At 29.1% G+C, this 50,738-nt stretch carries 36 protein-coding genes; 33 read left to right on the top strand and 3 right to left on the bottom strand.

Annotated features, from left to right (window positions below; translation table 11 throughout):
- Nucleotides 1-305 precede the first annotated feature (305 nt).
- Both HGI79_RS14945 and HGI79_RS14940 read right to left on the bottom strand, forming a co-directional pair.
- Nucleotides 306-566, bottom strand: coding sequence for a spore coat protein (locus HGI79_RS14945; protein WP_185651498.1), 261 nt, complete (start codon nucleotides 564-566; stop codon nucleotides 306-308).
- A gap of 51 nt (nucleotides 567-617) precedes the next feature.
- A complete protein-coding gene (locus tag HGI79_RS14940) occupies nucleotides 618-830 on the bottom strand; it encodes a hypothetical protein (protein WP_185651497.1) in 213 nt (70 codons plus the stop codon).
- Nucleotides 831-1,237: 407 nt separating this feature from the next.
- On the opposite strand from HGI79_RS14940, the gene HGI79_RS14935 reads away from it, so the two are divergent.
- Both HGI79_RS14935 and HGI79_RS14930 read left to right on the top strand, forming a co-directional pair.
- A complete protein-coding gene (locus HGI79_RS14935) occupies nucleotides 1,238-2,290 on the top strand; it encodes a cell wall-binding repeat-containing protein (RefSeq protein WP_185651496.1) in 1,053 nt (350 codons plus the stop codon).
- A 714-nt stretch (nucleotides 2,291-3,004) separates the two neighbouring features.
- Nucleotides 3,005-6,598 carry a cell wall-binding repeat-containing protein gene (locus HGI79_RS14930; RefSeq protein ID WP_185651495.1) on the top strand — a complete coding sequence of 1,198 codons (3,594 nt, stop codon included), beginning with the start codon at nucleotides 3,005-3,007 and terminating at the stop codon, nucleotides 6,596-6,598.
- Between the two features lie 268 nt (nucleotides 6,599-6,866).
- Here HGI79_RS14930 and HGI79_RS14925 read toward each other — a convergent pair whose 3' ends face one another.
- Nucleotides 6,867-10,196 (bottom strand): cell wall-binding repeat-containing protein, encoded by a 3,330-nt coding sequence (locus HGI79_RS14925; RefSeq protein ID WP_185651494.1) that lies wholly within the window; start codon nucleotides 10,194-10,196, stop codon nucleotides 6,867-6,869.
- Nucleotides 10,197-10,453: 257 nt separating this feature from the next.
- Between HGI79_RS14925 and HGI79_RS14920 the strand changes: the two genes are divergently transcribed.
- From HGI79_RS14920 to HGI79_RS14770, 31 genes are all read left to right on the top strand, one after another.
- Entirely contained in the window at nucleotides 10,454-11,434 is a 981-nt protein-coding gene (locus HGI79_RS14920; RefSeq protein ID WP_185651493.1) for a DUF6273 domain-containing protein, read from the top strand.
- A 233-nt stretch (nucleotides 11,435-11,667) separates the two neighbouring features.
- On the top strand, nucleotides 11,668-13,512 hold the full coding sequence (locus HGI79_RS14915) for an O-antigen ligase (RefSeq protein WP_185651492.1): 1,845 nt from the start codon (nucleotides 11,668-11,670) through the stop codon (nucleotides 13,510-13,512).
- 136 nt (nucleotides 13,513-13,648) lie between these two features.
- A complete protein-coding gene (locus HGI79_RS14910; protein WP_185651491.1) occupies nucleotides 13,649-13,951 on the top strand; it encodes a hypothetical protein in 303 nt (100 codons plus the stop codon).
- Nucleotides 13,952-14,324: 373 nt separating this feature from the next.
- Nucleotides 14,325-15,401 carry a mannose-1-phosphate guanylyltransferase gene (locus tag HGI79_RS14905; RefSeq protein WP_185651490.1) on the top strand — a complete coding sequence of 359 codons (1,077 nt, stop codon included), beginning with the start codon at nucleotides 14,325-14,327 and terminating at the stop codon, nucleotides 15,399-15,401.
- A 128-nt stretch (nucleotides 15,402-15,529) separates the two neighbouring features.
- Nucleotides 15,530-16,309: an ABC transporter permease gene (locus HGI79_RS14900; protein WP_313885220.1), complete on the top strand. Its 780-nt coding sequence runs from the start codon at nucleotides 15,530-15,532 to the stop codon at nucleotides 16,307-16,309.
- Between the two features lies 1 nt (nucleotide 16,310).
- Entirely contained in the window at nucleotides 16,311-17,567 is a 1,257-nt protein-coding gene (locus tag HGI79_RS14895; protein ID WP_185651489.1) for an ABC transporter ATP-binding protein, read from the top strand.
- 25 nt (nucleotides 17,568-17,592) lie between these two features.
- Nucleotides 17,593-18,711, top strand: a complete 1,119-nt coding sequence (locus HGI79_RS14890; RefSeq protein WP_185651488.1) for a bifunctional 2-polyprenyl-6-hydroxyphenol methylase/3-demethylubiquinol 3-O-methyltransferase UbiG — start codon at nucleotides 17,593-17,595, stop codon at nucleotides 18,709-18,711.
- Complete coding sequence (locus HGI79_RS14885) at nucleotides 18,689-22,735, top strand: glycosyltransferase family 4 protein (RefSeq protein WP_185651487.1); 4,047 nt, start codon at nucleotides 18,689-18,691, stop codon at nucleotides 22,733-22,735. Before HGI79_RS14890 ends, HGI79_RS14885 begins: the two co-directional genes overlap by 23 nt.
- A gap of 117 nt (nucleotides 22,736-22,852) precedes the next feature.
- Nucleotides 22,853-25,816: an acyltransferase gene (locus HGI79_RS14880; protein WP_185651486.1), complete on the top strand. Its 2,964-nt coding sequence runs from the start codon at nucleotides 22,853-22,855 to the stop codon at nucleotides 25,814-25,816.
- A 17-nt stretch (nucleotides 25,817-25,833) separates the two neighbouring features.
- Nucleotides 25,834-26,697, top strand: coding sequence for a decaprenyl-phosphate phosphoribosyltransferase (locus HGI79_RS14875; protein ID WP_313885219.1), 864 nt, complete (start codon nucleotides 25,834-25,836; stop codon nucleotides 26,695-26,697).
- Between the two features lie 16 nt (nucleotides 26,698-26,713).
- A complete protein-coding gene (locus HGI79_RS14870; RefSeq protein ID WP_185651485.1) occupies nucleotides 26,714-27,850 on the top strand; it encodes a glycosyltransferase family 1 protein in 1,137 nt (378 codons plus the stop codon).
- 1 nt (nucleotide 27,851) lies between these two features.
- Nucleotides 27,852-28,955: a glycosyltransferase family 1 protein gene (locus HGI79_RS14865; protein WP_185651484.1), complete on the top strand. Its 1,104-nt coding sequence runs from the start codon at nucleotides 27,852-27,854 to the stop codon at nucleotides 28,953-28,955.
- Nucleotides 28,952-29,434 (top strand): hypothetical protein, encoded by a 483-nt coding sequence (locus tag HGI79_RS14860; protein ID WP_185651483.1) that lies wholly within the window; start codon nucleotides 28,952-28,954, stop codon nucleotides 29,432-29,434. The genes HGI79_RS14865 and HGI79_RS14860 overlap by 4 nt, the downstream gene beginning before the upstream one ends.
- The gene (locus tag HGI79_RS14855) at nucleotides 29,434-30,537 is read left to right on the top strand and encodes a glycosyltransferase (protein WP_185651482.1); all 1,104 of its coding nucleotides are present in this window, start codon (nucleotides 29,434-29,436) and stop codon (nucleotides 30,535-30,537) included. Before HGI79_RS14860 ends, HGI79_RS14855 begins: the two co-directional genes overlap by 1 nt.
- A gap of 36 nt (nucleotides 30,538-30,573) precedes the next feature.
- Complete coding sequence (locus HGI79_RS14850; protein WP_185651481.1) at nucleotides 30,574-32,043, top strand: undecaprenyl-phosphate glucose phosphotransferase; 1,470 nt, start codon at nucleotides 30,574-30,576, stop codon at nucleotides 32,041-32,043.
- Between the two features lie 324 nt (nucleotides 32,044-32,367).
- Complete coding sequence (locus HGI79_RS14845; protein ID WP_185651480.1) at nucleotides 32,368-33,420, top strand: TolC family protein; 1,053 nt, start codon at nucleotides 32,368-32,370, stop codon at nucleotides 33,418-33,420.
- A gap of 11 nt (nucleotides 33,421-33,431) precedes the next feature.
- Entirely contained in the window at nucleotides 33,432-34,649 is a 1,218-nt protein-coding gene (locus HGI79_RS14840; protein ID WP_185651479.1) for a hypothetical protein, read from the top strand.
- Nucleotides 34,650-34,665: 16 nt separating this feature from the next.
- Nucleotides 34,666-35,097 (top strand): MarR family winged helix-turn-helix transcriptional regulator, encoded by a 432-nt coding sequence (locus HGI79_RS14835; protein WP_185651478.1) that lies wholly within the window; start codon nucleotides 34,666-34,668, stop codon nucleotides 35,095-35,097.
- A 43-nt stretch (nucleotides 35,098-35,140) separates the two neighbouring features.
- Nucleotides 35,141-36,295 carry a TolC family protein gene (locus tag HGI79_RS14830; RefSeq protein ID WP_185651477.1) on the top strand — a complete coding sequence of 385 codons (1,155 nt, stop codon included), beginning with the start codon at nucleotides 35,141-35,143 and terminating at the stop codon, nucleotides 36,293-36,295.
- Between the two features lie 379 nt (nucleotides 36,296-36,674).
- A complete protein-coding gene (locus HGI79_RS14825; RefSeq protein ID WP_185651476.1) occupies nucleotides 36,675-38,417 on the top strand; it encodes a cell wall-binding repeat-containing protein in 1,743 nt (580 codons plus the stop codon).
- Nucleotides 38,418-38,557: 140 nt separating this feature from the next.
- Nucleotides 38,558-39,934: a cell wall-binding repeat-containing protein gene (locus HGI79_RS14820; RefSeq protein ID WP_185651475.1), complete on the top strand. Its 1,377-nt coding sequence runs from the start codon at nucleotides 38,558-38,560 to the stop codon at nucleotides 39,932-39,934.
- A 166-nt stretch (nucleotides 39,935-40,100) separates the two neighbouring features.
- Nucleotides 40,101-41,132 carry a hypothetical protein gene (locus tag HGI79_RS14815; RefSeq protein ID WP_185651474.1) on the top strand — a complete coding sequence of 344 codons (1,032 nt, stop codon included), beginning with the start codon at nucleotides 40,101-40,103 and terminating at the stop codon, nucleotides 41,130-41,132.
- Between the two features lie 45 nt (nucleotides 41,133-41,177).
- A complete protein-coding gene (locus HGI79_RS14810; protein WP_185651473.1) occupies nucleotides 41,178-41,864 on the top strand; it encodes a YveK family protein in 687 nt (228 codons plus the stop codon).
- Nucleotides 41,865-41,881: 17 nt separating this feature from the next.
- Nucleotides 41,882-42,649 carry a tyrosine-protein phosphatase gene (locus tag HGI79_RS14805; protein WP_185651472.1) on the top strand — a complete coding sequence of 256 codons (768 nt, stop codon included), beginning with the start codon at nucleotides 41,882-41,884 and terminating at the stop codon, nucleotides 42,647-42,649.
- A gap of 44 nt (nucleotides 42,650-42,693) precedes the next feature.
- Entirely contained in the window at nucleotides 42,694-43,407 is a 714-nt protein-coding gene (locus HGI79_RS14800) for a CpsD/CapB family tyrosine-protein kinase (RefSeq protein WP_185651471.1), read from the top strand.
- 766 nt (nucleotides 43,408-44,173) lie between these two features.
- Nucleotides 44,174-44,818 (top strand): sugar transferase, encoded by a 645-nt coding sequence (locus HGI79_RS14795; RefSeq protein ID WP_185651499.1) that lies wholly within the window; start codon nucleotides 44,174-44,176, stop codon nucleotides 44,816-44,818.
- A 36-nt stretch (nucleotides 44,819-44,854) separates the two neighbouring features.
- Complete coding sequence (locus HGI79_RS14790) at nucleotides 44,855-46,204, top strand: UDP-glucose/GDP-mannose dehydrogenase family protein (RefSeq protein ID WP_185651470.1); 1,350 nt, start codon at nucleotides 44,855-44,857, stop codon at nucleotides 46,202-46,204.
- A 24-nt stretch (nucleotides 46,205-46,228) separates the two neighbouring features.
- On the top strand, nucleotides 46,229-47,392 hold the full coding sequence (gene cps2T / locus HGI79_RS14785) for a beta 1-4 rhamnosyltransferase Cps2T (protein WP_185651469.1): 1,164 nt from the start codon (nucleotides 46,229-46,231) through the stop codon (nucleotides 47,390-47,392).
- A 115-nt stretch (nucleotides 47,393-47,507) separates the two neighbouring features.
- On the top strand, nucleotides 47,508-48,458 hold the full coding sequence (locus HGI79_RS14780) for a glycosyltransferase (protein ID WP_185651468.1): 951 nt from the start codon (nucleotides 47,508-47,510) through the stop codon (nucleotides 48,456-48,458).
- Nucleotides 48,459-48,529: 71 nt separating this feature from the next.
- Nucleotides 48,530-49,477 carry a hypothetical protein gene (locus tag HGI79_RS14775; RefSeq protein ID WP_185651467.1) on the top strand — a complete coding sequence of 316 codons (948 nt, stop codon included), beginning with the start codon at nucleotides 48,530-48,532 and terminating at the stop codon, nucleotides 49,475-49,477.
- A gap of 73 nt (nucleotides 49,478-49,550) precedes the next feature.
- Nucleotides 49,551-50,717: a glycosyltransferase family 4 protein gene (locus HGI79_RS14770; protein ID WP_185651466.1), complete on the top strand. Its 1,167-nt coding sequence runs from the start codon at nucleotides 49,551-49,553 to the stop codon at nucleotides 50,715-50,717.
- Nucleotides 50,718-50,738 lie beyond the last annotated feature (21 nt).

Raw genomic sequence — 50,738 nt, 5'->3', positions numbered from 1 at the left:
CTAAAGTTCGTGTTTTAAGCAGAGAGCCAAAATCTGTGATTTTGTGCGAATCGCTTACTCATCTGACGTTAGGAAGAGGAGTTTCATATTAAATCTAAGAAGCTTTGATAAACTCGTACCTCAGTCCGGACCAACTTATCAATTACCATTGATAAGTCGCTGGGTGAAAGCCATTAAGGCTTTCACCCATATCAAAGCTCCTAAGATTTTCTAAAAACACTTCACTAAGACTGATAGAAAAGTTTTTAAATATGCTGAAATTTGGCAACACCTCTCTGCGTATAAGTTAAATTTTCACCTGAATTCTATTTTAATTCACCAGCCATTTGGTTAACTTGATTTTTGAATTGATTTACGTCACTATCTGGAGCATCTTTTGTTTGATACCAGCCCTTTTGTTTCATAGCATCAAATACTTTATATTCAATATCTTGAGCATTTTTAAAGTTATTAATTAAAGTATTTCTCAAATTAGGGCAAGAAGATTCAGTTATACCTACACTATAAGATGATATAACTTGTTTTTCTGTAGCTAGTAAATCATGCATTAAATCTTTTTCTTTCATAATCTATATACCTCCGAATTAATAAAGTGATATTTACATCTAAAAAATTAGTTATTGATGTGAGTCTAAGTAAGATTTTAATGAATTAAAGTTTTGTTTGTGCACTTGACTAGCTTGATTGCATAAATTCTTTAAGTTAGCGTCACTGCATGCAGAAGCATATTCACTACATTTCTTGTTCATTAATGCTTCATAACTAATTTGATCCTCAAGTACCTTTAAATTGTTAGCTTCTAATTGTTTGCTTGCTGTTGTAGTAGCCATAAATAACAGCCCTCCTTATATAACATAAATTTTATTACAGCATTATTATTACCTTAAATGTGGCAATTATATATGGAAATTTAAACCACACGTAGGAACCATATATAGTCACAAAGTATAAAGATCCACATAATATAAAGCAAAATTTAAAACACTAAGGAAAAAAACTTAGATATTTGTTGGATAAGTTAGGAATTTTCAGCATAGTATATAAATACTTTTATATTAAATACGAAATATAAAGTGTAATCTATGAAATTAATAAATACTATGAGTAAAGCTGTAAAAATTTCTGGTAATGTTATATAATGGTGTTATGTTAATTTGAATTGCTAAATTATTTTGCAATAGTGTAAGAATATTTGTTTTATATTAAATTAGCACTAGAGATTGGAGGATTTTAATTTATGGTTAAGAAGAGAAGGTTTTTAAGCTCTATGCTTACAGCACTAGTTGTATCTATAGCTCTAGGAGCAACAAGCGTACAAGCTGCTACAGTAACAAGAACTGACGGAGGTGCAGGCGGCAGAATTGGTACAGCTAATAAAGTCGCTATAGATTTGTTTGGAAATGCAGCTAATGTGGTACTTGTAAATGGATATGGTTATGCAGATGCAGTAAGCGCTACTCCTTTAGCGAAACTGTTAAACGCACCAATACTTTTAACCTCAGGGGGAAGTACCTTAGAGCCAGAAGTTGTGGCAACTATTCAACAATTAGGAGCTACAAAAGTATACATAGTTGGAGGTACTGGAGTAGTTTCTACAGCAATTGAAGGTTCACTAAAAACAAAATATCAAGTAGAACGTGTAGCGGGAATAACAGATACTACTAGAATGGGTACAAATGCAGAAGTGGCTAAAAAGGTATTAAGCTTAAGTGGACAAAAAACTGGAGTATTAGTGAATGGACAAGATGGATATGCAGATGCTTTATCTGTAGCCTCTTTAGCTGCGCAAAAAGGATATCCAGTACTGTTTGCATCAACAAAAGCAGTAGCACCAGTAGTCAGCAGTGTAGTAAGCTCTAACGGCTTAAGTGTGTTGGCTGTGGGAGGAGAAGGGGTATTACCCCAAACTGTAGTAAGCTCTGTTAACGGTACAAAAATAACATCAAATGCAGCCGACAGATTTGCTACTAATTTATCAGTTCTAAACTACTTCAAAAATAATGGTGGAGTAGATTTCGGAACTGTATATGTAGCAGCTGGTGGAGCTACAAACAGTCAATTTGCTGATGCACTTGTAGCATCTGCAGCAGCAGCAAGAACTGGTTCCCCTTTAGTTCTTAGTGGTGTAGGTGCAGGAGAAAGTCAAGTTGCAGCGGCAGAAGAATATATATTTGCAAATATAACTGATAGTGCAAAGATAGTAATTATAGGCGGGCCAGCATCTGTTTCAGATGATATAAAAGACAGTCTGCAAGCAGGGAACTCACTAGAGATTATAAGTATTGAGTAATATAAAAGTGTTAAATTATGTATATATAGTTATGTATATAAATATAGATATATAGATCAAACATATGTGGATTTACATTTTGTTCAAAATTATTTAACATATTTCTTAAATATTATAAAAGGAATTTTAAAGTTAGTGTAGAATAATATATAAGTGTATTTATATTCGTTTTCAAAGCTAATATAACAAATAAGGTAACCATATTAATGCACATGAACCATACTTTTCCTATGAAGGTAAACATAGTTTTTATACCGAAAATTACTAATTATAAGGGTATAGCAAAAGTAAAAATCATGTTGTATAATAATAACATAGTCAGTAAGAGGTAACATAATAAACAAATATTATATCATAAATACAAAAGATAGAAATTATGTATTGATTATGATATAATACAGAATGGGCCTTAAAAATATGGCTATTAGGAGATGGTTACATAGAAGATATTGGTTGATTTATAGTTTTATAAGAAAAATATATAAAATTTGCATAAACCAGTAGAAAAGTACAATACAAATGTGGTATAATGAATTCTGTTTTAAAAAATATTCACTAAGGATAAAATTGCTATAAAAATAGTTGAAAAAAATTTCAATATGTATTAAACTACCTTAGTAAATAGTGCCAATACAGTATATATTTAAAATATATATATATATTTACTTAAAAGAATTTTATAAAATTCACTTAAATCGAGGAGGGTATTACAATATGAGTAAAAAAGGTACAAAGGCACTTGCAAGTGCTACACTTATGTCCTTAGTTTTAACTACAGCTTTATCAGCTGGTCCAGTTAAAGCAGCAGCAGGACAAGTTACAAGAATAGGTGCAGCTGATAGATATGCAACTGCAGCTCAAGTTGCTACAACAAATTGGACAACTAGCGACAACGTAGTGTTAGTATCAGGTGAAGGTTATGCAGATGCAGTAAGTGCATCAGTATTAGCAAAAACTTTAAATGCACCAATACTTTTAACTAAAGCAGCAGACCTTAGCACAGATGCTAAAACAGCTTTAGAAACATTAAAACCTAAGAACATATATATAGTAGGTGGAAACGCTTCAGTTTCACAAGCTGTAAGAGATCAATTAAAAGCTGACTACAGCTTAGTAGAACTTAAAGGAGCTAACAGATACGAAACTAACGTAGCTGTAGCTAACGAATTAGTTAAAAACCATGGCGTAAAAGCTGACAATGTTTTAGTTGTTGGTGGAGAAGGATTCTCAGACGCTTTATCAATAGCTCCAGTAGCAGCTACTAAAGGACAAATATTATTATTAGGAAATAACAATGCTGATTCAATGAAATCAGTTGTAGATTTTGTAAAAGCTAACAACTCAAATGTTACAGTTGTTGGAACTACAAATGTTATAAGTGATGCTACATTAGCTTCTCTTGGAACTAACGCAACTAGAGTAAATGGAGGATCAGATAGATTCGACACTAACTTAAAAGTGTTAGCACAATTCAAGAGCGATTTAAAAGTAGATAAATTATTCGTTGCTAATGCAAGCGGAGATGGATATGCAGATGCTCTAGTAGCTTCAGCTTTAGCTGGAAAAACAGCTTCTCCATTAGTATTAGTTGGTGCAGCTGGAGATAGCGCTACTAGCAATGCTGTAGCATATATCAAGGATAATGCAACTAAGACTACTGACTTAAATGTTGTTGGTGGAACAGGTGTTGTTTCAGATGCTACTGTTACAGATATAAACAATGCTGTTAACCCAACTACTCCAGCACCAGGTACTGGTGATGCTACAGTTGCTTCAGTAACTGCTACTAACTTAAATCAAATTAAAGTAGTATTTAATACTGATGTTGATGAAGATTCAGCAGAATTAGAATCAAACTACAAAGTTGATGGAACACAATTAAGTGAAGATAATGCAACAGCAAACTTAGCTGATGATAAAAGAACTTTAACAATCAATTTAAAAGATGTAAAACAACAAAATAAATCATATGATGTTGAAGTTAAAGATGGTATTTTAAGCGATGATAAGACTGAAAGTATAGCTAAATATAATACAACTATAACCTTTGCAGATATAACTGCACCAACAGTATCATCAGTTAGCGTAAAAGGAAACAGCAAACTTACAGTAAAATTCTCAGAACCTGTAAAAATGACTGTTGATACTCTTGATTTGAAAAATGCTGTTGTAACAAGTGCAACTACTACTAAGCTTAAAATAAATGGACAAAACATATCAAGCTTTGGATTAAGCAAAGCAACTGCAAAGAATGCTGTAGTTGCAGGCTCTACTACATCAGCAGGTGTATGGGCAGATGGAATAGATTTATACTTCTCATCAAAACTTCCTAGTGGAAGCAATACTTTAAAAGTATCTGATGGAGATGCAAATAGTGTATTATGTGATGCAGCAGGATTTATAGTACAAGAAAATACTCAAGACTTTACAGTTGATTCTGTAACTACAAAACCAGTAATAAAAGAAGTTAAAGCAGATGCAGATGGAACTCTATGGGTAAGATTTGATAGACCTATGGATAAAGCTACAGCTACAAAAGCTAGTAACTATGGATTAAATACAAATGGAAGCACAACTGGTAACATGCCTGCTAATAATGGAGAATTAAAAGAAGGCGATGCTACAGTTAAATTTAAGGGAGTAGCATTCAATACTGGAGCTAACACTCTATATGTAAGCAATAGTATTAAAGATGCTTATGGAAACAAAGTTGACGATGATACAAAAGTAAGCTTCGACAATACTAAGGATGAAACAAAACCAACAGTAACAAATGTAGCTATGATAGATAGCTCAACTATCCGTGTAACATTTAGCAAGGATATTGATAAGACTTACGCAACTAAAGTAAGCAATTACACATTAAAAGATAACAGTGATTTAGATATAACTAATCACATTGCTTATATCAGACCTGCAAACTCAAACATAACTGACAATAGCACAGCTTCAGTTAACTCAATCAGCAATGATAATGTTTGGGATATAAAGATGAAGTCTGGTGATGACAACAAGTTAACAGGAAGCAAGTATACACTTAAGATTAAAAACTTAATCGATACAACATCAAATAGAAATGTTATGGATGAATACACTACTACATTAACTGGTAATGATGATGTGGCTCCAAAAATAGCACAAGTAAGCAGTATTGATACAAGACTTGCTGTAATTGCAAAAAATGATAGCGATCACCACAAAGTTGTTCTATTCTTCACAGAAGCAATGGATACAGATACATTAAATGATTTATCTAACTACAAATACCAAAATGCATCAGGAGATACTAATAGCTTACCATCTTCAACTAAGATTACAGCTAGCAACGATGCTAAGAGTGTTACAATAGAATTCCCATCAAGCTACTATGTTAACGGAACTCCAGGTAAGGATAATGATAACATAATATACAAAATTCTTACTTCAGGATTAAAAGATGAATCTGGTAATATAATAGATTCATTTGCAAACAGCGGAACAGTTATTGCAGCAAGCAATACAAGCAACGTAATTTATAAAGATAAGACTTATAGAGTGGAAGATGATGGAGATGATCTATTAGTTAAGTTCCAATTTGATAGATCAATAGATTCAGATTCATTAGATAAGAGTGAATTTAGAGTTGCAGGAGAAACTCCTGATAGTGTAAATATTGATGGTTCTAACATAGTATTAAGATTCAACAAAGATTCAAAAGGTGTTACTCCAACATCAACAAAACCAACTTATGCTTATAACCCTCTATATAAAGCTGAAACTTTAAAGAAAATCGAAGCTATAAAATTAGTAGGAGCTGATGCTAAACTTGAATTGGTAACAGGTGATGTTGTAGATGGTAAAGCATTAGTGCTTAAAGATATTACTGGTGCAAAAGTTAGCAATGATACATTAGCTACAAAAGTATATGATTACTTATCAGCACCGAAGACTACATCAGATTACTGGTATGCAACTAGCAACTACAATGATGGTAGTGGTACTACAGGTGCAGCAGTAGTATTAACATTTGATAATATTATAGATTTACACAGCGGAATCAAGACTGATGATTATACATTCACTATAAATGGTGAAGAAGTAAAAGCTGATAAAGTTGCTAAGAACGAAAATACTTTAGTATTTATATTCCAAGATGCTAAAGCTAGCAAGTTTACTGCAAGTACAGAAACAACTACTTACACTGTTGGAGTAGCATTAAAGAACACTTCTGCTGATATAGAAGCTCTTGAAGATGATAACTCTAACTACGCTCAATACAAACCATCAAGCGATGATACTACTAAGACTAGACAAGTTAAGATTCATTAATATCTAGTATCATTGATTGAATTAAACTTAAAATAAAATACGGGGATAACCTTATAGGTTATCCTTAGTATTTTTCATTTCAAACTCTTTCAGAGAATATACATATTTTAAAATATAAGTTACTTATCTATAATGCCTTCTAATAAAAATTATCATAGGAAAGTACTCCTATGATAATTTTTATTAGAAGGCATTTATTTAATAATAATATAAAAAACAGTGAAAAGGAATTACATAAAAATTTCTTCTCACTGTTTTTATATATGTTCTAATGAACTATTATTGTTCTATCCTTTAAGTCATCAGCTGTAGGCGTGTAAACCTCATAATCTCCATTAATATTCTCGTTATCTCTAATATTAATAAGAGATGCATCACTATTAGCATGAACGCTTATACTGTCACCGATTTTCATAGTACCATTATCAAAGTTGTATATAACATTTCTACCATTAACAGTTACATATGAAACTTTCAAATCTTGTCCAGTTGTGGCGTTTTTAAATATAAAGTCATCAACATAAGAAGATTTTATTTCATCATCAATATATTGATCAAATACTATAGTAACTGTATTATAACCTGCAGAACTATGAGCTGTCCATGAATCTGAACGAGTTCTAGGAGGTAGAAGTACCACATCTGAAGAAGTTCTTATTTTTCGTCCAGCTGCATCTACAGAGGAACTGCTGGATATACTAAGTGTTGTACTAGTACCGGCTGACTGAATTTGATCAATTTTTTTGTTACTGTTAACACCAGCTCTATATGTTAAAATTACATCATTACCGTCTATAAGACCGCTATCAGGAGTTTGTCCAGCTACTTTAAAGTCACTTATATTTAAAATATCTATTGGAGCTGAAAGTGAAAATCTAACTTTTATATCATTACCCACGTAATAAAGTCTTGCTGTGTTATCAATAAGCTTAGGACCATTATAATCATCCGTAAGTATAGTACCATCATAAGACATGTTTGTTAAAATTTTGCCATCTCTGTCTTTGATGTTTTTTACACCTATTTTTAATACATATCTTTCGTCACTTCCACTCTTTATCTTATAACTGGAAGGGAAACTTATAATAACATATTTATCATCTATACCAGGTGTAATGACAGCATTATTAGGTAGTCTTTGAGTGGTATTAGTACCATCTAAAAAGAAATAACTAGAGTAATTAGTGAGCGTTGACTCATCCATTGATTTATTAAAGAAAATAACCACTTCTTGATTGTCATTAACATTTCTAACTATTGAAGTAACATCTGGAAGTTGTTTATCTAAGCCGTTAACCACAGTAGTATAACTATCCATTACATTAGGTTTAGTTTCTGTATCAAGTATATTACTTACAGTTAATGTATATTTTGAGCCTTTTAATGTATCAGTATCTTTAAATGTAAGATCATAAGTGTCACTGCTGCTGCTTCCGCTACTTGCATTGTAAATTCTAGTTATATCCTTTATTTTATAAGTAATATCTTGTCCGTCTGAATCTAAAACTTTATAATTTGATTTACTTGTAGCGTAAGAATCTTGAACATCTTTATTGAATTTAATACGCATAGTTTGTCCATTGCGTATGGTAATATTTGTAACTTGAGGTTTAACTAAATTGTTTCCGTTATCAAAGTCAGTTGTGTAAGAAGTTATGCTATTTCCATAAGTATCCTCAACGTTATCATTAATTGTAATATGATTTGAACCACTTTTAAGAAGATAACTTAATCCTTTTATCTTAACAACAGAATCATTTGAACCAGCAACAAAATCAATATTTGCATCTGATACTGAAACTACGCTGCCATTTAGCTTATAATTAACAGGCTCTAATGCTGACAGACGATCCATAGGTCTATCATAGGTAATAGTAATACTATTCGAATCACCTGTTACACCAGTAACTGTTGGAGTTCCTGAAGTAGAATCAATAGTAAAGTTAACAGAAGAGCCTGTAATAGGAAATCCCGCAGCACTATCAAATCTTTTGCCTAATTCTCCATTTGGCATAGTAAAGGTATTACTGCCAATAGGAAGAGGAGAATTAAAATAAAGCTCTACTTTATCTGACCAAGAACCAGATTGATTGTCAAATACAGTTTCAGTTGTATTTAAACCATAATTTGATATACTTTGTCTATTAATTTTCATAGTAGATAGGTCAGAAGAAGTCATCCTAACTGGTGCTGAAAACTTAACTATTAATTTATTACCACCTAGAGGTGTTACTGACTGTAATGTAGGTGTAGTTACATCAAAGAATGTAAGTTGTTGAGTAAATGCAGATATAGTATTTTTTAAGCTTAAATCTAGAATAGAATTCTTTACTCCAAAAGTTACACTTTTAGACTGTGTAAATGAATGAGCGAAGGTAATACATACAGTTCTGTTATCCTCTTGAAGTGTTGCTGTTGATTCAGTATCTGAATTTGAGCCTAAAACAGAACCATCAATTGTATAATTTTGTATTTGCTCTGCAGAATTTTCATCTACAGGTGTATTAAATACAACCTTTATCTGATTAAGTCCATTAGTAGTCACAGATTTTACTGTAGCACTATCTGTACTTTGAGTAGGTGTAGACACTGTAGAATTTATTCGTGAAATAACGCTGCTAGAAACAACACCTGTATCACTGATAACATTTAAATCTGTTGAAGCAGTTGTCTTATTTTTTATATAGTCTATAGCTTTTGATGTAGATGAGGAACTTTCATCATCTAATAATACTAATGGAGAAGACCATTTTCCCGCTAAAGATGAAGCTATTAGAGCATCAGCATATCTATTTCCACTAGCATTAGCAATAAATAATTTATCATTTTTTAAATCACCGTTAAATTCATTTAACACATTTAAATTAGTTTCAAATCTGTCTGAACCACCATTTATTCTATTAACAGCACCTAAAGAATTATATATACTATCATTTATAGAGTTTGTTGTTCCAACAACTGTAACCTTTGAATTATTAGATTTTACAAAGTCTATTATAGACTGCATAGAAGTACTATTATTATTTCCTAATAAAAGTATCTGACCTTTAGCAGATGCTATAGGAGTAACGGATAGTATATCTGCAAAGCCCTCACCGCTAACTAACATAACATTATCAGCATTTACACCAAGTTTAACCAATTGTTCTGCTACAGCAAGGTTAGTTTCATATCGATTTTTACCACCTAATTCTATTAAGTTATAGTTAGAGCTTTTTAAACTATCTCGTATGAATTGGGATACAGAGGCAGTTCCTCCTACAATATATATGTTTTTTGGTTTTAATGTATCTAATGCAGATTTAGCATTTTCATTAAGTGATTGAGCTGTAGTTAAAAGTATAGGCGCATTTAATTGTTTTGCCAGTACTGATGCACTTACCGCATCTGCATAACCCTCTCCACATACTAGTACTACATCTTGAGAAGTAGTCCAATTTGCAGTTGCCACTTTAGCCGCAGTTTCGTAGCTGTCTGCGCCCCCAACTTCTGTAACTTGTCCAACTGCAGCCTTTGTAGGAGATGTTTGTAATGAAGCTGTTAAAACTAGTGATAAAATAAACGCTCTCCTCATGGATTTTGTATAATTTATTTGCATTTTACAGGCCCTCCTATCTTTTTCATAAGGTAATATAAAATATTATACTATAAATTTATGGTTATAAGTACTTTAAAATACAGAATTATAGTATGATGTATGTATTTTATGAAATAAAAACCATTAATAAAATACTTATAAAAAACTTGTATTATTTATATAATATAGTAATATTATATTATAAAACATTATAATAATATACAGCAATATATAACGAAATCAGTAAAATATGTGATACTTAATAGGAGGTTATTTTATTGAAAAAAATTGCTACTAATGCTTTGATTTTTGTAATCTTTTTATCGGTAACATTTTTTCCATTAAAGACTAAAGCAGAAAGTGGATTTATGCTTGGAAGTATTCAAAATGCAGCTGTTGGATCATACGTAAGCTTGGGAGGAAGAACTTGGAGACTAATTGGAGACAACTATATAATGCTTAATCAACCAATATCATCTATGGCGCTTGGTAAAAATAACTATGTAACTTATGCAAGCTCCGATATAAGAGCCTATTTAAATAATGATTTTCTTAATGGTTTAGGCTCAAGTACAAGACTAGTTACTTACAATGAGTGGGGAATAGGTACAGAAGCTTCTGAATATAATCTCACTGTAAATGACAAGATATCATTACCATCTTATAGTGATATGCAGACTATACAAAATATCTTAGGTAAGCAAAACAATAATATGTGGACAAGAACTCAACTTGATAGTAATAAAGCAAAATATAGTTTCTGGGTCTTAAATACTAAAAATGGTTCTTTTGTACAGCAACTTTATAGTAATAAAGCTGATGTATATCCAGTATTAATTATTTCGCCTAATGTAATAGTTAATGGAAAAGGAACTGAAAAAAATCCTTATGTCATAAGTGAAATTTCAGGTCAAACGGATAAAACAAGAGTAGTAGGAGTAAAAACAAACTCTACTAGTATCAAAATGAAAATTGGAGAAAACTTTAACTTAATAACATTATTTGTTTATGCTGATGGAAATTTAAAACAAATAGTAAATTCAACTAAGTATTTATATGATAGAACTATAAAAAATAATACTTCAACAACTAAATATGAAACAATAGTTACGGGAGATAAAATAACTTATTCTTCTTCTGATAACCAGGTGGCTGAAGTAAACAATCTTGGATATATTCAATCTAAAAAAACAGGAACTGCAGTAATCACTATTAAAGGATTGGGATGGACTGCCAGAGCAATCGTTACAGTCAATTAAGTTGTATAATAATTTGAATATTTTATGAATAATTAATAAAATAACTTAATAGCTATTAGACAATATTGCCTTATAAGTACTGTCTAATAGCTATTTTTATTGGTTTATGTTATTAGTGTATTATTATTACAAATAAAGTTGAAATTACAAATAAAATGGGATACTATAATTATGTATATTGTAATTGGACATACTATAGTGAAAGAAAAAAACAATCTAATGGAGGGAAAAAAATGCATGATGACTTTTATAAAGATATATATGGAGTAGAAAATGAAGGGAATTGGTATTCGGTAATACCTTTAGCTTTTATTGTTTCTATTATACCATTAATTGTATACGGAAAAGCTATTAATCTCACTGGAGATTATTATAAATACTGGAAAGGTGTCAATAATATTATGGATTTCTTTTCTTACTATAAATCCATATGGATATTGATATCAGTCTGTGTAGCTACTCTTGTATTTGCAGTAAAATTATTTAGCAAAAGTTTGAAAATATATAAAACTAAGTTATACATACCTATTATTATTTACTCAATTTTAGTTATATTAGCTAGTATTTTTTCAAATTTTACTGACATAGCTATTTGGGGATTTGTAGAAAGATATGAAGGTATGCTTGCAATACTTGCATATATGCTACTTTTAGTTATAACAATAAACTTAGTAAATAATAAATCAAGTATAAAAGTAATACTTATTGCATTAATATGCTCAGCATTAATAATAGGTATTATTGGTATATTACAGTATTTTGGACATGATTTTTATAAATCACTTACGGGAAAAAAACTTATACTTCCAGCAAAGTATCAAAGTTTAGCATCAAAGATTAACTTTCAGTTTGGGGACAAAATAATATACTCAAGTTTATATCACTATAACTATGTTGGAAGCTATATGGCAATGCTTTTTCCTTTAACTTTTACTATGTTTTTATTAATAAAAAATAAACTTTTAAAAATATCTATGGCTTTAGTTACCATTCTTATGTTTTTAAATTTAATATTATGTCATTCACGTGCTGGTATTATAGGTGCTGCAGTTGCTATGATAGGTCTAATTATAGTAATGAGAAAGTTTTTTATTGAAAACTGGAAAATTACTATAAGTGCATTATTAATAGCTGTTATTGCTGTTATTGGATTTAATATATATTCAAAAGGAGCATTGGCCAATAGAATAGGTTCTTTGTTTCAGGATGCACAAGATTTAACGAAATCTAATGGATCAGATAAAGGTACTCTAAAGGATATTAATATACAAAATAATATTGTAAATATAATATATTCAAATCAAACATTAAAGATAAAAAATGTTTCAGATAACATAGTTTTTGAAGATACTTCAGGAAATCAATTAAAAAATAACTTTAACCAAGCAAATGGACAAATCACTTTTGTAGATGATAACTATAAAGTATATAATATAATTAAGGAAGATCAGTCCACTACTAGCAATAAAAAGCATATTATAACAGTAAAAAAGGACAATTTAAAAATGTCGTTTTTGTCATATGATGGAAAATTCGATTTTATTAACTATAAAGGTGATGTAGTAGATCTAAAACCTGTTGAAAAATCGGGATTTGAAGGCAAAGAAAAGCTAGGATCTGCCAGAGGGTATATTTGGTCAAGAAGCATCCCTTTATTAAAGCATACAATACTTTTAGGCTATGGGCCAGATACTTTTGCAGCGGTGTTTCCTCAGGATGATTATGTAGGAAAGCTTATAGCTTATGATACTGATAATATGATAGTAGATAAGGCACATAACTTGTATCTTCAAAATGCTATTAATATAGGGGTAATAGGTTTAGTAGCATTTTTGGCTATATTTTTAATGTACTTTATTTCATGTGTTAAGTTATATATTAAAAGAGAATTTAATGATTTTTATTCTATAGTGGGACTAGCTATATTTGTAGCTGTTTTAGGTTACTTAGGATCCGGATTCTTTAATGATAGTGTTGTATCTGTAGCACCAGTTTTTTGGGTGTTATTAGGGGTTGGAGTTAGTATTAACTATAAGTTAAACACTGATGATGAAAAGAGAGAAAAGACTAGCAATTAAGTTATAGATATGCTTAAAAAAGTGTAACAAGTTATTACTTTTCTACTTGTTACATCTTAAAATATTATACTGTTGAATACTTGTAAAGATAATGTTATAATGCTTTACAAGTATTTGATATATGGTGGTGAATTATTTGGAAAAAGAAATATTAGATTTGTTAAAACAAATGAATAAAAAGTTAGATGAACATACTAAAAAGTTAGATGAACATACTCAAAAGTTAAATGAACATACTCAAAAGTTTGATGAACATACTCAAATATTAAGAGCATTAGAACATCTAGCTCAAGTAAATAAATCTGAACATGATAGAATGTTTAATGATATAGCATATATTAAAGGTGAAACAGAATCAATTAGAAAAGATTTAGCAGCAGTTGAGATAGTTACAGCTAGAAATATGGAAAATATAGCTCATTTGAAATTAATAAAATAGTAAGTACCAAATTAAAAGGTGACAGTTAACCCTATGGGTGGGCTGTCACCTTTTCAAAGTATGGCACCAAAGCTTAAGTTCCAATTTGGAGATAAGATAATATATTCTAGCTTATATAACTATAATTATATTGGTAGTTATATGGCTATGCTTTTCCCTTTGACTTTTACTATGTTTTTATTAATAAAAACAAACTTTATAAGGCGCTTATGGCAGCGATTTCTGTACTTATGTTCTTAAATTTAATACTATTTGTTACACTTTTTTCAAGTTTAAATAAATTGGAAAATATGATATAATAACGCATGTCAAAATATATATAATAATAATAATTATTGGATTAATTTGTGCCATAAAGAGAGGATTGTTTGATATGATACATGCAGTAATAATGGCAGGCGGAAAAGGAGAAAGATTCTGGCCTAGAAGTAGACAAAAAATGCCCAAGCAATTATTAAGTTTAACAGATGATGGAAAAACAATGATACAGCTTACAGTAGAAAGAGTCAATAGTCTCTGTGGGTATGAAAATACATATATAGTTACGAATTCAGATTACTCAGGTATAATAAAAGAACAGTTACCTCAAGTTAGTGAAGACAATATAATAATTGAACCTATGGGAAAAAATACAGCTCCATGTATCGGTCTTGCTGCTATAAACATAGCTAAAAAGGATCCCGATGGTGTAATGATAGTTTTACCTTCAGATCACCTAATTAAGAATAATATATTATTCTTAAAAACACTTAAAAGTGCAGTAGAACAAGCACAAAAAGGAGAGAACCTTATAACTATAGGAATAACTCCAGCCTATGCAGAAACTGGATATGGATATATAAACTTTGAGGAAGAAACAGATTCATTAAGTGCATATGCATCTTTTAAAGTAAAGAAATTTGTAGAAAAGCCAGATAAGAAAAAAGCAGAGGAGTACTTAGTTTCAGGAGACTACTTATGGAATAGTGGTATGTTTGTATGGAAGGTTTCTACAATATTAAAAAATATTAAAACACATATGCCTGATTTATATGAAGGATTGATAAAAATATCTGAAACATTAGATACAGATACTGAGGATAACGTTCTTTTACAAGAGTATTCAAAATTTGAAGGTATTTCTATAGATTATGGAATAATGGAAAAAGCCGAAAATATTTATACTATTCCAGGAAATTTTGGATGGGATGATGTTGGAAGTTGGACAGCCTTAGAAAGAGTTCAAGTTTCTGATGAGTTGGGAAACATTATAAAAGGTAATGCAGTAAGTATAGATACAAAAAATTGCATAATACAGGGAGGAAATAAGCTTTTAGCGACTATAGGTATAGAAGATATAGTTATAGTAGATACGGATGATGCTACATTAATTTGTTCTAAGGATAAATGTCAAGATATTAAAAAATTATTAAATGAATTGAGATTACTTAAAAAAGATAGCTATCTATGATAAAGTTATTAACAAATAATTTGATTAAAGTGTACTTAGTATAAACACAAATATAATAGTAAGTAATAAAATACACTTTTTTATAGTTTAGTATGTATACTTGGATACAATCGAACTGGAGAGAATTGATGATGTTAGAAGATATAAAACAACTATTTGAATACAGAGAAATGTTAAATAATTTAGTAAGAAAAGATTTACGCACTAGATATAAAGGCTCAGTGTTAGGTTTTCTATGGACATTTGTTAACCCGTTACTACAGCTGGTAGTTTACACTATTGTTTTTTCTACTGTAATGAGGATGAATATAGAAAAGTACCCAATGTTTTTATTTGTTGCCTTATTGCCATGGATTTTTTTTGCCAACTCAATTCAATTTAGTGCAGGTATAATTATATCTAACAAGGATTTAGTAAAAAAAATATACTTTCCTAGAGAAGTTCTACCTATAGCACTTGTAAATTCTGGGCTAATGAATCTTTTGTTTGGATTTATGATTGTATTTCCTGCATTATTAATAAGTAGAATTCATCTTACATACGCACTAATTGCATTGCCATTAGTGATTTTAGTAGAATATATTTTAACATTAGCATTTTCTATGCTTTTTTCTTGCTTGAATGTATATTTTAGAGACTTAGAGCATATACTGGGAATTTTTATTATGGCATGGTTTTATTTAACTCCTATTGTTTTTCCAGTAGAAATGGTGCCTAAGAAGTATTTAAACTTTTTCTTCTTAAATCCTATGACAGTAATAATAAATTCATTTAGAGATATTTTATATTACGGAAAGTTACCAGACATCAAAGCCCTATTAATTACATTAATAACAGGACTTCTAATGTTGATTTTTTCTTATAGTATTTTTAAAAAGTTACAGAGAAACTTTGCGGAGGAAATATAGCATGAATGTAATAGAAGTAAAAGATGTGTATAAGAAGTTTAAAATATACCTTGACAAAGGCAGTACTCTCAAGGAAAAAATTCTTTTCGCAAAAAGAACTAGATTTGAAGAACGTTGGGTTTTGAGAGGAGTAAGTTTAAATATTACTAAGGGGGAGACCGTTGCACTGATTGGTGAGAATGGGTGTGGAAAAAGCACTTTACTTAAGTTATTAACTAAAATAATATATCCTAATGAAGGAAAAATCAAAATAAAAGGAAGGGTTTCAAGTCTGCTGGAGTTAGGGGCAGGATTCCATCAAGATATGACAGGAAGGGAGAACATTTATAATAATGCATCTATATTTGGGCTTAGTAAGCAGGAGATTGATGGAAAATTAAAAGATATAATAGAATTTTCTGAGTTAGGAAGCTTTATAGATAACCCAGTAAGAACTTATTCATCTGGTATGTATACTAGACTTGCTTTCTCCATTGCCATAAATGTTAATGCAGATATATTGTTAATAGACGAAATATTAGCAGTCGGGGATATAATGTTTCAAAAAAAGTGTATTGAAAAAATGATAGAACTTAAAAATTCTGGTATAACCATTGTATTTGTATCTCATGATAACAGTATGGTTGAAAGATTATGTAGTAGAGCAGTATGGATAAAGGATGGACTAATAAAAAGTGACGGTAAAGCAAAGGAAGTAATTAATGATTATTTGGACTATGTTAGTGAAAAAAATAATATAAAATCCAATGAGGAGAAACATGAACTAAATGAATATTCAGAAGTAGATACTCATTCTAATGAAAATGATAGTATAGAAGACACTAAAAAATCAGATTCTTCTTTAAGATGGGGAAATAAGTATATAGAAATAACTAATACGGTTCTTTTAGATAAGAATAATGTTATTAAAACTAATTTTAATAGTAACGAGAAAATTAAAATTTTAATAGAATATAAAATTAATAGACAGATTAATGACATAGTATTTGGTATTGGAATCTTTAGGGATGATGAGGTATGCTGCTATGGAACAAATACTTATATAGATAAGTTTGATTTTGAAAGCAAAAGTGGAAGAATAGCTATAGATATTCCTAATGTTAACCTACTTAAGGGTAAATACTTTTTAGATGTAGCTAGTCATGATAGATATGGAATTCCATATGATTACATTAAAAAAATAGCATCATTCAATATAGAGACTAGAACTGATGAGGTTGGTATAATAAGACTCGAACACAAATGGATAGAGTGTTAAATTATTTATAAAGGGTGAAGTAATTGTGGAAAAATCATATTTAACTGTAGAAAAAGTTATGGGACAAATGAGAAAAGCTATGGGAATTAAGGAACAAACCCAAAATGGGTTATTAAAAGAAAATGATGATGTAGATCTAAATTTAAAAAGATTAGATAACCATATTGAAAAACTTACGACTAAATGGGATATAATCAGTTTCTGGAAGGTTACTTCTCATAGAAAATACATTGGGAAGTTTATAATATTCTTTAAAAGATTAACAAGAAAATTTACTTTTTGGTACATAGACCCTATAGCTCAACAACAAAGAGATTTTAATAGTAATGTTGTGCAAACAATAAATAATATTAGTGTACTTTTAGAGGATATAAATGATAAAGTAAACGCTATACAGAAGTCTATGATAGAAAAAGATAAAAAAGAAGAATTAGATATTGATTACTTCGGATTTGAAGATAAATTTAGAGGAACGCAAGAAGATATAAAACGAAGACAAACTAAATACGTTGAATATTTTAGAGATAAAAAAAATGTTCTAGATATTGGTTGTGGCAGAGGTGAATTTTTAGAGCTTCTTGCAGAAAATGGTATAGGAGCTACAGGTATAGATATAAATAAAGATATGGTGATTCAGTGTCAAGAAAAAGATCTTTCAGTTATTGAGAGTGACTTATTTGACTATTTAGAGGCTATAGATGATGACACCTTGGATGGAATTTTTGCAGCTCAGGTAATTGAACATCTTACACCTAATGATATGTTAAGGTTTATTAGATTAGCCTATAGAAAGCTTAGGAAAAAAGGAGTCATTATTCTTGAGACCATAAATCCTGAAAATATTATAGCAATATCAAATTGGTTTTATATGGACTTAACTCATGTAAGACCAGTTCATCCAATTACCTTACAATTCCTTATGAACTCTGAGGGGTTTGAGCTTAATGAACTGATATATTCAAATCCAATGGAAAATTGTATGATTCCACAATTGGCTTTAGAAGGAGTTAGCGAAAGCACAGATGAATTTAATAAAGCAATTGAGCATGTTAACAAAGTGCTATATGGACCTCAAGACTACGCTATTGTAAGTATAAAGGAATGTAAAAGGAGAAAAAACAATGAAAAAGATACTTGTTCTTAATTTTTTTCCGGCGTTTGTGCCTCCAGCTAGTGGAGGTGAGTTAAGATATTTTAATATTTACAGCAATTTAAGTAAGTATTTTGATGTTACCCTCCTTTCGCCAACTTATCCCAATCATAAGTTTGAAATAGTTACTCATTCAGATACCTTTAGGGAATATAGAGTTCCTAAAGAAAGTATTCATGATACCTTGCATATGAATCTTGATAAGGAAAATATATGTTCAGAGGTTTCAGCGCTTGTTTGTGCACTAAGTTCAGAATATCCAAATATGTATCACTATTACTACAATAAATTATATAGTAAGGTTGATATTATTATTCACGAATTTCCATATATGTTGAAGTATGATACATTCTTTGGTTTAGATAATAAGCCTAGAATTTATAATAGTCATAATCTAGAATCGGACTTAGTCAGACAAATGTGGAAAGGTGAAAAAGCGGATAATTATATTGAATATATAACTCAACTTGAGAAGAGGCTTGTTAGAGAAGCAAGCTTAGTTTTTGCAACGTGTAATGAAGAGCGTGATAAATTTATTAAATACTTTAGTATCCATAGTGATAAAATAAAGTTAGCACCTAATGGTATAACTCCATCTGATTTAGAAAACAATACAGTGAGTAGTTCACAAAGTAAAACCAATGTTTTTTTTATTGGAAGTGGACACCCACCTAATATTGAGGCTGTGGAATATATTATTAATGATCTAGCTGATAAATGCCCTAATGTTGAGTTTATAGTAGCTGGTAGCTGTTGTGATAAGTTTTCAACCATAGAAAAAGAAAATGTTAGGCTTGTTGGACGAATAGATGATGAAGAGAAAAGGAAATTATTTTCAAACTGCGATTTAGCTATAAATCCCATGTTTTCTGGCGCAGGTACTAATCTTAAAACATTAGAGTTTCTATCTGCGGGAATTCCAATGATATCAACAGAAGTTGGAGTAAGAGGGTTAGACCTAGTAGACGGAGAACACTTTATTCTTGCCAATAGAGATAACTTTGCATCAAAGTTATTGTTATTAGAATCAAATAAAGGACAATCTCAAAACATGGCGTTAAAAGGAAAAGAATATGTCAACGCAAATTATTCGTGGGAAAATATTGCTATAAATATCAAGGATAATATTAATAAGATTAATCCTGATATCAATTCAAGAAAAAGTATTTTAGTTTTAAATGATTTTGAAATTTCTAATCCCTTATCAGGTGGGCAAATAAGAGTGAATAAGTTATATAGTGAAGTTTCAAAATTTTATAATATTATTTTAGTTTGTTTAAATGAAAGAGACAAAATTAATATAACTAGAGTTACAGATAACTTTTGGGAAATATCAATACCTAAAACTGGCGAACACTTAAAAGAACAAAAGTTAAAAAATGATATGTATTGGATTAGTGTGTCAGATATAGTAACCTCTTATATGTGTACTGAAAATAATATATTAATGGAATCAATAAAAAATCTATATGAGATTGTAGATGTTGTTATTGCAACTCATCCCTACATGGTAATGACATTAAAAGGTTTAGAAGGAAAGCCTTTAATATACGAGAGTCACAATTGTGAAACTGAATTAAAAAAGCAGATTTTAAAAGGACATCCTCAGTATGAAAACATGGTGCAAAAAGCTTATTTAGCTGAACGAACTTGTTATGATAGATGTGATTTTGTTGTTAGTGTTTCTGATGAGGATCATAAAGGGCTTAAAGAGCTAAATAAAGAGTTAAATAAAGAAATTGTAACTATAAAGAATGGTGTACAGATACCGGTGGATAAGAAGTATGTATATAAGAGTGTAAAGAATCTATTTGGTGATCATCCATTAATATTCTTCATAGGAAGTGCTCACTATCCTAATATACAATCTTTAAAGTACATTGTTGAGGAGTTAGCACCAAAAACGCCTGAATGGTATTATGCTATTGTAGGTAGCGTGTGTGAAGCTTTAGATTGTAATATTCCTAAAAATGTATTAATGTTTGGTCGGTTAAGTGATAACTATAAGAATTTTCTTTTGAAAATTACTGATGTAGCTATAAATCCTATAATATCAGGGTCAGGTTCCAATTTGAAATTAGCGGAATACTTTGCTAGTAAGGTACCTGTAGTTTCAACTGAGCTTGGTGTAAGGGGATATAATGTAGCTAATGAGTCAGAAGTAATTGTCTGCAAACTTAACGAATTTAGAGAAAAAATTGAAAAGATTATAATCAAGAACGAGTTGAAAAATAAATTGGTTAGCAACGCTTATAACTATGTTAACAATGAGTTGACCTGGGAGGTTCTTGGAGGTAGTTTTCAGAAATTAATTAAGGAAAAAATTTTAGATAAAAAAAAATTATTAGTAGTTACTTATAGATTTACAGATCCACCTTTAGGTGGTGCTGAAGTTTATATGCTGAACATATTAAAAGAGCTGCAAAGCATTGGTGATTTTAAAATAGATGTTTTATCATTAGATATAAAAGATCTTCAAAACAAATTTCACTTCTCATCTGAGTATACCTTTGAAGATTTAGATACAAAAAATTATAAAATACATAACATGAATGTTTTTAAATTTAACACTGATGTATTATCTGAAAGTGAGCAGTATAATAATTCTAAAGAATTATACAAGTGTTGGATGGAAGAATCTTTAGAAATGTCAACTAAAAACATAAATAAATATATTAGTCCTATACTTATGGGTGGATGGTACTATCCAGAAAAATCAAGAGATGAATATGAAATGTGGTCAAGTGGTAAATCATTAATATATGTAAATGGAGCTAGTAAGATTACTATCAAAGGATATTCGCCTAGTTCAAAATATTTAATCTTAAGACTGGATGGAAGGGAAATATTTAATGATAAGGTTAGTAATCAATTCAAAGTTGAAGTTAAGTTAGATGGTGGAAAAATATTAGAATTAGAGACGGAAGTTTTTTCTGTGAAAAATAAGGATCCAAGGCTACTAGGCATAAAAGTACATGAAGTTTTATATGAAACAGAAGAAAGAATTGAGAAGCTTTCATTGGGGAAAGATTATAAATCATTCATGAAGGAAAATTACTTAGATGATTATATTGATCTATTAATATGTAATGCAATGAATAGACAAGGTTATATCAATGAGCTATTTCAAAAAACAAGAGGACCAGTATCTCAGGAGTTAGAGAATTGGTTAGAAAGAAACATAGTTAACTATGATGTAGTAATAGGGCATAATGTTCCATTTTCAAGTAGTGTAATAGCAGAAAAATATGCAAAAAAGTATGATGTACCAGCTGTTATATTACCACATTTTCATATTGATGATGAGTTTTATTACTGGAAAGATTATTTAGAGGCGTTAGGTAAAGCAGATAATAACATAGCATTTCCGAGGGCAGCAATAAGTCTTTTTTATGATAAATTAAAAGCTAAAAGTACTTATATTCCAGGTGGAGGTATATATAAAGAAGAATATCTGCATATAAATACTTCTGAATTCTTGAAAAAATATAACTCTGACTTACCGTTTATTCTTGTTTTAGGAAGAAAAGCTGGATCTAAAAACTATAGAAGTGTAATAGAGGCTGTAAAAGAGATAAATAAACACAAAAAAGTGTGCAATATAGTACTTATTGGTAGAGATGAAGATGAAGAATTAATTGATAAAAAAGATGCTATATACCTGGGTGAGCAAAGTAGAGAAGTTGTGTTAGGTGCATTAAATGAATGTTTTTGCTTGGTTACTATGAGTGATAGTGAGAGCTTTGGTATAGTGGTTTTAGAAGCCTGGATGCAAAAAAAGCCAGTGGTTGTAAATGAAATGTGTACTGCATCTACAGAATTAGTTGAAAACATGGTAAATGGATTATATGCCAACAAAATAAATTTGAAGGATAAAATAGAGTATCTATTGAAAAACATTAAAGAAGCTGAAGCTATGGGACAAAAGGGTTTTGAAACTGTAGGAGATAAGTACACATGGAAAGCTGTTGGGGAAGAAGTAAATAAACTTTTAAAGTCAGCAATTGATAAAGATTAATTTACATAACTAAATATCCTAATAATGTTAGGATATTTAGTTATGTATTTAGTACTTAAGCCTATAAAATTATAAATATTGCTATAGAATATAAAGTTAACTTGGAGGTAGTATCGATTGAAAAATGCAGGTAATTATAGAGATATAAATCTTGATTACTTCCGTGGTTTGATTATGATGTATATCATAGGAGTAATACACGTTTTATATTGGCCTAATGTTATATCTAATAGTTATAAATCCTTTTTTCTGGTAGAAATGCCAATAATTTTTTTTATAACTGGTGCTTCTAATTCTTTAAAGGAATATAAGTTAAAGGAATTTTATATATCTAGAATAAAGAGAATATTAATTCCATATTTTTCATATTCCCTGGTGTGTTATGTTATAATAATCCTTTATAACACATATATTATGCATAATGCAAATAAAGATACCATATTTAATCTAAAATTATTATTAAGTTGGTTAAATCCATTTGGGAGTCATGAAACAAGTTTGCCATTTATATCATGGCATGTATGGTTTATTCCAATATATCTAATAATTATGATATTATATCCTTATTTAAAGTATTTATATAAAAATTCAACAGAAAAATTTAAATATATACCTTTTATTATTATAATCATTATAATTTTTTATTTAGATAGAAATAAAAATATAAAATGGTATGAGTATATTAAGGAGACTGTTTTTTATACTTTTTGGGTATACCTTGGTTTATTTTATAAAGATATAAACCTTATTAATATTAAAAAAGTGAAGCTAGCTTGTTTATCAGTATTAAGCTTATTAATTACATTTTTGTTAATAAAATATCAGGGATATAGCTACGATATGCAGATAAATAAGTTTCCTCCTAATTCTGTCTTTTTATTTTATAATATTGGTTGTTTTAGCATACTAATATTAATTAAGGACTATATAGTAAAGATAGTAAAAATACCATTATTAAGAAGAATAGTAACTTTATATTCAAAATATGGCTATACAATGTACCTATATCAAGTATTTAGTTTCATGATTTTAGACATATTTTTAAAACATTTTAAAATAAATATAATTTTACATCATAAATTTTTACTTTTGCTGTTTTACTCATCAGGAGTAATTACTATAGGATTAATATATCCTAAAATATTTGGTTTTTTTGAGACTAAAAGTAGTTCTAAGTTTACTCTAATAGATATAATAAAAAACATTTTTAGAAAAAATATTTTTGAGATAACATTAGTTTTGTTATCATTAATTATATTAGTGGCTATGGGTATATTAATTAAACCTGAAAGATATGGAGATGGATTTGAATATATTTACATGGTTCAAGCTTTCCAAAATCATTTTACTCCTAATATAACTAATTCTGACATAATAGCGGCACAAAGTTTTCTGAGAGATAACAATATATTGCAGTTTCCAGACCCGTATAGTGGATTTTTTAAATCTTTTTCAGGTAAAATGTATTCATATCATTTTTGGTTTTATTCATTAGTTAATGTGCCAATTAAAGTTATATTAGAATTTTTAGATATAAACCAATTTAGGTGTTTTCAAATTACCAATGCTACCTTATTTATATTTTCTATAGTTTTCGCATATAAGTATTTAAATATGAGTGAACAAAAACGAAGATATGTTGCATTATTATTAATGATAAATCCTATATTATGGTATTTGAGATGGACGCATCCTGAAGTTTTTTGTTATAGCTTAGTAATTATATCATTAACGTTATTTACCAGAAGCAAATTTAAGTTAGCTATCTTCGTTTCAGCAATAGCTTCTATGCAAAATCCACCAATCATATTTTTAAGTTTAATATATATTATTAAATATTTTCACACTAATTATAGAAAGTTTAACGCTAAAGATGTGTGTATAACATTACTTAGTTGTTTTCCTATAGTTGTACCAAGTCTATTTTATCTATATAATTTTGGTACTCCGAACTTAATAGTAAGAGAGGGTTTTGCCAGTATAAAGGAAATATCCATACAACGAGTTTATGATATATTTTTTGATATGAATATGGGAATGATCTTTTATATTCCTATAGTAGTAATCTTATTTTTCGTTTGCATATATTTGTGTATTAAAAGTAGAAATTATAAGCAACTCATTTATCCTATATGTATATTAATCATGGTTTTGTTTAGTTGTGAAACTACAAATTGGAATCATGGATGTGCAGGAATAAATAGATATTCTACTTGGATGATGCCAATAATTATATTTTTTATAATTAATAGTATTCATATAGATAAGATAATTATTAAGATATTACTAATTATTGCTATAATCTATCAAGGCAGTATGTTTTATAACTATGGGGCGTTTATATGTAATATATCATATTTAGATCTTACTCCATTGGCTAAAATAACATTGAATAATTTCCCTGTACTGTACTCGCCGGACTTTGAGACTTTTGGGGAAAGAGTATTAAATAAAGAAACTACATTTACTGATAAGACACCAATAGTATATGCAGATAAAACTAGTGTAAGTAAGATTTTAACTAATTATAGTGGGTTATATAATATAGAAGTATATTTTAATAAGTTTGATAAGGATTATTATGAATCGATTCTTAATAAATATAAGATATATAAAAATGATGATACAAAATTATTTTATATAAACGTACCGAAGGATGTTTTATCCTATGATAGGATGGAATATAGACCTATACTGAACGGTGGATTTAAAGTTCAGTTAGATGTACTGGATAATATCAAAAATATGAAAAAAAATACTAATAAGAATATAAAAATAAAATCAGTTAACAATAGTAAAGTTACATGGGTGAATAATGGAATAAATAGTGGGAAACATACTATATCACTTTCATACCATTGGCTTAATACAAATGGTGAAATGGTTATTCATGATGGTGTTAGGACTAATTTACCAATGATAATAAAGCCAAGCAGTCCAATATTAACAGAAATGCAAATAGCTGCACCAGAAGTAATTGGAAAATATATTTTAGAAATTGATTTAGTGCAAGAAGAAGTTACTTGGTTTAAAGATAAGGGAAATAAAACAATTAGAATACCCGTAGAGATAACAAATTAGTTAATTGAGGTGTGCTTGTGAATAGTGTAAAAAAATATATAATTTTAATGAGACCTAAGCAATGGGTAAAGAACTTTTTTATATTTGCTGCAATTTTATTTTCGCATAATATATTTGTTATAGATTTTATAGTTAAAACTGTACAAACATTTCTATTATTTTGCTTTATATCATCTAGTGTATACATTATTAATGATATAGTTGACTTAGAAAGTGATAAAAAGCATCCACGAAAAAAATTTAGACCAATTGCATCTGGAATTATAAAAAGAAGTGAGGCTTTAATTTTTTTAATTTTAATTCTAATAATAACATTTATATGGTCATTTCAACTTAATATTAAACTTGGTATAATAATAACATTATATCTAATTAATAACCTATTATACTCTATTAAATTAAAGAATATAGTTATTGTTGATGTTATGCTTATAGCTTTTGGATTTGTATTAAGAGTATATGCTGGAACAGTAGTAATAAATGTTGACATATCGCCTTGGCTGATATTATGTACTTTACTTCTTTCATTATTTTTAGGATTTAGTAAAAGGAGAAATGAGCTAGTAACTTTAAAAGAAGATGCACTTTTACATAGAGCATCACTGGAAAAATACTCTATTGAATTCATAGATAGTATATTAATAAGCATTATAGCATCTACTATAGTTAGTTATAGCATCTATACTTTTCTTGTAAATGAAAATAGATATATGATGATAACTATTCCTATAGTTTTGTATTCAATATTTAGATTTCAGTATTTAAGTAGTACAAAGAGTAAAGGATATAGTCCAGATGAAATATTGTTATCAGACTTACCATTAGTTTCATCAATTTTTCTTTGGGCTATTGCATGTATAATAATATTATATATATTATAGGAAGAGGAAAAGAATTATGAAAGTCTCATTAGAACTTCAGCCTATACTAAAAGCTAAATCAGGAGTAGGTTGGTATACTTATAATATAATAAAAGAACTTATTAGCAGAAACATCGAATTAAATGGACAAGTATTTAACTTTCTAGGAAGAAACGATGTACAAGATAGCATAAAAGATTTAAATATTAATATTGAAACATGTAAGGCTATTCCATATGGTGTATATAGAAGAATGTGGAACTATGTCCCTGTACCGTATGATATACTGTTTAAAACTAGAAGTGATATCAACCATTTTTTTAACTTTATTATTCCACCAGGTATAAAAGGAAAAACCATAGTTACTATACATGACATGGTTCATAAAAAGTTTCCGGAGACTATGACTAAGGCAAACCTTAAAAGATTAAATAATGATTTAGAAAGATCTGCTAACAGAGCTGATTTAATAATAACTGTATCAGAAAACTCAAAAAAAGAAATAATGCAATACTTAAATATTGAAGCTTCAAAAATAAAAATAGTACCTCCTGGAATTGATGAAAGCTTATATAGTATGGAATTTACATATGAAAATATAAACTATGTAAGAGAAAAGTATAACCTTCCACAGCAGTATTTTTTATATCTTGGAACTTTAGAACCAAGAAAAAATATAGAGTCTATAATAGAAGCTTTTGCTTTATATAAAAAGAAAAACAAAGATAACATAAAGCTTGTTATTGCTGGTGGAAAAGGATGGGGCTATGAATCTATTTTTAATAAAGTAGAAAAACATTCATTGACAAAAGAAATTATCTTTACTGGTTACGTTGATGAAAAACATAAGGCATATCTTTACAAAATGGCTAAAGCATTTTTGTTTCCATCATTGTATGAGGGTTTTGGTATGCCTGTACTTGAAGCTATGGCATTAGGAGTACCGGTTATAACTTCCAATACTTCATCTATTACTGAGGTGTGTGGTAATGCGGCTATACTTGTAGAACCTAAGGATATTGAAGCTATAGTAAGCGGGATGGAATTACTAAGCTATAATGAAGATTTTAGTGATAAACTTATAAGTGAAGGCTTAGAACAAAGTAAAAAGTTTACTTGGAAAAGATCTGTGGATACTTTGGTAGAAATATATATAGAACTAGGTGAAAGATAGTATGAAAATAGCATTCAATGGATTACTTATTGATAAGAAAAGAGCGGGTATTGGTCAATACGGGTATAATTTAATACAAAGTTTAACTCATAAAACAAATATTGATTATACATTTTTTCTGCAAAATCATATAAGATTTAATTATAAAAATGTAGTATACAGAAAAGATTATAAGAATCCATATGAAAGAATGTTTGACGAACAACTTATAATGCCTTTTAAATATCCTAAATTTGATTTAGTACATTTTATAGATTATAGTAGCCCAATAATGCCAATAAAAACACCTTTTATTACAACTATACATGATTTAACTTTTTATAAATATCCTGAAACCTTTACTAAGAAGAGTCGAAAAATAAAACAAACTTTAACACCTATAAGTATTAACAGAGCAGCAGCAATAATTGCAGTTTCAGAAAGCACAAAAAAAGATATAATAGAGTATTTTCCACAAGTAGAAGATAAAATTAAAGTGATTTATCCAGGAAAGCCTGATTTTAAAAGAATTTATGATAAAGAGCATATAGAATATATCAAAAAGATATATGGCATTGAAGGAAACTATATATTAGCAGTAGGAACATTAGAGCCTAGAAAAAACATTGTTAGTTTGTTGAAAGCTTTTGAAAAAATATATAAAAAAATTAAGGATATAAAATTAGTTTTAGTAGGAAATAAGGGTTGGCTGTATGAGGATATATTTACACAAGCTAGTGCTGCAGAATGCTTCAAAAATATAGTATATACTGGTTACGTAGATCAGGAGCATATAACAACATTATATAGTGGAGCACAGATGTTTGTTTATCCAAGCTTATATGAAGGCTTTGGATTACCTCCTTTAGAAGCTATGTGTTGTGGAGTACCAGTAGTAGTTTCTAATACCTCATCACTGCCTGAAGTAGTAGGAGATGCAGGTGTATACTGTAATCCTCATAGTGTTGATAGTATTTCAGAAGCTATATTGAGAGTTTTAAACAATAATGAATTAAGAAAAGAATTAACCTATAAGGGCTTAAAGCAATGTGAAAAATTTAGTTGGGAAAAAACTGCTGATAGTATAATTGATTTATATGGGCAAATAGCGGAGGTACAGAAGTGAGTAAAATTAAAAATATAATTATATTTGGATTTTTACCTATAGTTATTATAGGACTGTTAATTTTAAATTCAAAAGTAGCATCGCAAAGATACATAGCACAGCAAGAAGAGAGTATTAGGAATCAGTACATTGCACAAATAAAATCTGATATTTCTAGCGTAAAGCTTAAAGCTTCAGAACAAAAGAATATTAAAGTAAATATTAAAAATCTTGGTACTATGACATGGACCAAGGATAACAATATAAATTTATCCTACCATATATTAGATCAGAATAATAAGGTTGTATTAGAAGGTGACAGATCAAAGCTAACTAACTCAGTAAGACAAGGGGAAAGTACAGATTTATGGTTAAAACTTACCTCTCCAAGTAAAATAGGAAAATATAAAATTGAACTAGATATGGTTCATGAAGGTGTTACTTGGTTTAAGGAAAAAGGTTCTAAAACATATAATATAGAACTAGAGGTGACTAAATAGTGAAAGTAGCAATTATACATGAATGGTTCAGCGGAATTGGAGGGTCGGAAAAGGTTGTAAAAGCAGTACATGAAATTTTTCCTGAAGCCCCTGTTTATGTATTTGTACATAATAAATATAATATGCCAGAAGAATATAATGCAATGAATATAAGAACTTCATACCTTCAAAAAATACCTTTTGCAAAAACAAAGTATCAAAAATTACTTCCTCTTATGCCTCATGCAGTAGAACAGTATGATTTATCAGAGTACGACCTGGTTATAAGTTCATCTACTTGCTGTGCAAAAGGTGTAATAACCAAGGCAGATGCGTTGCATATATGCTATTGTCATACCCCTATGAGATACGGATGGGATTTATATCATGAGTATATAAAAGACAAAAATATGATTATGAAATGGATTATTTCTTCCCAAATGAAAAAAATAAGAATTTGGGATAGACTTTCAGCAGATAGAGTAGATTATTTTATTGCCAATTCCCACAATGTAGCAAGAAGAATAAAAAAGAACTATAGGAGAAATTCAAAGGTAATATACCCTCCTGTAGATACAGATTTTTATACGCCGGAAGGAGAATGTGGTGACTACTACCTTATAGTATCAAGACTTGTAGGATATAAAAGAGTTGATTTAGCTATTGAGGTTTTTAATGAACTTAATCTTCCACTAGTTATTGTAGGCGGAGGTGAAGAACTTAAAAAGTATAAAGCTATAAGTAACAGTAATATATCCTTTTTAGGAAGACTAACTGATGAGAAAATACGCCAGTACTATAGAGAATGTAAAGCCTTTATTTTCCCAGGAGAAGAGGATTTTGGGATTACTCCTGTAGAAGCACAAGCTTGCGGGAGACCTGTTATTGCTTATGGCAAGGGAGGAACCTTAGAGACTGTAATAGAAGATGAAACTGGAATATTTTTTTATAATCAAGATAAACAATCATTAAAGGATGCCGTATTAAAAATGGAAGCTAACTATAAAAACTTTGATAAGAATGTTATAAGAAAAAACGCAATAAGATTTAGTATAGATAGATTTAAAGGTGAAATTACGAGTTTTATTCATGAAAAAATTAGAGAATTTAATGATAAAATATGAATTCACATGTAATATTATTTAGAAAGAGAGATTAGTATGATAAAAGAAAACCAAAGATACTTAAATAGACTCTTAGTCTTTTTAGATATTCTATGTTTAATATTTTCACTGGTATTTGCATGGTATATAAGATTTAAGAGTGGCATTGTTTACGTTTCTAGCCAGGGTGAGTATCTAAGATTTAAAGAATATTTAAAGCCAGTAGTATTGATGATTCCCCCATATTTAATTTTATACAATGCTTTTAAACTATATACTCCATATAGATTTAAGAGTATGTGGGAAGAAACAATAAATATATTAAAGGCCAATATACTTGGAATTTTAATATTTGTTCTTTTATTATACTTATTTAGGTATATAGATTATTCAAGATATTTACTTGCAGTATTTATTGTTAACTGCGCTACACTAATGATTCTAGAGAGAGGCTTTGTAAGATTATGCCTTAGACTTATGAGAAAAAAAGGATATAATCTTAAACATATATTGATTATAGGTTTTAGTAATTTAACATTAGAGTTATTAGATAAGATACACAAGAATAAACACTGGGGTTACAATGTTGTAGGTATATTAGATGACAACCTAAAAAGTGGTAAGACATCTTTAGAGCAAAGTGATTATAGTAAAAGTGATTTAGCATTAGATGAAATAGCGGCTTCAGTTGAAAAAAAGGTAATTTTAGATGGAATTAGAAGTTTAGAAGAGTATTTGAATAAGTTTCACATCGATGAAGTATTTATTACATTAAGTATAAAAGAATATGATAAACTTGGGTTTATTATCAATACTTGTGAGAAAAGCGGAGTAAGGACTCAAATTATACCTGATTATTACAAATATATTCCAGCTAAACCTTATGTGGAAGAAGTAGATGGGTTACCTATAATTAATATAAGATACGTACCATTGGACAATCTACTAAATAAATTTGTAAAAAGAATGATAGATATAATAACTTCGTTTATAGCAGTACTAATATTTTCACCTATTATGCTGATAGTTTCATTAATAATTAAGATAACTTCTCCAGGTCCTGTGTTATTCAAACAACAAAGAGTGGGTTTAAATAGAAAAATCTTTAACATGTATAAGTTTAGATCTATGCATGTTCAAAAAGATGAAGAAGAAAAAATAAAGTGGACAACAAAAAATGATTCTAGAAAAACTAAATTTGGATCCTTTATTAGAAAAACCAGTATAGATGAGCTACCTCAATTATTTAATGTTCTTAGTGGAGATATGAGTATCATCGGACCAAGACCAGAAAGGCCTTATTTTGTAGACAAGTTCAAGGAAGAAATTCCAAAGTATATGGTAAAACACCAAGTGCGTCCAGGAATTACAGGGTGGGCTCAAGTTAACGGCTGGAGGGGAGATACTTCCATAGAAAAAAGAATTGAGTGTGATATATATTATATAGAAAACTGGAGCCTTTGGATGGATATGAAAATTATGTTTTTAACTGTATTTAAAGGTTTTGTAAATAAAAATGCATACTAAATATTTATTATATAAAATATAACTATCAGAATTATGGATATTCTGGTAGTTTTTATTTTGAAAATTTCACCATTAATTTGATACGAATTTTCAATAACCTATTATGTAGAAGTTCCACCATGTTAACAAAAAATATAAATTATATGTATAGAAATATTTTTATCTATATGATAAAATTGTTTCAAGGTTGAAGTATTTTACACCTAAGGAAATGGTATGGCACATAACAATATTAAGGAAAGAGTTACTGTAATATTTTGTGTTAACTAGAATACTAAAAATGGCACTGTTAACAATAATTAAATAGGAGGTATTAAGAATAATATGAAAAAAGTTAGGTTAATTTGTATAGCTGCCATAATGGCTGCAATGATTTCATCTACAGTTTCAGCACAGGCTGTAGGAAATCCACTGGATATAGACAATATTACGAATATGGCTATTGAAAATTCATATCAAATTAAAAGTATGGATATATCTATTGAAAAGTTTAAAAATTCTTATAAGGATGCTACTAGAGGTGAAGGAAAAGGTAATGCTGATATAGAGGCAAAATATAATATATATGAATATACAAATTTAAAGGAAGCGGCAAAAAATGGAGTAAAGTTAAACCTATATACTCAATATATCTCCTTTATGAATGCTGAAGAAGCTTTAGATTTAGAACAGCAGAACTTTGAAAATGCAGAAGCTAAATATAAAAAAGCTCAATTGCAGTTGAGTCTAGGAACTATATCGAAAGCTGACAGCAAAAGTATTGAACAAGCTTATTATGATGAAAAAGCTCAACTAAACAAAGCTGAAAGAAAGCTTGATTCAATTACAAAGACTATTAATCAAATTTCAGGTTCAAACATAAATACTACATATAATGGTTTTACAAAGGATCTTGCTGTAGATAAACCAATTGTAAAGACCTATAATGATTATTTAAATGATGCCTTAAAAAATAGAGCAGAAATTTTAAATGGTAATGAAAAGATTAAATTGAAGAAAATTGAGTTTGCTGGTGTTAAAGCTGCTTACCCTTATAAATATATGGCTGAATATGTAATTGGAAAGTATAGTGTAAGTGAAGCAGAAAATCAATTAGATACTGATAAAATAGACATATCTATAGAAATAAATGGTTTGTATAATGATTTACAAAGTAAAATACAAAAGCTGCAGCCTCAATTACTAAACTATAATTCTGAAAAGAAAAAATATGATCAAGCCCTACAGAGATATAATTTAGGTATGATTAGTAAAATAGATTTTCAAGATCAAGTAATAAACTTCAAATCAGCAGAGAATTCTCTTAAAACTGTAGAAAGAGATATAAGTTTAGCAAAATTAAAAATTGAATATGCTTCTGGCATAGGTACAAACTAGGAGGTAAAATCATGAGAAAAAAGTTAAGTTTTTTAATTGCTTTAGCTATTTCTTTAAGTGTAACCACTGCTGCTTTTGCTGATGCAGCTCCAGCAGTTCCATCCAATACTACTAATAATATATCAATAAATAATGACACAATAACTTTAACCTTGGAGGATGCACTAAATAGCATAGAAAAAAATAATACAGAATTAAAGCTTATGAATGATAAAATAAATATTCTAAATAAACAGTATGATATAGATCATAATTATGCTACAACCATAGACACCAGCGTAAAGACACCAACTGCAGTTCTTACCAATCAATATTTACAAGCCAAGTTGCTTCAGGAGGTTGTACCCTTAAATGATGCACAAAAAATAGAGGATGCTAAGAAATCTAGAGATGAGAGATTAAATATAATAAAATTTGATATGCAGAGACAGTACTTGAATGTATTAACCTGTAAAGATCAGATTGATAATATAAATAAGACCTTAGCAAACATAGATGAGAAAATTAAACAACTTCAGGAAAAAATAAAAGTTGGTCAAGCAGCCTCCGATGCATTAGATTCATTAAATCTTCAAAAAATCCAACTTTCCTCTCAAATAAGTGATATTCAACATCAAATTGATCAATCATTGTTAACTATTAAGCAGTATTTAAACATAGATTTAAATAAAAATTTAAATTTATCCGCTGCAAAAAAGGATTATGTTAAATTCGATGATACAGATATAGTAAATAAAATTTATGCTGCATTCGATAAAGATTACAGCAGAAAGTCACTTAAGAACAATATAGATATTGTAAAAAAGCAAAATGATATATATTTTAAGTATTCTCATAATTCCTTCACAGGAGAAACCAGTACTCAATCCACTATAGTAGATTTACAAAACTCACTAATTACTGCTAACGATGGTTTACAGCATGTGCTGTGGTCTTATTACGATATTCTAAAGGATAAAGAAAATGCAGTAGAAACTCAGAGACTTACTGAGAAGAGTGCACAGGAAACCTACGATAAGGCAAAGAAAAATTTTGATGTAGGAATCACAGACAAAGCAACTCTGGACTCAGCAGCCTTAGACTTAGATAAACAAAAAAACCTAACACAAAGAACAGTAAATGAATATATGGTGACTCAGGATGAGTATAAATTTATACTGGAGGGATACGCATATTTATTTACAAGACTGTCTAATCAGTCAATAGGAGTTTCAGGAATAGGATACTAAATTAAAAGGTGGCAGCATGTGTAAGGATAAGATTTACGAAATAGCAAAGGAAATAGAAGCTGTATCTAAGTTGATGAATAGAAAGATGAGTAGTGATAGCAGGTGTAAAAGACTTACTTTTCCTGAAATTTTAATAATAAATCAATTAAAGGAAGGAAAAGTTAAAACCTTAACTGAAATAAGTGAAGCCTCAGGAATTCCAAATAGTACAGCTTCTTTCTTAATAGACAAATTGGTTAAAGAAGGCATGGTTAGAAGAGAAAGAGATATAGTGGATAGAAGAAAAGTTTTAATAATCATGGAAGATAAAGCATTGAAGCTGGAAGAAGAAACCAACAAGTATTATATAGATCATTTCCGAAATGTATTTAAAAATGCAAGTATTGAGGATATAGATATTATTTTAAAGGGTTTAAGAACTTTAGAAAAAGTTGTTGTAAACAGTTAAAATAATAAAGAACAAATTAACAAATAAGTGTGGAGGAAAATTTATGAAAAAGAAATTAAGTTTTTTAATTGCAATAGCTATTTCTCTAAATGTAACCACTACTTGTTTTGCAGAAGCTTCTTCTGCAGAAAGAAATGTGGTGAGTATAACATTAGAACAAGCTATTAGCAAATTGGAAAGTAGTAATGAAGAATTAAAAAATATTGACAGCCAAATAGATGCAGCAAATAAACAGTATAATTGGGATAATCAACAATCTATAGCTATTGCCACGTCAGGTAAAGCTCAATCTCAATATGCACCTGTTCAGTATGCACAGTTAGTGATTCAAAGGGATCTGACTCCATTAAGTGATCAAAACACATTAGATGACATAAAAAATACTAAAGATGAAAGATTAAATACTATGAAATTTGATCTGGAACAACAATATATGAAGGTTTTAACATACAAGCAGCGAATAGACAATATTAATAAGAATATAGAAGATTTGGATGGCCAAATAAATCAATTACAGGAGAAAATAAAATTAGGACAATCAACTAAAGATGAATTAAACCCATTATATGTTAAAAAGAATAGTTTGTTATCTGCAATAAGGCTACCACAGGGTCGGATGGAAATTTCACTGTTTTTTGTAAAAAGATATTTAAATATGAGTTTAAATTTTAATACTGATTTGAAATTGTCTCCTGCTAAAAAGAATTTTGTTAAATTTGATGATACAGATATAGAAAATAAGATTATTGATGCATCAAAAAATGATTATAGCTATAAAAGCCTTCAAAAAAGCATCGATCTTTCAAAAAAACAAGTAGATATATATACAAAGTATGCTTATGACTCTGTAACTGAACCTATGAATTCACAGTTAACCCTGCAGAATCTAGAAAATAAATCAACTGATACTTATACTTCAACACAGGTAAATCTATGGAATTCATATTATAACTTGAAGAATATGGAAGATAATGTGCAAACTCAAAATGTAGCATTGGAAGCTGCTCAATTGAGCTATGACAAAGCAAAACAGAATTTTGACAATGGATTGATAGACAAAGTAACTTTAAATTTTGCTGCTCTTGAATTGGATAATCAGAAGACTGCCACTCAGGATGCAATAAATGACTATATGATTGCTCAAGAAAAATTTAAATATATGTTAAACGGACATGCTTCATTTGGTTCCATAAGTTAACAAAATAAAATATAGATTAAAAAATAGATCATCAGTTAAATTTAACTGATAATCTATTTTTTTTATTCAGATAGAGTCTTTTCTACCAGCTGAGAAGTTTAATAATTAATATTTATGTAATACCTTAAAGATTTTAATGTATACTACGTATTGTTTAATTTATTAAACAAGTCTTGGAAAAAATGCAGTAATATAGTATAATACAAATAGTTTGAAGTTTTATCTACAAGTATACAAATATAAGCATACAAAAAATTGAACTAAATTTTAGGCAAATGCCTTAGAATTGGAGTTTTACTTTATTATAAATGCTTACTTTATTTGTATTATAATAATATTTTATAATAAAGCAATATTTGGAAAAATGGAGGGAAAGAAGATGAAAAAAAAGACACAAAAAGCTTTATCGGCTAGTACAATTGCTTCGCTATTAATAACAAGCTCAGCGGCAGTAACTAGCGTAAAAGCAGCTTCAGTAACACCACCGGAAAGTCCTAGACTATGGGGAGCTGACAGATATGAAACAGCAGCAAAGGTTTCTCAAACAGGATGGACAAGTGGATCTGACTATGCAGTAATAGCAAGTGGAGAAGGTTATGCAGATGCACTTTGTGCAGCACCGCTAGCAAAGGTAAATAATGCACCTATACTTTTAACTCAAAAGGATGTTCTAAATGCTGCTACTCTAGATGAGTTAAAGAGATTAAAAGTTAAACATGTATACATTATAGGTGGACAAGGAGTAGTATCTCAAGCTGTTGAAGATAAAATCAAAGCAGAAGTAACTACTGATATACAAAGATTAGGTGGACAAGACAGATATGACACATCAGTAAAAGTTGCACAAAAGCTTGGAACAACTACTAAAATAGTACTTGCTTCAGGAGAAGGTTATGCAGATGCTCTATCAGCTGCTCCGGTAGCGGCAATAGAAGGAATGCCAATACTTTTAACTCAAAGCGCTACATTATCACAACCAACAGCAGATTACATAAAGGCTAACAGTGGAATAACTAAAACCTATGTAATTGGAGGATACGCATCAGTAAGTGATGATACAATGAAAGCAGTACCAGGAGCAGAAAGATTTGGTGGAGCAGATAGATATGAAACAAATGCAAAAGTAATTAAAGGCTTTGCAGCAGACTTCAAGTTTAATAATGTATATCTTGCATTAGGAAACGGCCCAATTGGTAATGAATTTGCAGATGCTCTATCAGGTTCAGCAATAGCAGCTAAAAATAAAAATCCTCTAATAATAACAGGAAAGACATTAAGTGCTTCTACTGAAGACCTTATTAAAACAAAGTTAACATCTAGTACTACAATAACAATACTAGGTGGAACAGCAAATCTATCAGATGACTTTATAGCACAAATCAAAGATAGTTTACCAAAAGAATCATCAGGCGGATCAGGCGGATCAGGTGGCGGCACTTCTTCTAATGATGTAACAGGTTTTGTAGGAGATACGCTAAATTCCTATATAAAGAATAGTGCAAGCTTAAGCAAGTACTTCCCTGCAGATCCTAGTAATCCTGATGTTCTAGTTGGAAAGTATTTCAACGTGGATACTAGTGGTGATTCTATAGAAATAGGAGTTAAAAACTCAAATCTAGAATCAGTTAAGGACATATTTGATAAATCACAAGATTTAGATGTAGCTACTATAGAAGCTAGGTTAACTAATGTACAAAATAAAATTGAAGCAAATTCTGATTTAATATCAGTTAATGGAAAGACATTTACTGAATCTTTAGAACAGGTATCTGCTAAGTATCCACAGTATATAAATCCTAATGGAACTTTTAAGGTAGATTCAATAGCAGAAAGAATCAATGATAACACATTATCATATGATGAATTCAAAACAGTATTAAGTGATAGTATAGAAGCAAACTTCGATCCTTCTAAGGCTGTTCCAGTTGTTGAAATCAAAGGACTATATACTGTTACACAAATAGTTAAAGATGGAAACACTGTATTTGGAAGCAGTTTATCAAGAGAAGATAACATAAATAATTTATTAAATATACTTGATATGAGTGATTCAACTTTAGGAAACTACTCTTTCTATGATGAAAGTGACGTAGTTAAATTTAATATTAGTGAATTAAACTAGCTAACAGTAAGAACTCAGGAATTTTCCTGAGTTCTTTTAGTAAATAAACACCAATGTTGAATAATTTATGTATTAATGGTACAATAATAACTGCATGTGAAAAACTCCATAAAATAATATAGATTAAAGAGAGGTAAGATATGCTAAAGAAAAATAAAAAATTTACTGCATTACTGTTAGGTGTGTTTTTATGGACTTCAATAGTTAGTATAAATTCTTCAAAGGTTTTAGCAGCATCAAATAGATTTTGGGGACAAGACAGATATGAAACAGCTGCAGCTATTTCAAAACAAGGGTGGACAACTTCTGATTATGTAGTAGTTGCCAGCGGAGAAGGTTACGCAGATGCATTATGTGCAGCACCTTTGGCTAAGAAATATAATGCACCAATACTTTTAACATCAAGCAGTAAGCTTAATGGTAAAACTGTAGAAGAAATAAAAAGATTAAATGCTAAGCATGTTTTTATTATAGGTAAATATGCATCTGTTTCACAGCAGGCAGAAAATGAATTGAAAACTATCATAGGAGATATAAAACGTATCGGTGGTAATGACAGGTATGAAACTTCAGTGTTAGTGGCAAAAGAGCTAGGAGCTATTGAAAAGGTGGCAGTAACCTCAGGTTATGGTTTTGCAGATGCCTTATCTATTGCGCCTATAGCAGCTCAGGATAACATGCCTATCCTTTTAACAGGAAAGGATCAATTGCCAACAGCAATACAAAATTATATAAATGAAAATAAAGCTTCTATTAAAAGCTCTTATATAATAGGTGGCGAAGGGGTTATAAGTAATACTGCTGCACAACAGTTATCGTCATCATCTGTAAGATTAAGTGGAAAAGATAGATTTGAGACAAGCTTAAATATAATGAAATATTTTAAAGATAAGCTTAAGTTTGATAGTATATATGTGGTACAGGGGGATGGTCCTACAGGAAACGAGTTTGCAGATGCTCTATCAGGAGCAGCATTAGCAGTAAAAACATCTTCACCAGTGGTATTAACGTATAAAACACTATCACCTGCTATTGAAAGCTTTATAAAGGAAAATGCTAAAGCTACTGCAAATATTACAGCACTAGGAGGAACTGCGGCAGTACCAGATACTCTTGTGTCAAATCTTACACAGGCTCTATCTAGTAAAGTAATAAATGCTCCTGCAACACCAGCAGCTGGTGGCGGTGGAGGTAGTACTTCTGGTGGTGGAAGTGGTTCCTCAAGCGGTGGAGGATCATCAATTGATACTGAAGAGCTAAAGTCGGTATTAGATAAATTAAATTCAGTACAAGCTACTATAACTAATAAAAACGAAAAGGCAGTAGTTTCAAAAATTATTGATACTATAAACAAAGTTATAGCTAATTCAAACTATGATACTAAAGCAGATGCGGATGAAGTAGAATCTATGTATGACAAGTTATCATTAGCAGAACAGAATGATTTACAAATCAAGATTCTTTCAAAGATGAGTCCGAGTGAGGCATTAAAGCTAAAAGCTCAATTTGGCCTATAATAAATATAAAAGGCTATAGAGAAATCTATAGCCTTTAACATTGTATTTATATGTAAATTTAGGTTGTAATGATAAAAAAATGAAATCTTTATTTGTTTACAGAGTATGACATAAAATGATAAAATGGAAATTGTAAGATATATAAAGATTTAAGGAGGAGATTATAATGGCTGTAAAAAATAGAAAGATACTTAAGATAGTATTGAGTATATTGATACTTATCATTGTTTTCTGCAGTGTATTCTTATATTTGCTATCCTGGAACTCTTCCTATAAAGCATCTGAAGAAAAAGTATCAGTACAGTTAATAGGTAAAATCCAAAAGGCTAGGATAGATGGAACCGTACTTGAAATAAATAAGGATGAATTAAACGAAATAATAGATATGTACTTTAAAGGAGAAAAGACTGTAAGGGGAGTAAGTATAAAGGGAATTGATGGTGAAATTTTAAATAATAGTATAAAGGTATATATACCTTCCAGTTACAAAGGAATGAATTTCTTACTTACCTCTGAAGGTACTATTGCATATAAAGATAATAAAGTTATATACAAACCATTATACTTTAAAATTGGAAAGATTAATTTACCTCAAAATTTAGTTATAAATAAACTATCAACCTATATGAAAGGGACTATGGCCGTTAAAGATAACAGTATAGTAATTGACAGCAGTGCCTTTCCGTTAAAGATAAAATCATTAGAAGTTAAAAACAGTTCCATATATATTGGAATGGAGAAGCTAACAACTGATTTGGAAGCAAAGTTAAAATCTATAGTAAACAATATAAATGGCTCTATTGATAATTCTAAGCAAAAGGAAGAAACAAGAGACACAACAAACCAAAATAATTCAACACAAACTGAAACCAGTTCAAATAATACAAATTCTTCTGGTAGTTCAGCGCCTAAAAGTACAGCAGAAATGGACACAGCACTAAACAGAATAAGTGAAGGACTAAATAATGCTTCAGCATCCGTAAGTACGGGAGCACAAAAAGCAGTTATATCTGAAATGATATCTGTGATAAATAGTATGAAGGGTAATCCAAATGCAAACCCATACAACTATGCTGGCAGTGTGAGAGGGCAGTATAATAAGCTATCCTCACAAGAAAAAGCTCAGTTAAAGGCTGCAGTTTTTTCAAATATAAATGGTAGTGATATAACTATAGTAAGTAATATCCTAGGGAAATAATATATAAGTAGTTTTGTAAATAAATACCAAGGAGGAGTGTAATCAATGGGAGAAGAAATGACGCTAGATTTAAGAGACTTTTTCTATATACTAAAGAAGCGAGTAAAATTAATACTAATTATAACAATTGGGTGTACTTTAATATCTGGAATTCTAAGCTTTTTTGTAATTAAACCTACATATGAAGCAAAAACAAGTATTGTTATAGGAAAAGCCAATACTGGTGATAAAACTCAAAATAACTATAATGATATAATGATGTTTCAAAAACTTGTAAAAACCTATGCGCAAATAGGGCAATCTACAGCGGTTGCAGATAAGGCTGCGGCAAAATTAAATAACATAAACATAACATCAGGTAAGCTTAAAAGTATTGTTACAGTTACACCACAGGCAGATACACAAATAGTTGAATTTAAAGTACAAAATAATAATCCACAGGAAGCATATCTTATAATGAATGCTGTTACTGATGCTTTTATGCAGGAAGCTAAAAGAATATACCCAGATGGAAATGTACAAATAATGGATGGAGCTAAGGTGCCTCAAAAGCCTATAAAGCCTAAAAAAGCTTTAAATGTAGCTATAGCATTTTTCATTGGACTTATGGCATCTGTAGGACTTACCTTTGTACTTGAATACATGGATAGTACTATAAAGACAGAAGAAGATATAAATAAATATTTAGATATTCCTGTTATAGGAATAATACCTAAAAATGTAGAACAATAAAAAGGGGTGTTTTATATTTGGTTGATATACACAGTCATGTACTTCCAGGTATAGACGATGGTGCAGATGTAATAGAAAAAACACTAGAAATGCTTAAAATTGCTAGTGAAGATGGTACTAAAAACATAGTAGCAACACCTCACTTTTATACTGGATATTATGATAATAAATATGAGGATATATGTAAGCTTACAACTGAAGTTAACAATATAGCTCAGGAAAAAGGTATGGATATAAACATAATTTCTGGACAAGAAGTGTTTTTAGATAAGCATACCTTAGAATTTTATAATGAAGGTATTGTGGGTTGTATAGGGGAAACTAAGTATATGCTCATAGAGCTTTCTATGAAAGCTATACCAAAGGATGCATTAGATATGATATATGAGCTTAGGCTTCAAGGTATAAAACCTATAATTGCTCATCCAGAAAGATATAGTTATATAATTGAAAAACCTTCAACTATAAATGACTTTATAAATGAAGGCTGTTTATTTCAAATTAATACAGGAAGTATTAAAGGACTATTTGGAAAGACAGTAAAGAAAACAGCTGAAACTTTAATTCAGCATGGAATATGTAATTTTATAGCTTCTGACGCTCATACTATAAAAAGTCGCTGTCCAGGACTAAAGGAAGCTTTACACATAACAAAAAGTTTTAATAAGAAGCTATCAGAAGAAGTAATAGAAAATGGATACAAGCTTTTAAATAATGATTACATAAATATTAATGGTGAGAAAATAAAAGAGAAAAAAAGCTTTTTTAGTTTTTTCAAAAAATAATAGTAAAAACTAAAGCTAATTAAGATATAAATGGAGTGAACGTGATGGAAAAACCAGATCTTATAACCATAAAAAATCCTAAGTCTCCTATAGCTGAAGCCTATAGAACCTTAAGAACAAACATTCAGTTTTCATCCTTTGATAACAAGGTTCAAACTATAGTTGTAACAAGTTCAGGGCCAGGAGAAGGAAAATCCACTACTGCGGCCAATCTTGCAGTGGTTATGGCTGAAAGTGGAGCTAAAACTATTTTAATAGACTGTGACCAAAGAAAGCCAAGACTACATAAGGTATTTTCATTTACTAATAAAGTTGGTATTTCAGATTTGCTTGTAGGTAATGTAAAATTTGAGGATGCAGTTAAGCATACTGAAAATAAAGATTTAGATATTTTAACTTCTGGTACAAGACCACCAAACCCAGCGGAGCTTTTAGCTTCAGAAAAAATGAAACAGTTTGTAGAAGACTTAAGAGAAAAATATGATTGTATAGTAATTGATACACCACCAATAATAGCCGTAACAGATGCTCAGCTGCTTTCAAGATATGCAGATGGATGTCTTTTAGTAATTGCATCAGCACAGGCCGAAAGAGAAGCAGCAATAAGAGCTAAAGCGCTGTTAGAAAAGGTGGATGCTAAAATATTAGGGGTAGTGCTGAATAAGTTGGAGGTACATGAAAAAGGTTACTATGGATACTACTATAGTTATTACTATGGTGAAGATGGTGGCCAAATTAAAAATAAAAAGAAAAAATAGTTACAGTAATAGAGAAGCTTTAATTATAAGCTTCTTTAATTCTATCATAGATATATTGGAATATAAAGTTAATTGGTAAAAAAGTGGACAATTTCAAGTATAAAACCAAGGTGAAACTACTGGATTAAAAAAATATTTAATATTAAAGTTAATAGAAATAAAGTTAATATTAAATTAAGAAATGTTAAAAAATATTATTATGAATACCATTTCAATGCTTGTTAACCAGTGGTAATGGTATTATAATGGAAAATATGATGATTTAGGAAGGAGTGGAATTACCTTGGTGGAAGTTCGGAAAATTAGTATTATTAAAAAATACATACTAATAAGTTGTGGGAAAATATGACAGAAAAACAGGGTATGTTTTACATCTTTGGAATCTAAAAATTTACGATAAAGTACGGCTTAATAAATAATCTTTTAATAAAAAGCTTATTTATTAGTATTATTGTTACTAAAAGTACATACTAATATAGTATTCGAAAAATGTAACTAAAAAAACTAGGGTATTATTGTTTTATTTTTGAAATTTAAGAATTTACGAAAAAAGTACAGCGTAATATATAATCTTTTAGTAGAAAGTTTATATATTGGGATTATTGTTATTAAAAATAAATACTAATATAGTATTCGAAAAATGGAACAAAAAAACTAGGGTGTTGGTGTTTTATATTATATTTATTTAGTGATTAAATTAAATGATAGGAAATGTGTCAAATACAAGAAAGGGTGGAGCGCCTTGGTAGAAGTTCGGGATAAAAGTATGGAGTATGATGTTGAAAGTTTAAAAATTTACGAAAAAAGTACAGGCTATTATGTTGCAAAAAGAATCATAGATTTTTTGGGAGCATTGTTTGGAATTATCGTTTTAAGTCCTGTGATAGTAATAACGGCTATAGCTATTAAAATGGACTCTAAGGGGCCTGTGGTTTTTTTACAAAAGAGAGTAGGAAAAAACGGTACAACCTTCTATATGTATAAGTTTAGGTCTATGGTAACTGATGCAGAAGAAATATTACATAAACTTAAAGATAAAAATGAGATGACTGGTCCAATGTTTAAAATGAAAAATGATCCAAGAGTAACTAAAGTAGGAAGAGTTATAAGAAAGACAAGCATAGATGAGCTTCCTCAATTATTCAATGTATTGAAGGGTGAAATGTCCTTAGTAGGACCAAGACCTAATCTACCAAGGGAAGTAGCTAAGTTTAGTGACTATCATAAGTTAAAGCTTTTGGCAAAACCTGGTCTTACTTGTTACTGGCAGGTAATGGGGAGAAGCAGTATTGGTTTTGAAGAATGGATGGAGCTTGATATAAGGTACATAGAGGAAAGAAGCTTATGGGTGGACTTGAAGCTTATATTTAGGACAGTTGGAGTATTATTTGGAGATAAAAATGCTGCGTAGGAGTAATACTAACAAAATATATAGGAGTGATTGTTAATGAAGATTGTAGTGGCAGGAACAGGATATGTTGGGTTAGTTACAGGTGCATGTTTATCACATTTAGAACATAGTGTAACTTGCGTAGATACAAACGAAGAAAAGATAGAGCTAATGAAACAAGGTATATCGCCAATATATGAACCTGGATTAGATGAAATACTTAAAAAAAATTATGAAGAAGGTAGATTAGATTTTACAACTGATTATAAATCAGCATATAAAGATGCAGATGTAATTTTTATAGGTGTAGGTACTCCAGAAAGAGAAGATGGTTCGGCTAACCTAGATTATGTATATAATGTTGCAGAGCAAATAGCTGAAAATATAGAAAAAGATTGTTTGGTTGTTATTAAGTCAACAGTTCCAATAGGAACTAATGATAAAGTAGAAGAGTTTTTAAAGGAAAATTTAAAAAATGGTGTTCATATAGAAGTGGCTTCTAATCCAGAGTTCTTATCTCAAGGAACAGCGGTTAAAGATACTTTGTACGCTAATAGAATAGTAATTGGTGTTGAATCTAATAGAGCTAGAGATACTTTGAAAGAAGTATATGCAAGATTTAATCAACCTATAGTTGTAACTAATAGAAGAAGTGCTGAGATGATAAAATATGCATCCAATGACTTTTTAGCATTAAAAATATCATTCATGAATGAAATTGCCAACTTTTGCGAAATTGTTGGGGCGGATGTTGAAGATGTAGCAAAGGGAATGTCTTATGATCCAAGGATAGGGGACAAGTTCTTAAATGCAGGAATAGGATATGGAGGATCTTGTTTTCCAAAGGATACAAAGGCGCTACATTGGTTAGCTAATGATAACGGATATGAATTAAAAACTATAAAAGCAACAATAGAGGTAAATGAAAATCAAAAATATAAATTATTTAGAAAAGCTAAACAGAGATTTGGAAGTTTAAAAGGAATGAAAGTTGCAGTATTGGGGTTAACATTTAAACCAGGAACGGATGATTTAAGAGAAGCACCTTCAATACCGAATGTTAGAAGACTATTAGATGAAGGTGCAGAAATCGTGGCATATGATCCTGTAGGAGAAGAAAACTTTAAAAAACTATTTCCAACTGAAATTACATATGTAAGAACTCCAGAAGAAACTTTAAAAGATGCAGATGCAGCATTTATATTTACAGAATGGGATGAAATCAAGTCTTTAGATTTAAATATATACGAAGAATTAATGAATACTCCTATTATATTTGATGGAAGAAATTGTTATAAAATTAACGAAGTGGAAAAAAATAAAATAGAATATCATTCTGTTGGAAGAAAGGCTGTTTTAAGTTTGGAAGAAGATAGCAAAAGTGAAGTGGCAGCAACGATAAGATAGGATAATGTGTAAGGGGATTAGAAAATGAAACATGTATTTATTATAGGATCCAAAGGAATACCCGCAAAATATGGCGGATTTGAGACATTTGTTGAAAAACTAACAGAAGGACAGCAAAGTAAAGATATAAAATATCATGTTTCTTGTTTATCCAATAATTCTAAAGAATTTCAACATAATGGAGCTAGATGTTTCAATATTAGAGTACCTAATATTGGTCCAGCAAAAGCAGTTTATTATGATATAGTGGCCTTAAAAGAAAGTATTAAATATATAAAAGAAAATAATATAAAGAATTCTATAATATATGTTTTAGCATGTAGAATAGGACCATTTGTGGGACATTATAAAAAGAAGTTAAAAAAGTTAGGTGGAACTTTAATTGTTAATCCAGACGGACATGAATGGAAAAGAGCAAAATGGAATAAGGTTATAAGACAATATTGGAAAGTTTCAGAAAAATATATGGTTAAACATGCAGACCTATTAATATGTGATTCAAAAAATATAGAGAAATATATAAAAGAAGATTATAAACAATATAATCCAAAAACAGCATTTATAGCTTATGGAGCTGATACTGAAAAATCCAAGCTAACAGATGAGGATAGTACTTTACTTCAATGGTATAAAGAAAAAAATGTTAAGAAGAAAGAATATTATTTAGTGGTTGGTAGATTTGTTCCAGAGAATAACTATGAAACTATGATAACTGAATTTATGAAATCAAAAACAAATAAAGATTTTGTATTAATAACAAATGTAGAGAAAAATAAATTTTACGAGGAACTAAGAGAAAAGACAAACTTTGATAAAGATAAAAGAATAAAGTTTGTTGGAACAGTTTATAATCAAGAATTATTAAAAAAGATTAGAGAAAATGCATATGGATATTTTCATGGACATGAAGTAGGTGGGACTAATCCATCCCTACTAGAAGCTTTAGCAACTACTGATTTGAATATTCTACTTGATGTTGGATTTAATAGAGAAGTTGGAGAAAAAGGAGCTTTGTATTTCAATAAGAATGAGGGGAACTTATCAAATTTAATTAATGATTTAGATGGATATAAAAAAGAGTATATTTTAAATTACAGTCAAAATGCAAAGAAAAGAATTAGTGAAGAATATACTTGGAATAAAATAATTAATGATTATGAAAAACTATTTATGTTTAAGTATAAATAACAAAAAGAATGAGAAATAAAAACCTACTTAATAATTTATCTCATGTAACTATAAGTAATTTAGTTAAAATTAATGTAAAACCTTTTATAATAGTTTTTGGTAGCAGGAGGAAAAGATGAAAGTTAGCATAATTGTTCCAATATACAATGTCATGCAATATTTAGAACAATGTCTAGATAGTATATTATTAACAGATTTTCAGGACTATGAAATAATATGTGTTAATGATGGTAGCACAGATAAATCATTAGATATTTTAAATAGATATCATGAAAAATATAGAGAAAAAATTAAGATAATAAATAAAAAAAATGGTGGTCTTTCAGATGCGAGAAATGTTGGGATAGAAAATGCAAAAGGAAAATATATAGGATTTGTTGATTCTGATGATTGGATTAAAAGAGATATGTTTAAGAAGATGTACGAAGTAGCTGAAAGTGGAAATTTTGATATAGTAATATGTCCATATGTAGAAGTGTATGATAAATATAATAAAATTATTATGGATAAAGCAGATAAATATCAGCTATTACATGAACCGCCGGTATGGAATAAATTATTTAGAAGAGATTTATTCAATGAATATAATATAAGATTTTCTAAGAACCTTTGGTATGAAGATAATGAAGTAACATACAAAATGCTACTCGTAGCTAAAAAAGTAACTTTTATAAACGAACCAATGTATTATTATAGAAAGAATAGAAAAGGCTCTATCATGAATTCTCAAAAAAGTAATAAAATTTATGACATATATTTGATTGGAGATAAATTATATAATTTTCACAATCAATTAGAATATAGAAATTGTCAATTGATGCAAATAGAATATTTATTTATAAAAAATGTTTTTATGCGACAATTTAAAAAGATTATAAAATATGAGCTTCCTAAGTTATCCAGTGTAAAAACAATGCTCAAAAAACATTTAAATTATTTAAATGAAAAATTTCCTAATTGGATAAATAATAAATTATTCATAGAAGATTGTGAAGGTTACTTTAAAAACAAATTAGGGAAAAACTATATAAGAATAATAAAAATTGCTATTAAGATTATAAATTAAAAATGTTGAAGTGTATATAAACTTTAATAATTTAATTAGAGTTATATATAAGTAAAAAGGGGAAAATGATAATGAATATATTGGAAAATAAGAAAGCATTTGATAAAAGTAAAATCTTAATACTATTACCAAAAAAGAGTGCTCATTTTGTATATGATAAAATTTTAAAAACAGGAGTCAGAATTGATGAACCATATAAAAATTTTAAATACTTCCAACTGATTTTTAGATTTATTAGAAAAATATTTTTTGTACTCAATTTACCTTTTAAAGATATATGGTATGGAAAATGGAAGAGCGAACTAGAACAGTTTGATGCAATAATTTTATTTGATTTCTTTAATGTAGAAATTATAAATTATATAAATAAAAAAGCAAAAGGTAAAAAATTTATTTTTTGGTATTGGAATCCAGTTTCAAATTCATTAAACCCTAAATTAATACCTAAAAATTCATGTGAAAAGTGGTCTTTCGATAAAGAAGACTGTTTAAAGTATAATATGAAATATAATACTACCTTTTTCTTTAAGGATTATAAGTTAGATAATTCAGAAATTGAATATGATATATTTTTTATAGGAAAGGATAAAGGCAGGTTAACTAAATTATTAAATTTACAAAAGAAATTTGATAATTTAGGGTTAAATACATATTTTCATATTGTTAACGATAGAAATAATATTTATAATAAAAATTTTATTTATAAAAGCCCTATGGAATACGAAGAAGTATTAAAAAATATATCAAAAAGTAAAGCTATATTAGATGTTGTACAAGATAACCAAGAAGGTATCACTCTTAGAACTATGGAGGCAATTTTTTTCGAAAAAAAACTTATTACTACTAATAAAAATATAATCAATTATGATTTTTACCATAAAAATAATATTTTTATACTTGGAATTGATAATGTAAATTTATTGTGTAATTTCGTAAATTCTCCATATCATAAGATTAGTAAAGAAATAGTTTATAATTATGATTTTGAGCAATGGATTAATAGATTTTTTGTTGAATAGTCACATTATAGATAGTATTTTAAAATTTTGATAGTAAATTTATAATTTAGTTCTATGAATAAGGAGGAAAATGATGAATATTTTATTTGTGACTCATGAATCAGATTTAAATGGAGCAACACTGTCATTGCTTGGAATTATAGATATATTAAAAAAAAATAATAAAATATATGTTTTAACTAATAAAAAGTCAGGGAAACTTCAAAATGAATTAAGAAAAAGAAACATTAAAATCATTTATATGAAATATACATGGTGGATGATTGGTAAATCTAAAAATAATTTAAAGTGGTGGATAAAAAGAATAATATATTTTATAGTTTATTATTTAAATGTTATTAGTGCTCTAAAAATAAAAAAAGTAATAAATGAGAAAAAAATAAGTATAGTTCATACAAATAGTCTTGTTATAAATTTTGGTTCTATTATTAGTAAAATATGTAATATACCACATGTTTGGCATATAAGAGAATTCGGTAAGGAAGATCATAATTTAGAGTTTATACTTCCGAGAAAATATTCATTAGATTATATTTCAAAAAATAGTGAATATATAATAACTGTTTCAAAAGCTATATGTGAAAAGTATAAAAAAGATATAGATAATAATAAAATTTTAACAATATACAATGGAGTAAGTTTAAATAATTTGCAAATAAAAAATTTTAATAAAAATAAGTCTACTATAGACATTATAATATGTGGAAGTATATCTGAAGCAAAATGTCAAAGTGATGCCGTACTAGCAATTAGCGAAATTATAAAAAGAGGATATACTAACGTAAACTTAACAATAGCTGGAAGTGGAAAAAAAGAGAAAGTAGAATATCTTAAATTTCTTATTAATAAAAATAATTTGGATAAATATGTTAAATTATTGGGACAAGTTGATAATTTAGTAGAAGTAAGAGAAAATATGGATATAGAATTAGTATGTTCGAAATGCGAAGCTTTTGGAAGAGTTACAATTGAGGCAATGATGAGCATGATACCTGTTATAGGAGCTAATACAGGGGGAACTACTGAACTTATAAAAGATGGATATAATGGGGTTTTATATAAGCAAGGAGACTACATTGATTTAGCAAATAAGATAGAAAAATTAATAAATAATAAGAAACTAATAAAATGGATGTCTATAAATGCGTATAACTTTTCTAAAGTTTTTACTGCAGAAGCAAATGCAAATAATATTTATAATATATATAGAAAAGCAATTCAAAACTTTAATACAAAGTAATGGCTATAGATACTATGTGAT

The sequence above is a fragment of the Clostridium sp. DJ247 genome (genome assembly GCF_014231265.1).
The sequence above is the reverse complement of the archived record's forward strand: the minus strand, read 5'-3'. Positions and strand labels throughout refer to the sequence as shown.

Coding starts and splice junctions, on each gene's coding strand:
- HGI79_RS14945 (WP_185651498.1), bottom strand. CDS start 566: ATGAAAGAAAAAGATTTAATGCATGATTTACTAGCTACAGAAAAACAA.
- HGI79_RS14940 (WP_185651497.1), bottom strand. CDS start 830: ATGGCTACTACAACAGCAAGCAAACAATTAGAAGCTAACAATTTAAAG.
- HGI79_RS14935 (WP_185651496.1), top strand. CDS start 1,238: ATGGTTAAGAAGAGAAGGTTTTTAAGCTCTATGCTTACAGCACTAGTT.
- HGI79_RS14930 (WP_185651495.1), top strand. CDS start 3,005: ATGAGTAAAAAAGGTACAAAGGCACTTGCAAGTGCTACACTTATGTCC.
- HGI79_RS14925 (WP_185651494.1), bottom strand. CDS start 10,196: ATGCAAATAAATTATACAAAATCCATGAGGAGAGCGTTTATTTTATCA.
- HGI79_RS14915 (WP_185651492.1), top strand. CDS start 11,668: ATGCATGATGACTTTTATAAAGATATATATGGAGTAGAAAATGAAGGG.
- HGI79_RS14905 (WP_185651490.1), top strand. CDS start 14,325: ATGATACATGCAGTAATAATGGCAGGCGGAAAAGGAGAAAGATTCTGG.
- HGI79_RS14900 (WP_313885220.1), top strand. CDS start 15,530: ATGATGTTAGAAGATATAAAACAACTATTTGAATACAGAGAAATGTTA.
- HGI79_RS14895 (WP_185651489.1), top strand. CDS start 16,311: ATGAATGTAATAGAAGTAAAAGATGTGTATAAGAAGTTTAAAATATAC.
- HGI79_RS14885 (WP_185651487.1), top strand. CDS start 18,689: ATGAAAAAGATACTTGTTCTTAATTTTTTTCCGGCGTTTGTGCCTCCA.
- HGI79_RS14870 (WP_185651485.1), top strand. CDS start 26,714: ATGAAAGTCTCATTAGAACTTCAGCCTATACTAAAAGCTAAATCAGGA.
- HGI79_RS14865 (WP_185651484.1), top strand. CDS start 27,852: ATGAAAATAGCATTCAATGGATTACTTATTGATAAGAAAAGAGCGGGT.
- HGI79_RS14850 (WP_185651481.1), top strand. CDS start 30,574: ATGATAAAAGAAAACCAAAGATACTTAAATAGACTCTTAGTCTTTTTA.
- HGI79_RS14845 (WP_185651480.1), top strand. CDS start 32,368: ATGAAAAAAGTTAGGTTAATTTGTATAGCTGCCATAATGGCTGCAATG.
- HGI79_RS14840 (WP_185651479.1), top strand. CDS start 33,432: ATGAGAAAAAAGTTAAGTTTTTTAATTGCTTTAGCTATTTCTTTAAGT.
- HGI79_RS14835 (WP_185651478.1), top strand. CDS start 34,666: ATGTGTAAGGATAAGATTTACGAAATAGCAAAGGAAATAGAAGCTGTA.
- HGI79_RS14830 (WP_185651477.1), top strand. CDS start 35,141: ATGAAAAAGAAATTAAGTTTTTTAATTGCAATAGCTATTTCTCTAAAT.
- HGI79_RS14825 (WP_185651476.1), top strand. CDS start 36,675: ATGAAAAAAAAGACACAAAAAGCTTTATCGGCTAGTACAATTGCTTCG.
- HGI79_RS14820 (WP_185651475.1), top strand. CDS start 38,558: ATGCTAAAGAAAAATAAAAAATTTACTGCATTACTGTTAGGTGTGTTT.
- HGI79_RS14815 (WP_185651474.1), top strand. CDS start 40,101: ATGGCTGTAAAAAATAGAAAGATACTTAAGATAGTATTGAGTATATTG.
- HGI79_RS14810 (WP_185651473.1), top strand. CDS start 41,178: ATGGGAGAAGAAATGACGCTAGATTTAAGAGACTTTTTCTATATACTA.
- HGI79_RS14800 (WP_185651471.1), top strand. CDS start 42,694: ATGGAAAAACCAGATCTTATAACCATAAAAAATCCTAAGTCTCCTATA.
- HGI79_RS14795 (WP_185651499.1), top strand. CDS start 44,174: ATGGAGTATGATGTTGAAAGTTTAAAAATTTACGAAAAAAGTACAGGC.
- HGI79_RS14790 (WP_185651470.1), top strand. CDS start 44,855: ATGAAGATTGTAGTGGCAGGAACAGGATATGTTGGGTTAGTTACAGGT.
- cps2T (WP_185651469.1), top strand. CDS start 46,229: ATGAAACATGTATTTATTATAGGATCCAAAGGAATACCCGCAAAATAT.
- HGI79_RS14780 (WP_185651468.1), top strand. CDS start 47,508: ATGAAAGTTAGCATAATTGTTCCAATATACAATGTCATGCAATATTTA.
- HGI79_RS14775 (WP_185651467.1), top strand. CDS start 48,530: ATGAATATATTGGAAAATAAGAAAGCATTTGATAAAAGTAAAATCTTA.
- HGI79_RS14770 (WP_185651466.1), top strand. CDS start 49,551: ATGAATATTTTATTTGTGACTCATGAATCAGATTTAAATGGAGCAACA.